We start from the raw sequence: 57,671 nt of genomic DNA, 5'->3' as shown, positions 1-57,671 counted from the left end.
GCGGTTACAGTTTGTCGAAATCTGTATCTGTGTAGCCCTCCCTTAATGACAACTGTTCCAAAGGGAGGATGTCTATCTAAAGGTTTTTTGCCATGGTAGGTACCAGGTTAGGAACACTCTGCTTGAGCAGACGTTGTGCGGTTTTATGTTTGTCGGCAACGCTGCTGAAATGAATGCTGGTTAGTGCAGCTTAGCAGCGACAGAGAAGCCTTCTCTTGTTCCTTGAAAGCCTACCATTGTTTAAGAATTTAGGTTGTCTGATGAAACTGTATTTGCCCCGCTTCAATCAACTACTTTTGCTTTCCACGCTGCTTATCGTGTTACCTTTGGGAGCTTGCAGAGTCGAGCAAGAAGAAGCCGGTAGCTTACCAGATGTTGATGTAGATGTAGAACCTGGTAACCTGCCTGAGTATGACGTGCAAGGGCCTGACGTGAACGTTGGGGTAACCGAAAGGACGGTTACTGTTCCCAAAGTTGTGGTAGTTCAGGAAGAGGAAACGGTTGATGTCCCCTACATTGACGTTAGCTTACCTAACGCCGATCAAGTTGAACGCACAATTACGCCTGAAGTCGAAGTTCCTTCAGGGGGATATGACCTGACCATACAAGGAATTTATGCGGTCAATGATGAACTTTGGGTGGTGTCGGATTTAGAAGAAGTCGATGATAACGCTCCCGAATCCACTGTGCGGGTTTCTGACCGGGTTGTGTTGAATGCTCCCGATATGTCGGTGCGCCACTTCATTATTGGCGATCGCCCGACGGGAGCTTTCAACGAGCAGTTTACGTTCATCAGCAGTCGCGAAGAAATTGCGCCGCAATTGAGTGAAGGTCGTCAACTCTACGACCAAGCAAACACTTAAAGAGATATCCGCCAAAGAAATTACTAGAGAAAGCCGATCCCTAGCCCCCTCAGGGCAGCTTGAGGAAGCGTTATAGAAATAGATTTAAGACGAGCGAACAGTTTGAACACAAAGCTCATAGCCGAGACTCGACAGGGGGATGCACCGGGCAGCCCATCGATTGAAAATTGGGATCAATCAGGGCTTGGCGGCGCTGCTTGAACTTATCAAGCACTTGTAGGGCTGTTTTGTTTTCACAGCGCAGGCTGCCAATCGTCTCACCGCCAAACTTCTGGCAGACAGCTCCATGAGAGTTTGCCAAACTGAGGTATGCCTGCACAAATTGTTCGTGCTGCGGTTTGAGGCTCACTGGTAAAGTGGCAAAAACGGGTTGCAGCCGCTTCCAGATTTGAACCAGAGCCGCATGTTCCCAAGACATCAGGCCGCTAAAGTCGCTCGATCGCACCTGGGGTGGCATCATTGAGGGACGCACCTGATGTTCGTAAGCCTGCCTGCTAAAGCTGCCAGCTAGCTCCATAGCCGCGCCTGAAGCTAGCATCAACTCTGCTGCTGTTTCGAGTTCAAGTTTGGCACTCGATAGACTACCCGCCAGCAAGCTTTCCTCAAATCGGCGTAGGCAGATAATTAAACCTTGGATGTTGATGAAGAAAGACCAATGAAAGCCTTTCCAAACCTGAGAAGAATTAAGAGTTGCCATTAGGCGTTTTCCAAATCTAGATTAAATACCCTGGCTAACAAGTGAGCCTGACTGACAAAGCCGCGCTTTTGTCGCTCTATTTGAGTGGGATCAAAGTCATAATCCTGCTGAAGCAGCAAGAAAAAGGTGCGGCATGTGAGCAAGACACTTGCTACCAGGCAGGTTGACGGCTCTTGAGCTTGAACATGGGTAACGTTGAAGTATTGATCAAAATCCGCGACCTCCCAACTCTTTAAAGGCGTTTGAGTTGTAACAATCTCAGCCGGTTTAACTGGGTAACTATTCAACGTTGCTAAGGCTTGCTCAAGCGTTGCGATCGCGTCGGCAGGAGATTCTTCTAGCGATCGCAACAAACAACAAAGCGCTTTACTCAGTCGCACCTGATGGGCTGCACTCAGCCGCATCTGACTGGGCAGATCCCACGGTACCAGTAGATAGAGCTGGGGAAGAATTGGGGTCATGTTTCGAGCCTATCTGTTGGCGTAAACTGAGTGGCCGCATATCTGTCCAAACAGTTTTGATGTAGTCTAAGCAGTCTTGTTTTAAGCCACTTTTGCCGCCATCTCGCCATCCGAGAGGGTTGTCACGATGGGCAGGCCAAATAGAGTATTGTTCTTCGTGATTGATAACGACTTTGTACAAAGTGGTGTCTTCTGCGTCGTAATTCATGGTTATTCTCCAGAGGTTGAAAGCAACTTTGACCTCAAGCTATCTGTTGGGGAAATATGGTTTTCCCCATCAGCCATTGCCAGACGAAAACGGCAAATATCGTTCGGCTTTTGGCGGATGGTACGGCATAGCGGATGGTGGAGTGGCCGCCGCCACGGGTGCTAAACGGCCAGTACCAGCCAACGTTTGCAGGTCAATATCGGCGAGGCACTGAACTGGCACGTAATTCAAGGTGAGGTCGCCGACGAGATGCACCGAACCTGACGAATGCTCAAAGTCAGCTTGGCTCCAGTCGCTGGCTTGGAGATCGAGCTGGATGCCTAATTCTGTGCCGCCTCGGGTTTGGGTAAATTTGATATGGACATAGCCGCGATCGAGACAGGCTTTAAAGGCTGAGACAGTTTTTTCAGGCCGCAGGGCGACTTCAACCGGATGGGTTCCTTGAGATAGCTGCTGGACTAATTCATTCATGAAGCATTTTCCTTTGGGAGATAGGCTGTGTGATGGAGAGGACGTTTGAAAAGATATCTGCTGCGGAGCAAAACGGTTTAGATCCCCCTAAATCCTCCTTAAAAAGGGAGACTTTCGAGCCGATCTTTCCTTTTTTCAAAAGTGGCTAAGGGAGAGCAATCAGTGGCTAAAATCACAACCCTTGGATTTGTAAACACCCTCTGAGCTAGATTTTTGAGCCGATAACTTATGCGCTTAGGGGAGTCGATGCATCAGCAGGAATTTCAAATTCTAGAACGGTGTGGCAGAATTCTTTCCAGGCTGGCGTAACCTCATCAAAGATAATATTTTCATCCTTAAAAATGCCGTCAGTCACCACATAGTTTTCCTGTAGATAGAGAAAGCTATCGGCTGTAAGCGATCGCTTTGCTGACGTATTTTCATCTTTATCGGATGGCTGCAAACGGATATTTTCTGTTTGTTCTCGCCAGTGGCTAAACTGACGGAATTTTTCGACTGGATAAGCTTTGCAATACCTGCCCATTTCGGCCATAAACCCTCCTTAAGCTATTGGCTAGACAATGATTAAGTTACGATTTTGCTGCTAAAAAACCACTATTGCGCAGCTCATCGAGACTGTCTTTAATCGCGGCTAAAATTGCGGCTAAATCGGCATCGGTATGCGCCGTTGAGAGAAAGCCGCTGTTACCCCTAAGCAAAATGCCGCGATCGCGCAGATGATACGTCAGCAAGTTCAGACCCAGTGCCGCCGGGGATGAATCGGCGCGATCGCCACCGCTACGGCCACCGGGCAAACCAAACAAAGAGCCGCCACTGACCATACGAATCGGAACCCCTGCCGCCGTCAGATCAGTGTTTAACTGCTGAACAAATTGGGTCGTACGCTGATTAAGCTGTGCCTGCAAGGCTGGCCCCTGCTGCTTCAGATAGTTCAGCATGGCCTTGGCGGCTACCATCGCTAGGGGATGCTTGCAGTAAGTGCCAGCAAAGAAAGTGGTTTCAACCTGGGGGGCAGAAGCATCCCCATACTGCCACTGACCACCGTCTAACATGTCTAGATACGCGGCTTTACCCGCAAGGATGCCGATCGGCAAGCCACCGCCTACGATTTTGCCGTAGGTTGCCAGATCGGCTTCTACGCCAAACCAGGCTTGTGCCCCTCCTAAATGCAGCCGAAAGCCCGTAACCATTTCATCAAAAATCAGGGCAATTCCAGCGGCGGCGGTGACCTGCCGCAACTGGTGCAGAAACTGCCGGGGCTGGAGTTCTAGTCGGCTGCTTTGAATCGGCTCTACTAAAACTGCCGCCAGTTCCTGCTGGTGTGCTTCGATCATCTCTAACGCCAGAGGGCTGTCATATTCCAATACCAGCACGTCGGCCACGAGGCTGGGCACAATACCCGCTGCGATCGCAGCGGCGGCTGAACCGCCCTGACGGCTGGCTTTCACCAACGCGCTATCAAAATGCCCATGATACGAGCCAGCAAAGACCGCTATTTTAGGACGCTTGGTCGCTGCCCGGGCAACTCGAACAGCCGTCATCACGGCTTCAGTTCCCGTATTGCTAAAGGCTACGCGCTCGTGACCCGTTAGCTCACTGATTAAAGCCGCAACTTCGCCAGCCAGTTCAGCTTGAGGGCCGAGCTGAATTCCTTTTTCAAGCTGGGCTTGCAGGGCGGCTGTGATAAACGGCGGATTGTGACCCAACAAATTAACACCAAAGCTCATCATCAAGTCAATGTATTCATTGCCATCGACATCCCAAAGGCGTGCCCCTGCCGATCGCTGGCCGACGATGGGATAGCACAGTTCCTTGAGCGGGGGAAAGAAGCCCAGCGAATTACGCGGATCGGCGAATACGGGACGATAGGTTTGAGCTAGCTGTTTTGACGTTTGAGTGCGGGTGGTATATCGCTGAATAAAGGCAGCTAAAGGCTGCTTTTGATTGACCGGAGCCGATTGAATCATGAGCTGTTTTATGGTTGGGATAGTCTGACAAAAAGAGCGTTTGATAATTTATTACTTGTGGGCTAAAAAATAGACCATTTGCTGATCAGCAGGCAGCATTAAATCGCCCGCTCGATCATAGATTTGCACCGATCGAAAGCCCGCTTGCGCTAAAGCGATTTGCACATCGTTACAGGCATAAGCTTTGGCCTGATAGGTTAAATCCGATCGCTGCCAAACCTGATCAGCCCGATGAAAAATTGTGATCGTAAAGAACGCCATGGCGCTGTCAGCGTCGTAGCCTTCGCCAACAGCCCAGGCATAGTCCGCCTTAACTTCACCACCTGTCAGGGGATGATTGCCGTAGTTTCCTTGCAGGCGCAAATCAAACAGAAAAACCCCATCCGTGGCTAAAGCGGCATAGACATGGTCAAAGACCTGACTAAGTTCGGCCAAACTCAAAATGTGGTTGAGGGAAGCGCTGACTGAAAAAACCGCGTCTACGGGAGCGGGCAGTTCAAAATTGCGGGCATCTGCCGTAATCAACTCGGCTTCAGGAGCATTGTGGCGGGCGTAGTGCAACATTTGCTCGGAGCCGTCTAACCCAACCATCTGATAGCCTTGAGTCGCCAGGTGCTGGGTTAAATGTCCGGTGCCACAGCAAAGATCTAAGATCCGCGCTGCTGGCTTTAGCTTAGACAGCAGCAGTTTTTCTACAAAAGGCAGCTTGTCTCGGCAGTATTGAGGGCCAAGGGATTGGTTATAGAGCCAAGCCCAGGGGTCATAGGCCGTATATCTTGCTGTCGATGAAGTTAGGGTGTGGTTAGTCATCGGTCTTCGGTTAGAGGGGCGGGCAAAAGTATGGCAAAGAAGGGTTTGCCAGAAGCGAGATCACCCGTTACCTATCCTGGGGCAGCAGATGGGTTAGATAGGTGCGCCATAGCGCTTGATCCAGGGGGGGACAGGTGATGGAGGTGCCTGAAAGACCCTTTTGGGTATTGCGACTATCAAATTTCAGTTGGGCGGGGGGGGGCAGTGATGCGGCTGGTTTGGCTGGAAACAGGGGAATCAGCGGATAGAGGGGGTGCTCTGGTGAATCTGCAACCGTATGCAGCAAGCGCGATCGCCACTGGTCATAGGGCAGCTGTTTGAGATCAAAGCCAAAAGCACGCACCTGATCGATCAGCTGTTGAGAGGAGACAGGCTGCGGATGAGACAAATGGAACGTTTTCCCCAACATCTCAGGCTGTTGAGCGAGATGAACGATCGCCTGAGCAATGTAGTCAATGGGCACAATATCTAGGCTCATGTCGCCCGCTGGGGCGCTGCCGAGCTGCAGGCAGCCTTGGATCAGCTTATAGAGAAAATCGCTGGCATTGAAAGCGCCCGTTTGGCTATGGCCTGAGATCCGTCCAGAGCGATAAACAGACACTGGCAAACCGCGATCGCGAGCGCTGGCAATCAGCTTTTCAGCGACCCACTTGCTCTGGTTGTAGCCACCGACTGGAATGCGATCGCTTAGAGCGTCCTGTTCATAGGCAATCTGAATATCTGGCGCTCCAGCGGAGGACGGCTCAGGCACTAAGATACTCAAGCTAGACACAAAGTGAACTGGCTTACGGCGAGACTGACAGGCCAGTCTCAAAATTTCCTGCGTCCCTAACACGTTGGCGGCTTTGAGAACGCTATAGGGAGCCGTATGATTGACGGCGGCTCCGTTGTGGTAGATTGCCTCAATCTGGTTGGCTAGGGCATCAAACTGGTCGGCGCTCAGTCCTAAAAGGGGCTGGGTTAAGTCTCCTAAAAGGGGCACGATTCTGCTTAAGTCGCGATCGCTGGCTAAACCATAGGCGTGTAGAGCCTCAACCAGTTTCTGCCGTCCTGATTCTGGGTTGGCGGCTCGCACCAAGCAGTAGAGAGTGGCGGCGGTCTGCTTGAGGAGTTCGTCTAGCAAAAACGCACCCACAAAGCCAGTTGCCCCCGTCAGCAAAATCTGGCTGGGTTTGGTGGGGGGGCTAGGAACAGCCTGAGTCGGGTCAATGCTGGCATCAAGCTGGGCGTCAAGCTGGAAATCTCGGTGCGCCGGGGGACTAGATAAAGGCGCTTTCCCCTGCTGCACCCGCTTAATTTGCTCAGCTAGACCCGCAATGGTGGGTTCTGCAAATAAAACCTGTAGCGGCAAGTCTACCTCAAAGGACTCTCGCAGGCGTGACAGCAACTGCACGATCAGTAAGGAGTGACCGCCCAGTTCAAAGAAGTTGTCGTCAATGCCGACCTGCTCAAGCTTGAGCAGCGATCGCCACAGGTTGGCTAGCTGCGCCTCGATCGGCGTCCGGGGCGCTGTCCAGCGCGTTTCTAGCTGAGGCCGAGCCGTCGCTAGACAGGGCAGTGCTTGGCGATCGACCTTGCCATTGGCAGATAGGGGCAGAGCCTCTATCTGAATAAAGGTAGCTGGCACCATATAGTCTGGCAGTTGCTTGCGCAGTAATCGTCGTAGCTCGCCGACGGCAAAATGTTCGTTAGCCACAGGCACGACATAGGCAACCAGACGCTTTTCGCCAGGGCTGTCTTCCCGCACCATCACCACGCTGGTCACGATCCGAGCAGATTGATTCAAAACCGCTTCAATTTCTCCCGGTTCAATCCGAAAGCCGCGAATTTTGACCTGATGATCGCAGCGACCGAGAAACTCAATACTGCCATCGGGTCGCACCCGCACTAAGTCTCCGGTTTGATACAGTCGGCTACCCGCAACCCCGCTAAACGGGTTGGGCATAAAAGTGGCGGCTGTTTTCATCGGACGGTTGAGATAGCCGCGAGCTAAACCAATGCCGCCGATAAAAAGCTGACCGGGTACCCCCACCGGAACTAACTGCAAATGTCGATCTAAAACATACAGTTGCTTGTTGGCACTAGGCCGCACAGTCGGCAAGAGAGAATGGCCGTTACCACAGGGTTCCATGCTGGCATTAACCGTCACTTCGGTGGGGCCATAGGCATTAATAAACAGGCGACCCTCGGCCCACTGGTTGATTAGCTCTGGCGGACAGGCTTCACCCCCCACCAAAATCATCTGCAGGGCGGGCAACTTCTCAAACGGCAGCGCCGCTAGCGCTGAGGGCGTCAGCGTCAGGTGGGTAATGGCTTGTTTCTGCAGCAGGTCAATTAAATCCGGGCCTGGCTGTAGCGTCTCCGCCGTGCCTAAACAGAGCGCCGCACCAGACCCCAAGGCCATGACAATTTCGGGAATCGAGGCATCAAAGCTAAAGGAAAAGAATTGCAGCACGCGGCTGTTCGGGTTCACGCCGCAGGTGCGAATTTTAGCGACCGTCAGGTTACCCAGTCCGGCGTGGGGTACCAGCACGCCTTTGGGTTTGCCCGTTGAGCCGGAGGTATAGATGAGATAGGCCAGATTTTCAGGGGTGACGCCGCTGCGCGGATTTTGATCAGATGCTTGAGCTATCACCGACCCGTCTCGATCTAAGCAGACAACTTCAGCCTGGGTTGGCGGCAGCGTCGCTAACTGCTGTTTTTGGGTGAGCAGTACCGATACTTGGGCATCGTCAACCATAAAGGCCAGTCTTTCTGGAGGGTAGGCTGGGTCAAGCGGCACATAGGCACCGCCAGCCTTTAGCACCGCCAGCAGGGCAATTATTTGAATGGGCGATCGCTCAATGCAGATACCAACGCGCACTTCGGGGCGGATGCCTTGGGCAATTAAGCAGTGGGCTAGCTGGTTGCTGCGACGATTCAGTTCTGCATAGGTTAACTGCTCATTTTGCCAGACAAGGGCAACCGCATCAGGCGATCGCGCCACCTGAGCTTCGACCCGCTCGTGCCAGCACTGACCCACCGGATAGTCGGCGGCGCTGTTGTTCCACTCGACTAAAAGCTGGTGCTGTTCTCGCTGACTGAGCAGCGGCAACTCTGAGAGAGCGCAGTCAGGTTGCTGAACAATGCCGAGCAGCAAAATTTGCCAGTGGCTGATCAGGCGGGCAATGGTGTCAGCCTCAAATAGGTCAGTACTGTATTCCACATTGCCTTTGAGTCCAGCGGTGGTTTCAGTCAGTGCCAGCGTCAGATCAAACTTGGTGGTGTGCGTCTGGTGAGGCAGAGGACTCAGGGTTAGATCGGGCAGTTGCAGCGGCGCGGGCAGTGTTTGCCACACAAACATGACCTGAAACAGAGGGTGATAGCTGAGGCTGCGTTCGACCGTTAGCTTTTCTACCAGCTGTTCAAACGGCAGGTCTTGATGGGCATAAGCCGCCAGCGTCACCTCTCGTACCCGCTGTAGCAGGCTGCGAAAGCTGGGATTATCAGCCAGATGGGTTCGCAACACCAGCGTGTTGACAAAAAAGCCAATCAAATTTTCTAATTCTGGCCGAGGCCGATTGGCAATGGGCGAACCGACTAAGACGTCATCCTGTCCGGTATAGCGCCAAAGCAGCGTCTTAAAAGCGGCCAGCAGCAGCATAAATAAGGTGACATTTTCCTGCTGACTCAACTGTTTGAGCTGCTGGGTCAACGCTAACGGCAGCAAAAAGCTTTGGGCGGCACCGCGAAAACTTTGTTTGGGCGGTCGGGGGCGATCGCTGGGTAGCTGCAAGACGGGTAGCCTGCCTTTGAGCTGTTGCTGCCAATAAGCTAACTGCTGAGCCAACCGCGCTGCCTGATGTGGCTGCCGCTGCCAAACTGCAAAGTCGGCATATTGAATCGGTAACGGCGATAGGGGCGAAGGATTGCCCGTCAAAAAAGCTGGGTAGAGAGCCGCTAACTCTCGCAGCAAGATCTCAATAGACCAGCCATCAGCAATGCTGTGATGGAGGGTTAAGGCTGCGATGTGATGGCTATGACTCAGACGGAGTAGCCCTAGACGCAGCAGCGGTCCAGTTGTGAGGTTAAAAGGCTGCCTGTGAATGGCGGCCACCAGTCGAGAAACTTCAGAATCTTGCTGTAGCGAGGAGAGGGCTTGCAGGTCTATCAGCGGAATCGTCACCGCCGCTGGCGGGGCAATTACCTGGACAGGTTCCCCCTCAACGGTGGTAAAAGTGGTGCGCAAAGTTTCATGCCGCCGCCCAATTGCCGTAAGCGCTTGGGCAAGGGCAGAAATCTGGAGCGATCCCGTCAAACGTACGGCAAAGGCAATGTTATACGCCGCGCTGTGGGGCTGAAGCTGCTCAAAAAACCAGAGCCGCTGCTGGCCAAAAGAGAGGGGCAAAGGTTGCGATCGCGCTATTGGCTGAATCGCAGCCCCTGCCGCTGACGGGTGCAGTAGGGACAAAATTTCTGCTTTGTGCTGCTTTAAGCGCGCTTGCAGCATCGGTGTCAGGGTTCCTTTGGGGGCGTTGCAGCGCAGGCGATCGCCCTCTGCCCAAAGCTGGACATTGAGCTGGGCTAAGTCAGTTAGCAATTGATCTAGAGAGGTAAGGGATGTCATAGTTCAATTTCCTCCCGTTGGCCTAGCGGCTCTGTCGGCGCATTCGCCTCGGCGCTTAGAACAGGCATTTGTAATTGTCGTAACTGCTGTAGGCGATCGATTCGAGCAGCGAGGGCAGCAAGGCAGGGATAATCAAAAATCTGACGCAGCGGCATTTCTAGCTTGAAGCTTTCTCGCAGGTGAGACACCAAGCGCAAAGCCAATAGGGAATGCCCCCCTAGCTCAAAAAAGTTGTGGTTTATGCTGACGGTTTCTAACCCCAAAAGCTGTTGCCAAATGACGGCTAACTTTTCCTCCGTCGCTGTTCGCGGCCATATGATAGGTTTCGCTGTCTCGCTAGGGGGGTGTTCTGGCGGTGGCAACGCTTTGCGATTAACCTTGCCGTTGGGGGTGAGGGGAAACGCCTGCAGCCAGCAGAAAATGGCCGGAATCATATAGTCGGGTAATCGCTGACTGAGGAATGTTCGCAGCGTTTGAGTGGACGGCTGAGGCTGGGAGTTAGCGGTTAGATAGGCCACCAGGCGATCGCCTTGAGATGTGGACTGGAGGGTAACCACCGTTTGTTCAATGTCAGGATGCTGAGCCAAAGCCGCTTCTATTTCACCTAGCTCAAGGCGGCAACCCCGCAGCTTCACCTGATGATCCAAACGCCCCAAAAACTCGATGGCACCATCCGCCCGAAAGCGGGCTAAATCTCCGCTTTTGTATAGCCTTGCTCCCCCCTCAGCAGCGCTCTGCCCAAACGGATTGGGCACAAACTTCTCTGCCGTCAGCCCTGCCTGCTGCCAGTAGCCCCGCCCTAGACCCACTCCGCCAATGTGCAGTTCTCCGGCCACCCCTATCGGCACAGGCTGACCCGCCCTATCTAGCAGATAAATCTGGGTATTGGCAATCGGTCGGCCAATCGGCACACTTGCCCGCTCACACCCTGGCTGACAAAGCCAAGCCGTCACATCAATCGCCGCTTCAGTCGGGCCGTAGAGGTTGTGCAACTTGGCGGAGAAGCGTTCAAAAAAGCGGGCTGGCACAGCCATAGGTAGCGCTTCGCCACTGCAAAAAACCTGACGCACACAGCCGCAACCCTCTAAGCGCGGTTCGGCGAGAAACGCCTGCAGCATTGAAGGGACAAAGTGCAGCGTCGTTACCTGCTGCTGCTCAATCAGATTAGCCAGATAGGCACTGTCTTTGTGGCCTTCAGGCTGAGCCAGCGTTAGCCGTGCGCCGCTCATTAGCGGCCAGAAAAACTCCCACACCGAGACGTCAAAGCTAAAGGGCGTCTTTTGCAAGACGCAGTCTGCTGCGGTCAAGCCATAGGTAGATTGCATCCACTGCAGGCGGTTGCTCAGCCCTTGGTGGCTGTTCATGGCTCCTTTGGGCTGACCGGTGGAGCCGGAGGTGTAGATGATATAGGCCAGATGGGCGGGGGTGACGGTGCTCGTGGGATTGGTGGTGGGGAATGTGGCGATCGCTGACCAGTGGTGGTCGAGGCTGATCGAGGTGGCGCAGTGGGCGGGCAAGGTGGGTAGCAGGTGGCTGTGCGTCAGCAGCAGCGACACTTGGCTATCTTGCAGCATGAAGGCGAGGCGCTCTGGGGGGTAGCTTGGGTCTAGCGGTACGTAGGCACCGCCAGCTTTGAGGACGCCTAAGAGGGCGATGACGAGGTCTATAGAGCGTTGGAAGCACAGACCGACGGGGGTATCGGGTTGCAGGTTTTGGGCTTGCAGGAAGTGGGCAAGCTGGTTGGCGCGGTGGTTGAGTTGTTGGTAAGTGAGGTGCTGCTGGCCAAAGGTTAGGGCGATCGCTTCTGGTGTTTGCTCTACCTGGGCTTCAATGTGCTGATGAATGCATTGCAGCTTATAGTCCACTGCCGTATTGTTCCAGGTGGATAGTAGCGTCTGTCGTTCCGAAGGGGGCAGCAACGGCAGAGCCGTGATCGGCTGTTGCGGCTGGGTGACAATCTCGGTGAGCAGAATTTGCAAATGCGCTGCCAGACGCCCAATACTGGCTGGATCAAATTGCTGGGTGCGGTATTCAATTCTGCCGAGCAGCCCTAGAGAAGAATCTGAGAAAGCGAGGCTTAAATCAAACTTGGCTGCAGCGCTTTCATTTTCCTGCACATCCAGCGTCAGTTCTGGCAGTTTGACAACTGAGTTTGGCGTATTTTGCAAAACAAAGAGCACCTGGAAAAGAGGATGATGGCTGAGGTGGCGCGGTAGCTTCAGCTCGTCTACCAGGCGTTCAAAAGGCATATCTTGGTGGGCATAGGCTCCTAGCGCTGTTTCTCGTATTCGGCCTAGCAGTTCGACAACAGTTGGATTGCCCGACAAATCTGTGCGCAGCACCAAAGTGTTGGCAAAGAAACCGATAATGCCCTCTAGTTCAGTCCGATTGCGATTGGCGATTGGGGTGCCAATCAAAATATCCGGCTGTCCGCTATAGCGGTACAACAAAATTTTAAAGGCGGTCAACAGCGTCATAAACAGAGTGACGTTTTGCCGCTGACTGAAGGTTTTGAGCGCCTGAGTCAGTTTTTCAGAAAGAGAGAACTGATGAATGGCACCTTGAGAGTTTGAGGCGGCTGAACGGGGCGAGGCGATTGGTAATTTCAGGACGGGGAGTGAACCCTGAAGCTGCGATCGCCAATAAGTTAGCTGCTGATCCAGCCGCTCTCCCTGAAGCTGCTGCTGCTGCCACACGGCAAAATCGGCATATTGAATCGGTAGGGGCGGCAGGGGAGACGGTTGCCCCTTAGAAAAAGCTCCATAGTGAGTGGCGAGTTCCTGAAACAAAACTTTCATCGACCAGCCATCGGCAATCATGTGGTGCATTGTCAGCAGCAGCACATGCTGCTGAGCCGCTAGCCGCACTAAGGTGACCCGCAGGAGAGGGGCGCGAGTGAGATCAAAAGGGCAGCGAGCATCTGCTGCGGCCAATCGGGTTACTTCTACCGTTTGTTGAGCAACGGGTAACCCCTGCAAATCCACTAGGGGAAGAGCTAGCTGCAGCGTCGGTAAAATGACCTGCACCGACTGACCAGCAACCGGGTGGAAGGCTGTGCGCAGCGCCTCCTGACGGTGCACAACCTGGTTGAGTGCTTGTGTGAGGGCGGCAACCTGTAAGGTTCCGGTCAGATTGATCTCAAAGGCGATGTTGTAGGCAGCACTGCCCGGTTCTAGCTGATCGAGAAACCAGAGCCGCTGCTGGGCAAAGGAGAGCGGCACCGTCAGCGGGGAGGGCACTTTGGCGTTTTTCGCTTGCTTTTGCAGCAGATCGGCTAGTAGCTGCCGCTTGGCGGCTAGCGAAGGGGAGGTAGGCTCAAGGGGGCGATCGCTCATGAGTTCACCTCCTCCGCTAGCATTTGGTTCAGCAAAGCGTCTATTTCTTGCTCAGAAAGCTGGTCGAGATTGGCGCTAGAAAGAGCCTGACTGCGATTAAGCTGTTGAATTGGCGTTCTAGCCGCTGCGCCTGAGGCCGTTGCTTGGGCTTGTAACTGCTGAATCTGATGTGACTGCTGAGCCACAGTTGGCGTTTCAAACAAGCTGTGTAGCGGCAAATCCACCGCAAAAGCCTGCCGCATCGCCGAAATTACCTGGGTTGCCAGCAGGGAGTCGCCGCCTAGCTCAAAGAAGGGATCGTGAATGCCGATATTCGTGATGCCTAAATACTGCTGCCAAATCTCTGCCGTCTTTTGCTCAATGGGTGTGCGAGGAGCGACATAGGCTGTGCCCATCTGTGGTCGGGGGTAGCTGGGCTGCTGGTTGGTGGGGGCAGGCGGAGAAGCCTGCTGCCAGAGTGCCGATTGCTTTTGAGCCATAACCGCCGCTAAATCACGGGTTGAAATCAGCAGTTGCGGCCAACGGGCTTGCAGTCCCCGCCGTAAGACCTCAATGCCTTCTTCAGGCGTCAGTCCCCGCTGGGCTATTGCCTGGGGGCTGGCGGTTGCCGCCAGCGTAGGGGCTGAGCCGCCAGCGAACGCCTGAGCGGAAATCGCCTTGGCTGAGCCTGCCTGCGCCAAGCCAGCCGCTAGCTTGACTTTGCGCATTGTGAACGCATGGACTGTGACCAGCTCTTTGCCCTGCTCGTCTAGAAGTTGCACATCAAAGGTCAATGTTTCTGTGTGGGTATCTTGCTGGGGGCAGGCTTGAACGTAGCTGTAAAGGCGGCTGGGCAGCGATCGCTTCACGATTAATTGTTTATAGGAAAAGGGTAAATACACACCGCCATAAACCCGTCGCATAAAGCCTGTCGCTAAATCGAGAAGCGCTGGGTGCAGGCTGTAAGCTGCTAGATCAGACCTAAAGCAGGCGGGCAACTCCAACGTGGCTAAGGCTTGGTGCTGCCCTACCTGAATCTGCTGCAAATTTGTCCAGCGCGGCCCAAATTCGGCGAGGCGACCTGAAGCTGGTTCGGCGGCTTCAGGGGAGATGACGATCGTTTGCTGCTGGCACTGGGCGGCGATCGCGGTTATCGATCGAGTCGCTAAATCTTGAGTCGCCGTTAAACAAAGGGCGGTGCCTTTTGCATGGACTTGCCACTGGTTTGTCTCCGTTGCTGAGAGACTTTGAATCACGAAGTCAATCGCCTCACCTTGCCGCTGGAGGTGGATCTGCACCTGCTTGCTGCCTGTGTCTTCAACTTCTAGGGGGCTGAGAAAATAGACATCCTGGAGGGCGATCGCCTCGACGGCGTCACGATAATCAGCAACGGCTGCGCGGGCCATTTCTAAGTAAGCCGTGCCGACTAACACAGCCTTTCCTTGAAGGCGATGTTCACTCAGTACCCAGTTGTCTTTAACCGTTAAGTCGGTGGCATAAACAGCCCGGTCAGCCGTTTTGAGCAGGCAGGTATCCAGCAGCGGGTGATCCACCGCTCTGGCAGGAGCGGCTGAGGGCGACAGCGCAGAGCGATCGCCCTCAGCCGCCATCCCCACCGATTGCCAAGCATCCCAATTGAGCGACCGAATTAACGGCCCGTCGGCGTCAGTCTGGGCGTGAGCAAACGCATCGAGAAACGCATTAGCGGCGCAATAATCCACCTGTCCAACACCGCCAATCACCGAATTTAAAGATGAGCAAAGCAGAAAAAAGTCCAGGGGTAAGTCTTGACAAAGCTGATGCAGAATCAGCGTCCCCTTCACTTTTGGCGCTAAAACAGATTCGACTTTATGCCGCGTTTTTTGCTGTATAACGCCACCGCCCGGTAGACCCGCCGCATGAATCACGCCATGAAGGGTGCCATAGCAGGCTAAAGACTGGGCGATCGCTGCCTGCATTTGGGCTAAATGGGTAACGTCAGCCCTAATAACTAAAATCTTTGCCCCTGTCGCTTCTAACCGTTGCAGGGACTGAATTTTTTGGCTGGTTTCGTCTTCTAGTCCTCGCTCCTCTAGCCATTGAGGCCAGTCTGCTTTATCAGGAAACGCCGACCGCCCAATCAAAATCAGGCGAGCCTGCACGCGCTTTGCCAGATAGGCAGCTAGGGTTAGCCCTATGCCGCCTAACCCCCCTGTAATCAGATAGACGCCTTGCGATCGCAATTGAGGCACGGCCTCAGTTTCAGACAGCGGTAAGGGTTCAAAAACCTGAACCCAGCGCTGCTGACCGCGATAGGCCACACAGCGATCGCTCGATTGGGTTTGTAGCTCGACCAGCAGGGCGCTGACAAGCTGCTGAAACTGGCGGCTGTCTAAGGCGGGTAGGCTGACGTCAATACTGCGGCAGTTGAGATCGGGGTACTCCTGCTCAATCACTCTGAGCGGGCCAAGCAGCGTTGCCTTGTCTGGGCAGAGGCTGTCGGTTTCCAGTACCCGCTGTAGATGGCTCGATATCACCGTTATTGGCAAGGGCTGCTTCAGGTGATATCGGCCTAGTGCCTGAGCCAGAAATAGCAGACTGTAAAAGCCACGCGTTTGGCTAGCGTCGAGGGTGTCGAGGGTGAGACGGGTTGAGGGTGTCACCGTCCAACTGTGGATAATCTGATCGGGCCAGCGATCGCTAGCTGAGAGCGCTTGTAGTAGCTGGTCATACTGTTGCGCCTGCGCCGGGTTGAGCCGATAGGTATGGCGATTGAGCCGCTCAAAACGCTCGCCTGCTTCAACCACGATGACGACCTGCCCTGCTGACTGCAGGCGATGGGCTAGCTGGTCGCTAAGCCCCAACTCGTCAGCAAAAATCAGCAAAGTTGCGGCCTCTAGAGGCGGTGGGCACGTCAATACCGACTGCTTCCAAATGGGAATGTAAAACCAGTCTGCAATATCGGCTTTTTTAGCCAGCGACGGTTGAGCGCTGCTGCTGGCGGTAGGCTGACGATCAATCCAGTAGCGTTGTCGTTCAAAGGGATAGGTGGGTAGCGGCACCCGTTGCCGCTGCTCTGGGGCGTTAAACCTTGCCCAATCAACGGTGCCGCCCGCTAGCCAAAACTGCCCCAAGGCACGCAGGAGCACAGCTCGGTCGGCTGACTCAGCTTGGGGAGGGCGCATAGTGGTTAAAACGACAGCTTCTCCTCCCGCCTGCTGCTTGGCAAAAGTGCTCAATGTCTGCCCAGGGCCAACTTCCAACAAAATACGAGCGGGTTGGCGCAGCACCTCGCTAATCCCTTGACGAAACCGCACAGACTGGCGTAAATGGCGTACCCAATAGCGTGGATCGCTGGCTTCAGTCGGATGAATCCAGGTACCGCTGACATTAGAGAGGAAGGGCAACCGGGGGGGCTTGAGGGCAATGGTTTGCAAAGTAGCGGCAAAGGTATCCAGAATAGGGTCAACATCAGCCGAGTGAAAGGCATGGCTCACCGCCAGTTGCCGACAGCGAATGCCTGCTTGCCTCAGAGCTGACTCAGCTTGAGCGATCGCTGTCACCGCTCCTGCAAGGACGCAATGGCAGGGGCTATTGTCGCTGGCGATGGTTAAACTTTCTGCTAGGAAGGGTGGCAAGTCAGCGATCGAGGCTTGCACCGACAGCATGGCACCCGCAGGCAACTGCTGCATCAGCCGACCTCTGGCGGCAATCAAGCCTAAAGCATCCTCCAGCGTGAAAACACCTGCTAGAGTGGCGGCAACATATTCCCCCAAACTGTGACCGATGCAAGCTTCTGGCTGCACTCCCCAGCTCATCCATAGCTGAGCCAGCGCATATTCGACCACAAATAGGGCAACTTGGGCGTAGCCAGTTTGGCTTAAAGCATCGGTGGCCGCCTGTGGATATTTTTCTGATGCGGGATACAAAACTTCCCGTAAATCCAGGTCTAGGTGAGGCTTGAGCAACTGACAACATTGATCAATCTGCTGCCGAAAAACAGGCTCAGTTTCGTAAAGACCTCGCCCCATGGCGGCATACTGTGCCCCCTGTCCTGGAAACATAAAGACAACGGTAGGCGACGAGCCGCTGGCATGATGATGGGTAAGAACATGCTGAGGCTCACAGGTCGCTAGTTTTTGCACCGCCTCGGTAGCCTCGTGGCAAACCACCAGGCGGCGATAATTAAAGGCTTGGCGGCCTACCTGCAACGTATAGGCGATATCCGCTAGATCGCTCTGCCTCTGCTGCAAGTGAGTGACTAAATTTTGAGTGGCGGCTTCCAGGGCTGAGGGCGTTTTGGCCGAAAGGAGCAAGAGTTGTCCAGGGCGGCAGGGCGCATCAGCAGGCCGAGGCGGGGCTTCTTGCAACACCACATGGGCGTTGGTGCCGCCCATGCCAAATGAGCTAACGCCTGCTCGGCGCGGTGTACCCGTAGACGGCCACGCCGCTAGCTGCGTGTTGACATAAAAAGGGCTGGTTGCAAAGTCAATTTGGGGATTGGGTTGGTGGAAGTGGAGGCTAGGCGGAATTTGTCGGTGTTTGAGGGCTAGAACCGTTTTAATCAATCCGGCTATGCCTGACGCCGCTACCAAATGACCCACGTTGGTTTTGACGGAACCTAGGGCGCAAAAGCCGATCCGGGTCGTTGCAGTGCGAAAAGCTTGGGTAAGCGCCTGAACTTCAATCGGGTCACCAATAGCCGTTCCTGTGCCGTGGGCTTCGATATAGCTAATGGAATCGGCGGCGACGCCTGCTGCTGAGAGCGCTTCGACAATGACTTCTGCCTGTCCGGCAACGCTGGGAGCGCTATAGCTGACTTTTAAAGCGCCATCGTTGTTAATGGCTGAACCTTTAATGATTGCTTGGATACTGTCACCAGCGGCGATCGCCTCAGCAAGGCGTTTCAGCACCACAACGCCGACACCGCTACCAAAAATTGTGCCTTGAGCTTGAGCGTCAAAGGCGCGACAGTGACCATCCGGCGAAAAAATATCGTCTTCTCGATATTGATAGCCCGCTGTCTGCGGTATCTTGACCGAAACGCCGCCCGCCAGCGCCATATCGCATTCTTGATTGAGCAAGCTCTGGCAAGCCACATGCACCGCCACTAGAGAGGTCGAGCAGGCCGTTTGAATATTGAGGCTAGGCCCATGCAGATTAAGCTTGTAAGAGAGCCGCGTCGGCATAAAGTCTTTGCTATTGCCAAAGGTGATTTGCTCCCCCAAATCGGCGACCAAATTCTGATTAGAGTACAGATTGATCAAATAGCTGTTCATGTTGGCACCGGCATAGACCCCGACCGATCCTTCAGGGACGTAGCCAGCCGTTTCCAGCGCTTCCCAGGCACACTCTAAAAACAGGCGATGCTGGGGATCCATAATTTCAGCTTCTCGGGGAGAAAGGCCAAAAAATGACGCATCAAACCATTCAATGTCGTCTAGCTGAGAGCTAGCTTTGACGTAGTGAGGATGCGTCCATTGCTCAGGCGTCACTCCCGCAGCCTGTAAGGTTTCCTCACTTAGAAAAGAAATAGACTCAACGCCATGCTGCAAGTTGTGCCAAAACTGCTCTAGCGTATTGGCTCCTGGAAAGCGTCCGGCCATGCCAATAATGGCAATGTCTAAATCGTCAATAGCGGTAGATAGCGGCTTAGCCTGGTTCATTTCTCAATCCTCAGTATCACTCTGGCCGACTCATTGACCTGTGAGCGGGCGCGACTTTGCTTAACCTGGCAAACAGCCTCTATAAGCGTTGTTTTTGTCTAGCTCGGCGCTTTTGCCCGCGTGTCAGACTGGAGGCCAGCGGCGTCTTTTCGCTGTCGTCTTGTCTCAAGAGGGCTGTCAGTTTACTCACCGTTGGGTACTCGTAGAGGCTGACAACCGAAATTTGGGCATGCAACTGCTGCTTCAGTTGCGCAACCACTTGAATACTGCTGAGGGAGTTACCGCCAAGATCAAAAAAGTTGTCGTCCACGCCAATCGACGCCACCCCCAGAACCTGCTGCCAGATATCTGCAATTGTTTGCTCGATTTGATGGCGGGACGCGCCCTCTAGCGTTTGAGCGGGTGCCGCTGGTTGCGGTGCGTCTGAGCGAACAGACGCTAGCTTTAGCCATTGTTCAATGCGGGGCTGTAAGGCTGCCGTCGAAACCACTATCTGAGCCAGCGTCTGCGGGGGCAACTGCAGCAACCGATCAAAAATCGCCATCCCCTGCGTTGGCGTAATCGCATGGACGAGGGTAGAACCTGCAATCGTCTGACGGGCTTGCTCCCCGATTTGCCAAGCATCCCAGTTGATGCTGAGTATAGGGAAGCTACCCTGACGGCGCTGCTGGTGAGCGAAAGCATCCATAAAGCTGTTGGCAGCGGCGTAGGCCGCAAATCCTAGACCGCCTAGCACTGACGCCAGCGAGGAAAAGAGCAGACAGAAATCCAAAGCCTCATCCGGCAAAACCTGGGTCAGCAGACGTGAGCCGTATACTTTTGCCTGAAACTGGCGTTGACAATCTGCTGGGGTCAAAGCTTGAATCCCATGACGTTCACTGGCGATACCAGCGGCATGGATGACGCCATGAATCTGACCAAATTGCTGCTTTGCCTGAGTAACTGCCGTTTGCATTTGCGCTATATCTGCCACATTGGCTGAAATCGTTAAAACCTCAGCGCCTAGCTGCTCTAGGTGCTGAATCTGCTGAATCCGGTGAGAGGTCAAGTCTTGTTCAGCGTGGGTTTTAAGCCACTGCTGCCAGTGCGATCGCTGGGGTAGGCTAGAGCGACTGATAAGGACTAGCTTGACAGCCGCTGTTTGGGCAATGTGCTGAGCCAAGATCAGCCCTAGCTGGCCGAGTCCACCCGTGATGATGTAAACGCCATTTTCTCTTAAAAGATATTGAGAATTATTCTCACTAATGCGAACCGCTTCAAAGGTTTGTACCCAGCGATGCTGACCGCGATAGGCCACGTTCAAATCGACGGGAGCGGTGAGTTCACGGCTGAGTTGCGCCAAGAGCGATCGCTCTGATTCTGGGTGAGATTGGCTAATATCAACGCTGTAGCAGGTGATATGGGGGTATTCCTGAGGAATGACCTTAGCCAGTCCCAAAGCAGTGCTCGACTCAGGACAAAGCAACTCGTCACCAGTGATATCGTAGGCGTTGTTAGTAATTATTGTCAATTGCAAAGGGGTAGCAATTTTTTGCCGCCCTATGGCCTGGGTGAGAAACAGCAGGCTATAAAAGCCAAGCTGCTCTGAAGCAGGCTCTGTCGTCTCACACCAGCCGTGGGCGATCGCTTCAGGCATTTGATCGGCTCTTGCTAGCGCCTGGATTAAGCAGTCATAGTCTGGCGGATGCAGCGGGTTAAGAACGTAGTTGCCATCGCTGAGGCGCTGAAACTGCTGGCCGCAGGTGACTGTAATCACCGTTTTGCCCTGCTGCCTGAGCTGATTGGCGATCGCTAAACCCCAGCCTTTAGCCTCAACGAGTAGCAGCCAGGTTTGGGGTTGGGTTGGGGGTTGAGATCTCAGCAGCGCCAGCGGCGGTGTTTGCTTCCAGGTAGGCACATAGAACCCGTCCGTCAGGCTGGCGTTTGGCGGCGGGGGCGCAGTGGGCGTAAGCCGATCTGCTGGCGCTGGCTCAATCCAGTAGCGCTGCCGCTCAAACGGATAGGTGGGTAAGGGCAGCCGCTGCCGCTGTTCGTGAGCCGAAAAGCTGCGCCAGTCTACGGTCACTCCCAGCGACCAGAGCTGAGCGAGTGTCTGGAGAATAAAGGCAACATCTGATTGCGACGCTTGAGGGTGGCGTAGAGAAGAAAGTGTCGGCAGAGAGGCGTCTGAGAGCGTCTGTTTGGCTAGGGTACTCAATACCCGACCGGGGCCAACTTCTAGAAAAATCGAGGCTGAGGCCGCCTGCAAAGTGGCAATGCCTTCGCTGAAACGTACCGATTGCCGCAAATGTCTCGCCCAATAGTGCGGGTCGGTCGCCGCTTCATCGGTAATCCAAGTGCCCGTGACGTTAGAGATGAAGGGGATTTTGGGGGGCTGCAAGACTATCTGCTGCACCTGGGTGATAAACGGCTCCAAGATGGGATCCATCAGCGCCGAGTGAAAGGCATGGGAGGTTTGTAATCGTCGGCAGTGAACGCCTTGCTGCGTTAGGCGATCGCTTAGCTTCTGGATAGCTTGATCGGTTCCAGAGAGCACACAAAGCTGCGGAGCGTTATGAACCGCAAAGCCAATCTCCTCACTTAAGAACGGCTGCAAGTCTGACTCTGACAGCGAGACGGCCAACATGCTACCCGAGGGCAACTGCTGCATGAGCTGCCCTCGGATAGCCACCAGGCGGAGCGCGGCTTCTAAACTAAAGACGCCCGCCAAACAAGCTGCCACATATTCACCCAGACTGTGACCAATCATGACTTGTGGGCAGACCCCCCAACTGATCCAGAGCTGGGCGAGCGCATACTCAATTACAAACAGGGCTGGCTGCGTATAGCGCGTTTGGGTTAAAAGTGCGTGATCGGTGAAGAGGATTTGGCGTAAATCCAAATCGAGATGCGGTTGCAGGATCTGGCAGCAGCGATCAATGTGTTCGCGAAATAACGACTCAGCGGCGTAAAGATCCCGTCCCATATCCCCATACTGAGAACCCTGGCCAGGAAACATAAACACCAACTGCGGCGCAGCGTCTGCTGGTTGCGTCCAGACGGCAGATGCATCGCAGGGCGCTAAGGCCGCGATCGCTGCATCCTTGTCTTGACAGACGACAGCCCGACGGTGTTCAAAGGCTTGCCGCCCAACCTGTAGCGTATAGGCCACATCAGCTAGCGGCATTTGGGGATGCTGCTGCAGGTGGGTCACTAAGTTGGCTGTGGCCGTCTCTAGAGCCGCTGGGGTTTTGGCAGACAAAACAAGGATCTGATGGGAACGAGATGCCCCGGAGTTTGAACGGGGAGCTTCTTCGAGCACCACATGGGCATTGGTGCCGCCCATGCCAAATGAACTGACCCCGGCGCGTCGGGGTTGAGTTGGGCTGTGCCACGGTGTCAGGGTCGTGTTGACATAAAAGGGGCTGTTAGCAAAATCAATTTTGGGGTTAGGCTGCTGAAAGTGCAGGCTGGGCGGTATCTGCTGATGCTGTAGCGATAGGACAGTTTTGATCAGACCCGTCACGCCAGCGGCGACCCCTAGATGCCCCACATTGGTTTTGACGGAACCCAGAGCACAAAAGCGGGTGCGGGCTGTTTGGCTTTGGAAAGCCTGAGTCAGCGCTGCCACTTCAATCGGGTCGCCCAACGACGTTCCTGTGCCGTGGGCTTCGATGTAGGTCACCGTGGCGGCATCGACATCGGCGATCGCCTGGGCAGCTTGAATCACCTTGGCTTGGCTGTCAATTCGGGGAGCCGTATAGCTGACCTTGGCGGCTCCATCGTTATTAATAGCAGAGCCTTTAATCACCGCTCGAATGCAGTCACCATCAGCGATCGCATCTTCTAAACGCTTGAGGACGACAAGCCCCACGCCGTTGCCGCTGACGGTTCCCTGCGCTTGGGCATCAAAGGCGCGGCAGTGACCATCGGGCGATAAGATATCGCCTTCTTGATAGAGATATCCACTCTTCTGCTGCGACGAAATGCCCACGCCACCCGCTAGCGCCATGTCACACTCGCCATTGAGCAAGCTTTGGCAGGCCAAATGGACCGCCACCAGTGAAGTTGAACAGGCAGTTTCAACCGTACAACTGGGGCCTTCTAGGTTGAGTTTGTAAGAAACGCGAGTGGTTAAATTACCCGGATCATTTCCCAGCAAAATTTGGTTGGCTGTGACCGACTGCAACAGGCGATCGCGATTGGGCAACAGATTAGTCAATAAGTAGCTGCTGAGGCGAGCGCCGCCATAGACCCCAATCAGTCCTTCATAGCGTTGCGAATCGTAGCCTGCATCCTCTAACGCTTCCCAAGCGCATTCTAGAAAAAGACGATGCTGCGGATCGAGCACTTCGGCTTCACGGGGGGAAAAGCTAAAAAATGCCGCGTCAAAGCGATCGCTGTCGGCCACCACGCCACCCGCTCTAACGTAGTTGGCCTGATCGACCTGAGCGGTACCTGTGATAGAGGCTTCTAGCTCCTCGGGGGCAAAGAAAGTAATCGACTCTTGGCCATCGCATAGATTCTGCCAAAACTGCGCCACATTTTGAGCGCCAGGAAAACGTCCAGATAGGCCAATAACAGCAATTTCTAGACCGTTGGTAGGGCTGGCTAAAGCTTGAGAGGTTGGGTCACTCATAAAACACAAATTTGCAGAAATTACTTGAGACGTTTTTGCCGTCGCTGGCTGATCCGCTGTTTGCCCTGTTGGCGCTGCGCTAGCTGGTGGTTGAGGCTAGCAGCAACGGCAGGCTGATGGCATGGCATCGTTTGGCGCTGGCTTAGATGGGTCGCGATCGCTTCAATGGTGGGATAGCGAAACAAGTCGAGAACAGAGAGATCTACCTGCAACTGTTGCCGTAGTTGGGTATTGACCTGAATCAGCAGCAAGGAATGGCCGCCCAGTTCAAAAAAATTGTCATGAATGCCGACGGTTTCTAGCTGCAAGACCGCTTGCCAAATCTTGGCGATCGCCTGCTCTAGCTCGGTTTGAGGTCTGACGTAATCGGGCTGGAGGTCAGGATGGTTTTCCGGCGGGGGCGGCAAAGCACGGCGATCGACCTTGCCATTGGGGGTGAGGGGTAAAGTGTCGAGGCGAACAAAGACAGCCGGAATCATATAGTCCGGCAAAGACCGAGCCAGGAAGTCGCGCAGCGCTGACGGGGACAAAGCCGCAGCCTCATACACGCCATAGGCCACCAGGCGATCGCCTTGAGATGTGGACTGGAGGGTAACCACCGTTTGCTCAATGTCAGGATGCTGAGCCAAAGCCGCTTCTATTTCACCTAGCTCAAGGCGGCAACCCCGCAGCTTCACCTGATGATCCAAACGCCCCAAAAACTCGATGGCACCATCCGCCCGAAAGCGGGCTAAATCTCCGCTTTTGTATAGCCTTGCTCCCCCCTCAGCAGCGCTCTGCCCAAACGGATTGGGCACAAACTTCTCTGCCGTCAGCCCTGCCTGCTGCCAGTAGCCCCGCCCTAGACCCACTCCGCCAATGTGCAGTTCTCCGGCCACCCCTATCGGCACAGGCTGACCCGCCCTATCTAGCAGATAAATCTGGGTATTGGCAATCGGTCGGCCAATCGGCACACTTGCCCGCTCACACCCTGGCTGACAAAGCCAAGCCGTCACATCAATCGCCGCTTCAGTCGGGCCGTAGAGGTTGTGCAACTTGGCGGAGAAGCGTTCAAAAAAGCGGGCTGGCACAGCCATAGGTAGCGCTTCGCCACTGCAAAAAACCTGACGCACACAGCCGCAACCCTCTAAGCGCGGTTCGGCGAGAAACGCCTGCAGCATTGAAGGGACAAAGTGCAGCGTCGTTACCTGCTGCTGCTCAATCAGATTAGCCAGATAGGCACTGTCTTTGTGGCCTTCAGGCTGAGCCAGCGTTAGCCGTGCGCCGCTCATTAGCGGCCAGAAAAACTCCCACACCGAGACGTCAAAGCTAAAGGGCGTCTTTTGCAAGACGCAGTCTGCTGCGGTCAAGCCATAGGTAGATTGCATCCACTGCAGGCGGTTGCTCAGCCCTTGGTGGCTGTTCATGGCTCCTTTGGGCTGACCGGTGGAGCCGGAGGTGTAGATGATATAGGCCAGATGGGCGGGGGTGACGGTGCTCGTGGGATTGGTGGTGGGGAATGTGGCGATCGCTGACCAGTGGTGGTCGAGGCTGATCGAGGTGGCGCAGTGGGCGGGCAAGGTGGGTAGCAGGTGGCTGTGCGTCAGCAGCAGCGACACTTGGCTATCTTGCAGCATGAAGGCGAGGCGCTCTGGGGGGTAGCTTGGGTCTAGCGGTACGTAGGCACCGCCAGCTTTGAGGACGCCTAAGAGGGCGATGACGAGGTCTATAGAGCGTTGGAAGCACAGACCGACGGGGGTATCGGGTTGCAGGTTTTGGGCTTGCAGGAAGTGGGCAAGCTGGTTGGCGCGGTGGTTGAGTTGTTGGTAAGTGAGGTGCTGCTGGCCAAAGGTTAGGGCGATCGCTTCTGGTGTTTGCTCTACCTGGGCTTCAATGTGCTGATGAATGCATTGCAGCTTATAGTCCACTGCCGTATCGTTCCAGGCTTGGTGCTGCTGCCGCTCAGCAGATGTCAGCAACGGCAGTTCAGACAGGCGTTGCTGAGGCCGCGCGACTAGATTTTCCAGTAGGGTTTGGAAGTGGCCGACTAGCCGCGCAATAGTCGGACGCTCAAACAGATCGGTGCTGTATTCAACCTGGCCTCGCAGCCCCGCCTCCGAGTCCACTAGATTGAGGCGTAGTTCAAACTTCGTGGTTTCGTTGTCAAAAACTAGGGGATGAACGGTTAAATCTCCCAACGACAGCGGTTGCAAAGGCGCTAACTGCAAATCAAATTTGACCTGAAACAGCGGCACCATTTGGCTAAGATGCCGTTCTGGATTCAGGGCAGCGACGAGACGCTCAAATGGCAAGTCTTGATGGGCATAAGCGCCCAGCAACCCGTCTCGCACCCGCTGCAGCAACTCTAAACAGGTGGGATCGCCTGCCAAATCAGTGCGCAACACTAGCGTATTTACCAACAGCCCTATCAGCCCTTCAGTTTCGACTCGATTACGGTTGGCAATGTCGGTGCCGACGACAATATCGTTTTGATGGCTGTAGCGTTGCAGCAAAATCTTAAAGGCGGCTAGCAAAACCGTAAACAGCGTGACACCAGACTGCACACTCAGATTTTTGAGGGCATCGGCTAATGGCTGGGCAAAAGTGATCGGGTACGTTGCCCCCTGAAATGTCGGCACTGTTGGCCGGGGGCGATCGCTGGGCAAGTTTAACACTGGCAGCGCCGCCAATTGCTGTCGCCAGTAGCTAAGCTGTCGTTCTAGTTCCAACCCCTGCAGCCATTGCCGCTGCCACACGGCAAAATCGGCATATTGAATCGGCAGCGGTTTGAGAGGGGCGGGCTGCTGGCAAGACAAAGCCTCGTAGAGCTGCTGCAGTTCTTGGATGAAAATACCCAGCGACCAGCGATCGGCAATGATGTGATGCAGGGTCACCAGCAGCAGATGATCCGTTGCAGCCAGTTTTAAAAGCGTTAGGCGTAGCAAAGGCTGAGTCAGGTCAAAAGACCCGTGAGCTTCCTGCTGCGCTAGCTGCTGGGCTGCCGCCGCTGGGTTGCCAGACAGGCTGAGATCTTGCTGTACCAGTGAAACTGTAGCACTTGGCTGAATGACCTGAACGGGTTGCCCCTCGGCATTGGTAGTAAACGTCGTCCGTAGCGTGTCGTGACGCTGGACAACGGCCTGCAGCGCCTTTTCTAAAACGGCAACGTCCAGCCTGCCCTGTAGCCGTAAACCGCTAAACACGTTATAAAAGCTGGAATTGAGGTCTAGCTGATGGATAAACCACAGCCGCTGTTGGGCAAACGATAACGGTTCTTCATTGTCGGGGGCAGCGGGCGATCGCTGGGGAATGGGCAACGAAGACGGCAGGCGGAGTCCCTGCTGTTGCAGCCGCTTTTCTAGCAGCGATCGCTGAGCGGGTGAGAGGTCGGCTAGCTGTTGAGAAAGATCACGCATGGAATATCTAGCTGAGGGCGGCCATTGTGAGCGGTTGACACTGAGCTTTCAAAGCGTTCAGGTGAGGGAGCGCCGCCATGACTTGCTCAAAGTTGGGATTAAAGTCAATCAGGCAAGCCACTTCGTCTACGCCAGCTTGCCGTAGGCGCTCAATCATAGGCAGGCAAGTTGCTGGGGAACCAATCAGCGTTCTGCCTTTGAGCCAGCCTTCGTAGGCAAATATCAGCAAGCTATCAATGTCGGCTGGCGAAAGCGACTTCAGATCAATCTTTAAATTGAGACCCCTGGCTAAATGCTCTAGCAGATTGAGGTGAGTCTTGAGATAGTTGCAAAAAGGCTCTCTCACCTGCGCTTTCACTGTGTCGAAGTCTTCACCGACAAAGGTGTGCAGCATCATTGCCACCTTGCCCTGCTGCGGGTCGTGTCCGTGTTCTTGGCGGGCTTGGCGATACAGCGCAATCTGCTGGGCTACTTCGTCTAGGGTGCCAGAGAGCAGAGAGGTTAACACGTTGCCCCCCCGCTTGCCCGCTTCGATATAGGTACTGGGAGATTGACAGACAATCCAGGGCGTTAGCTGCGGTTGCAAGGGACGGGGAAAGGTGGCGATCTGAACGTCCTTACCCGATGCCGCTTTCATCTCGACCGAGTCACCCCGCCACAGCTTTTGCACCATCTCAATGCCGCGCCACATACCGACTTTGCGATCGCTGTAAGATTCGGTTGACAACACAAAATCGTCTATGGTCCAGCCGGAGGCAAAGGCGATCGCCACGCGACCCTGGGAAAGATTATCGACCACTGCCCATTCTTCAGCCACTCGCGCCGGGTGGTGCAGCGGCATGACGACGCTGCCAGCCCGTAGCTGCAGATGTTTTGTAATCATTGCCATTGCCGCTCCTGTCACGGACGGATTCGGATACAGGCCACCAAAGGGATGAAAGTGACGCTCCGGCATCCACAGGGCTGAAAACCCGTGCTGATCGGCAAACTTAGCGCTTTCAATCATGAGCTGATAGCTGTCGGTCTGTACTTTCGAGCCGTCTCCGGAAAAGTAAAATAAGCTAAATTCCATTAATTCAAGTCCTCAAGAAATTTAGGGTTTAAGCGCCAGAAGGAGATTCTTCTAGGTACTGTTGCACCTGGTCGGGCGATAGGGTTTTGACCTCTTCTAACAGCGCTGCGATCGCTTGTTCATCAGACTGAGACTGCTGTTGATGAATCACCTGAGCCAGTCCGGCGACCGTTGGCGCATCGAACAAAATGCTCTTTAAGGGCAGCTCTACGGCAAACTGCTGCCGCAGGCGCGAAACCACCTGAATCGCCAACAGGGAATGGCCGCCCAGTTCAAAAAAATTGTCGTGCAGGCTAACGGCTTCGATGCCCAGCAAATCTTGCCAGATGGCCGCGATCGCTTGCTGAATTTCGGTTTCAGGGGCAACGTAGTCTTTAGCCAGCGACGACGGCTGTACGGGCGACGGTGACGAAGACGGCTGTACGGTCTGAGGCTGAGCAGCCTGCGCCAGACGTGACGACAGGGTTCCGGTTGAAACCACCACTTGGCCTGCCGACGGCAGGGTTAAGACTCGCTCAATTGCTGCCCAGACTTCTGCAGGTGTCATCGAAAGCGCCAGCGCGGCTTCAATAGGCTGGGCTGATGTCGGCCAAGTCTGCGTTTGGCGAGCCTGCCGATTCAGGCTAAACCAGGGCGTTTGGCCGCGACGATTGCGATCGCTAACCACGGCATCTAGATAGGCATAGCTAGCCGCATAGGCCGACAAACCGACGCCGCCCAAAACGCAAGCTAGAGAAGACTGCACCAGGCAAAAATCCAGCGGGCGATCGCCGAGGGCAGCTTCTAAAACTTGTAGCCCCTGTTGTCTCGCCTGAAAGATGGCCGCGCAGCGGGTTGGATCTAGCTCAGCGATTGCTTGGGTCGCCTGGGTGGCATCGATCGCAGGGTTATAGAACACGCCCTGCAAAGCCCCAAACTGCTGTTCAGCTTGAGCGATCGCCTGTTGCAGTTGGCTGCCATCGCTCAGGTCGGTTTCAAGCAGGCAAACCTGCGCCTCGGCGTTTTCTAAGGCTTGCCACTGCCCCCTGGGCTGAGTGATCACATCCTCATCGCCCTGCTGATCTAGCCACGACTGCCACTGCTCACGAGCAGGTAGACCGCTGGTGCCGACTAGCAACACCTTGGCCTGCCAAGTCTCAACCAGCGCCTGAGCCAGAAAGAAGCCCAAGCCAGCCGCCAGATCCCCCGCGATCAAGTAAACACCGCCTCGCCGCAGCCGCGAGACCTCAGGCGTAGACTGTAGCGGTCGCGGCTCAAAGGTCTGCAACCAGCGACGACCGTTGCGATAGGCGATAACAGCGGCAGAAGTTGCCTGCGTTAAGTCTGCCTGCAGGGCGGTTGAAAGCCATTGCCGCTGACTTGGCGGCGGCAGTTTTTCGATATCGATGAGCCGACAGGTTAGCTGCGGATACTCTTGCGGAATTACCTGACACGCGCCCAGCAGCGTCGCCTGAGCAGCCCTGAGCGGCTCTGCGCCAGTTATGTCGTAGATCTGCTGGGCAATCACACTCAAATGCCGGGGTTCTGCATCCAACTGCGCCAGCGCCTGAACCAGGTGAATTAAGCTGTAAAATCCGTGAGCTTGAACCGTTTCGAAGGCGGTATCTGCCTCTAAACTCCAACAGTGGACAATCCGCTGCGGCAATAGCCTCTGAGCTTGCAAGGTTTGTAATAGCGCTTGGTAGTCCGCTAGCTGGTGTGGATTGAGGCAGTAGTGGCGATCGCCGCGTTGTTCAAACTGCTGGCCTAAAGCAACGGTCATCACGCGCTGTCCGCTTTGCTCAAGCTGACGGGCAAGCTGAACCCCGACGCCGCCAGAATCAACAAACAACAGCCAGCGGGTAGATTCAGGCGCGATCGCCCCTGCATGAGCGGTGAGCGGCCACTGCTTCCAGGTCGGCAGGTAAAACCAGTCGGCCATATCGGGCTGACGGGCAAGGGCAGCCGTCGTTGGCGGCAACGGCGACGCTAGCTGCGGTTCAATCCAGTAGCGCTGGCGCTCAAATGGATAGGTGGGTAAGGGCAGCCGCTGCCGCCGCTCGTGCGCGTAGACCCCCGACCAGTCAATGGCCACTCCCGCCAGCCACAACCGTCCTAGCGTCTGCAACAAATACTCCGAGTCAGACACCCCTTCCTGCGGATGGCGTACCGTTCGCAAACAAAGCTGCGTTCTAACCTGCTGCTTCGCCAGCGTCGTCAGCGTCCGCCCCGGCCCGACTTCCAGCAGAATCTGACTCGGCTCCTGCAAGAGTTGCGCGATCGCTGGGCCAAACTGCACGGGCTGACGCAGTTGCTGCCCCCAATAGGCTGGGTCGGTCGCTTCCGCTGCGGTCAACCAGGTACCTGTCACATTTGAAAGCAGCGGTATCTGGGGTGGCTGCAACGCTACCTGCGCTACTGCAGCGGTAAACGGGGCTACCGCCTCAGCCATCAAGGGGGAATGGAAGCCGTGAGAGGTGTGAAGCTGTCGGGACTCGATACCCGCTGCCGTTAGCTGAGCTTGTACTTGGGCGATCGCGGCTGTTGACCCCGACAGTACCGTCAGCGCTGGAGCATTGAGCGCTGCTAGCGTCACCTCAGCACTGAGCCACGGCTGCATGTCTGCTGCTGGCAGGGGCACCGAAAGCATCGCTCCGGGGGGGCACTGCTGCATTAGCTGGCCTCGCTGGCAGACCAGTTTGAGGGCGTCTTCAAGGCAAAACACCCCGGCCAGACAAGCGGCGACCAGTTCTCCCAGACTGTGACCGATCAGGGCTGTCGGCTGGATGCCCCAGCTTTGCCAAAGCTTCGCTAGGGCGTAGTTCACGACGAAAATGGCAGGCTGGGCATAGCCCGTTTGGCTGAGCAGATCTGCCTGAGCGGCGGCGGGATGAGGATAGAGGAGGGTGCGTAGATCCCGGTCGAGGTGAGGCTGGAGAAGCTGGCAGCAATGGTCTATCTGTTGCCGAAAGGCGGCTTCGCTGCGGTACAAGTCTTGGGTCATGCCGGGATACTGTGCCCCCTGACCGGGTAGCAAAAAGACGACTTCCCGGTGGCCGCTGGCTAAAGTTGCTTTTTGCGGCGAGTCTGTCGCTGTCAGCGCTGCGATCGCTTCATCGACTGTGCGGCAAACCACCAGGCGACGATGGCTAAACGCTTTGCGCCCCACCTGTAGGGTATAGGCCACATCAGCTAAATTGGCCTGAGGGTGCTGCCTGAGATGGGTCGCCAGATTGGCGGCGGCTTGGTCTAGCGCCGCTGCCGTTTTTGCCGACAGCAGCACTAACTGCCAGGGACGCGCAGGCATTGAGGGGGCTGGGGCAGGCGCTTCCTCTAGCACTACGTGGGCGTTGGTACCGCCAATGCCGAAGGAGCTGACCCCGGCGCGGCGCGGCTGCTTCTGGGTGAGCCAGTCTTTTAGGGTGGCATTGACATAAAACGGACTTTGGGCGAAATCGATATGGGGATTGGGCTGCTGAAAGTGCAGGCTGGGCGGTATCTGCCGATGCTGTAGCGCCAGTACCGTTTTAATCAGTCCGGCGATGCCCGCCGCCGTATCTAGGTGCCCTACATTGGTTTTGACCGATCCTATGGCGCAAAAGCCGTTACCGGGCCTACCCCCGGCGCTAAAGGCTTGGGTTAGAGCCGCTATCTCAATGGGGTCGCCAAGGGCAGTGCCCGTTCCATGGGCTTCGATGTAGCTGATGCTGTCGGGTTCTACTTCGGCGATCGCTTGAGCTGCGCGAATCACAGCAGCCTGACTATCAATTCGCGGTGCGGTATAGCTCACTTTGAGTCCACCGTCGTTGTTGATGGCCGATCCTTTAATGACGGCGTGGATACAGTCGCCATCGGCGATCGCCTCTTCTAGGCGCTTGAGCGCTACCAGCCCAACCCCATTGCCTGACACCGTTCCAGCAGCAGCGGCATCAAAGGCACGACAGTGACCATCGGGGGAGGCAATACCCCCTTCATGATGCAGATAGCCAATGGTTTGCTGAGCGCTGACGGTGATGCCCCCGGCTAGAGCCAAATCGCATTCACCACTGAGCAGGCTGCGGCAGGCCAAATGCACCGCCACCAATGAGGTTGAGCAAGCGGTTTGGACGGTATAGCTTGGCCCCTGTAGATTCAGCTTGTAGGAAACCCGAGTGCTGACAAAATCCTTGTCATTGCCCAGCATCAGTTGAAAGCGATCCACTGACTGAAGCGCTGCTGCATTGGCCACTAGATTGAGCAAATAGCTGTTGAACCCAGCGCCAGCGTAAAATCCAATTAAACCGCCGTACTGCTCGGGGTCATAACCCGCTTGTTCGAGAACTTCCCAGGCGGCTTCTAGCAAAATCCGATGCTGAGGATCGGTAATGGCGGCTTCTTTAGGGCTGAAGTCGAAAAAAGCGGCATCAAATAAATCGGGGTCGGCCAGGATGGCTCTGGCTTTGACATAGTTGGGCTGGTTTAGCAGCGTGGGGTCGATGCCTGCCGCCGCCAGTTCCGCAGTCGTGAACTCAGTAATGGATTCTTTTCCCTGCTGCAAGTTATGCCAAAAGTCTGTCAGGTTGCGGGCACCGGGAAATCGCCCGGTCATGCCAATGATGGCGACTTCTAATCCATTGAGCTGATTCACGGCTGTGGAGTCCTTCATCTAATCTTAAAAACGAATGGTTTACGTCGGCAAAGGGGGATGGGGTGCTATAGCCCAATCGCCCTAAGTCTTGAATGGGCTAAGCTGGCGAAACTGCCGCAGGCGATCTTTGCCTTGCTGGATTTGCTGTGTGCGATCGCGCTTGGTCTGAGGGTTAGTTGGCTGGTCAGCGCCAGTACCCTGTCGGCTCAAAAAGGCCGCCAGCGAAGCCACCGTGGGATAGCGAAACAGGTCGAGGAGAGGTAACTCAACCGCTAGGTGGTGCTGTAGCTGACTCTGCACCTGCACCAGTCGTAGCGAGTGCCCGCCCAAATCGAAAAAGTTATCGTTAACGCCGACGGTTTCAAGCGCTAAGACTTGCTGCCAGACCTGAGCAATGGTCTGCTCTAGCTGGTTGCGCGGTGCAAGATAGGTTTGGCAGGGGCTAAGCCGCGTTTGCTGCTGCGGTGCTGGTAGTGCCCGCCGATCGACTTTGCCGTTGGGCGTTAGCGGCAGCGCTTCTAGCTGGACATAGGTAGATGGCACCATATAGTCCGGTAAGGTCTGACGCAGAAACTCACGCACTTCCTCTCGCTCTAGCTTGGCTTGGGGATGCCGTACCAGGTAGGCCACAAGCGTCTGATGATCCGTCGTTGCATCCGTCACCACCACAGCGTTGCCAATGGCAGGCTGTTGCAGCAATTGAGCCTCAATTTCGCCTAACTCGATCCGAAAACCGCGAATCTTCACTTGATGATCCAAACGGCCTAGAAATTCCAGCGTGCCGTCAGATCGATAGCGGACGCGATCGCCAGTTTTGTAAAGCCGCGAAAACTGTGGTGGAGAATCTGCCGTCTGAAACGGATTGGGAATAAACTTCTCAGCCGTCAGATCAGGGCGATACAAATAGCCCCACGCCAGCCCTGTGCCACCAATATGCAGTTCTCCCGGTACCCCCACCGGAACTGGGTTTTGCTGCTGATCGAGCACATAAAACTGCGTGTTGGCGATGGGTCGCCCCACCGAAACCGTCGTCTGTGCCGAAGGTGTCTCTGCCGTCAGAAGCGGGCTGACGCGATGAACCGCTGACCAAATGGTGGCTTCTGTAGGGCCATACAGATTCCATAGCGTCTCGCCCCGTTGGTGCAAAGCCTCTGCCAGGGGATAAGACAGCGCTTCGCCGCCACACAGCAGTTTCAAAGGGCGATCGCTCGACCAGCCACTCGCCAGCAGCAGTTGCCAGGTGGCTGGCGTGGCTTGCATCACAGTGGCCTGAGCCGTCTCAATTTGAGTAGCCATCTGCCGACCATCGGCGGTGGCTGCCGGATCGATGAGCACGACTTTAGCGCCGCTGATCAAGGGCAAGAAGATCTCTAGAGCGGCAATGTCAAAAGCAATCGTCGTCACGGATAGCAGCACATCTACCGCAGACAGTCCTGGTGTGCGCTGCATAGACTGGAGAAAGTTGACCACAGCTCGATGGGGCACTTGCACTCCTTTCGGTTTGCCAGTTGAGCCAGAGGTATACAGCACATAGGCTAAAGTCTCCGGTGTGGCTAGAGCGGGCAGCGGTTCAGAGCTTGCTTGCTCAATCACGAAGCGATCGCGCTCTAGGCACACAATTTGAATGTTGGGTGGCAGCGCCGTGGCAGTTTCGGGCTGTTGCGTCACCAGCACCGCAATACCTGCATTCTCTAGAATGAAGCGACGGCGAGCCAGGGGATAGGCCGGATCTAACGGCACATAAGCTGCCCCCGTCTGGAGAACGGCCAGCAGGGCAATCACCAGATCTGGCGATCGCGCTAAAGAAATGCCCACCCGCTGGCCTGCCTGCACCCCTAAACTGCGGAGATGGTGGGCAAGTCGATGAGCGCGACGACTGAGTTCGCCGTAGGTGAGTTGCTGCTGCTGATAGCAAAGCGCCACTGCATCTGGCGTCTGCACAACCTGAGCCGCCACCAGATCAGGCAGGCACACTGGCGGATAGACCGCCTCAGTCTGGTTCCATGCCTGGATCTGCCGATGCTCCTGCGGCGTCAGCAGGTCAATGGCGCTGATGGGCTGGCTAGGCGCTGCCACCATTACCGCTAAAATTTGCTGCCAGTGCGCTACTAAGCGGGTAATGGTTGCCGCCGTAAACAGGTCGCAGTTGTAGTCTAAGGCACCGCTGATGCCAGCGTCGGTTTCTCGTAGAGACAGCGTCAGATCAAATTTAGCCGCTTGAGTTTGCGACTCTATCAGACTCAGGCTCAGACCGGGTAGCGCCAGCGCTGCGGTGGGCGCATTTTGCCAAATGAACATGACCTGAAATAAAGGCGCATGGCTGAGGCTGCGTTCTGGCTGTAGGGCTTCGACCAGACGCTCAAACGGTAAATCTTGATGCGCGTAAGCGGCCAGCGCCACCTCACGCACGCGATGCAGCGCTTGTTGCACAGTCGGCTGGCCCGAAAGGTCAGTGCGCAAGACTAAGGTATTGACAAAAAAGCCAATTAGCCCCTCAATTTCGGCGCGGTTGCGATTGGCAATAGGAGACCCCACCACAATGTCGTCATGGCCGCTGTAGCGAGCTAGAAGGATTTGGAACGCCGTCAGCAGCGTCATGAATAGGGTGCAGTTTTGCTGCTGACTGAACTGTTTTAACCCCTGGGTTTGAGCCGCAGAAAGGCTAAAGGTATACCGCTCGCCCCGAAACGTCTGTACCGCTGGCCGGGGATAATCATAGGGCAACTCTAAGACGGGCGGGGCACCCGCTAGCTGCTGTTGCCAGTAGGCTAGCTGTGACGCTAGGCGATCGCCCTGGAGATACTGCCGCTGCCAGGTTGCAAAATCTCCATACTGAAGGGGCAACTCAGCTAAAGGCGACGGCTGCTCCTGGCAAAAGGCTTGGTAGAGATCGGCCATCTCCTGGATGAACACACCCATTGACCAGCCATCAGAAACGAGATGATGCAGCGTGAGCAGTAGCACCTGCACTTGGGGCTGCATTTGCACCAGCCTGACTCGCAAGAGGGGACTACAGTTGAGGGCAAAGGGCTGTTGGGCTTCTGCCTGAGCTAAGTCGCTGACGACTTTATCTTGCTGCGAAATCGGTAGGGCACTGAGATCAATCAGCGGTAGTGGCAGCGCCACCGTCTCCGATACCACGGGGACGGGTTGACCCGCCTGAGCTGCAAACGCCGTCCGCAGCACCTCGTGCCGATTGACCAGGGTTGCTAAACTGCGCTGGAGGGCTGAAATATTGAGATCGCCTTGAAGCCGTACGGCGGCTGGGACGTTGTAAAACGGGCTAGCGGGTTCGAGCTGGGCTAGAAACCAAAGACGCTGTTGGGCAAAGGACAGGGGCAGCGGCTCAGCTTTATCCCGTGGCTTTAGCGGCGGCAGGCTGGTTGCGGTTGCCGTTAATTGCAGTCTCTCTACGCTGGCTGCTAGCTCCGCTACTGTCGGAAATTCAAATAGATGACGCAGCGGGATTTCCATTTGAAAGGCTTGCCGCATTTGGGAAATGACCTGGGTGGCCAGCAGCGAGTGTCCCCCCAATTCGAAGAAGTTGTTTTGCAACCCTACGGCTTTTTGCTGTAGCACCGCCTGCCAGATCCCTACCAGGATTTCTTCTACAGGTGTACGAAAGGCGATCGCCGTGGTCGCTGCGGCGATCGCTTGCGCCTCGGTGAGTTGCGGTAGCTGGCGGCGATCAACTTTACCGTTAGCCGTCAACGGTAACCGCTCTAAAGCCACAAAGACCGCAGGTACCATGTAATCTGGCAGCTTGGTTTTGAGCCAGCGCCGCAAATCGGCGGGTGTCCCCGTCTCGCTTGCCCAAACGACATAGGCAACCAGTTGCTGGCTATTGCCTAAAGCGGCCTCAGCTAGCACCACGGCTTGCTGCACCTGAGGATGCTGGTTCAGAGCCGTTTCAACTTCGCCCAGCTCAATCCGGAAGCCGCGAATTTTGACCTGATGATCTAGACGCGCCAAACATTCCAGCGTCCCGTCTGGGCGATAGCGAGCCAAATCGCCCGTTTTATACAGTCTGGCTCCGGGTGTTGCACTAAAGGGATGAGGGATGAAAACCGCCGCCGTTAAATCAGGGCGATGCAAATAGCCACGGGCTAGCCCCGCCCCGCCAATGTAGAGTTCTCCCACCACGCCGCTGGGAACAAGCTGATAGTGCTGATCAAGGACGTAAAGTTCGGTATTGGCGATCGCTCTACCAATGGGAATTGGCCCCGAATAGGAGCTATCTGGCGGTACGGTATAGACGCAGCAACCAACCACCGTCTCTGTCGGCCCATACTCATTGATCAGCCGCGTTGTCGGCGCATAGCGCTGCCAAAAGGCAATGTGCTCTGGCCGCAAATTTTCACCCCCAATTACGAAGGCGTTGGTGCAGTTAGCGGCTTCGGCGGGGTCGAGCTGTTCGGCGAGAAGCTGAAGCTGAGCGGGCGTAATTTTGACTAAGCTGAGCTGCGATCGCTGCCGTAGCGCCATTGCTAGCGCCTCAATACCCCAGGCTGGCGTCACCAGTTCTACCGACTGTCCCACCAGTAGGGGTGAGAACAATCCGGTAATGGTTAAATCAAAGGCCAAAGAGGAATGTACAAGCGTGCCTTGGCCTTGCTTAACCGCATAGGCTTGAGTGCACCAATGGAGATAGTTGGCTAAGCCCCGTTGGGTGATCAGGGTGCCCTTGGGGTTGCCCGTGGAGCCTGAGGTATAGATGACATAGGCTAGCTGGTCGGGGTGGCGGGAGACGCCAGAGAAGGTGGCAGGATGCTGCGCGATCGCCTCGCGGTCAGTATCCAGACAGAGGCAAGGAATGGGTAAAGTCGGCAGCTTGGCTAAGCAAGATTGCTGCGTCAGCAGTACCGCCACTTGCGCATCTTTAAGCATGTATGCCAACCGCGCCTCTGGATAGGTTGGATCAAGCGGAACGTAAGCCCCGCCCGCTTTGAGAACAGCCAGCACCCCCACCACCATCGCCAGCGATCGCTCGACACAAAGGCCGACTAAACGCTCCGGGCCAATTCCTTGCTGCTGCAAATAATGGGCGAGTTGATTGGCCTGCTGATCTAGCTGGCGGTAGGTGAGCTGCTGGTCGCCATCAATTACCGCAATGGCATTGGGCGTGCGGTTGACCTGGCGTTCGATCCAGTCAATCACAGTACCGTCTGGAACCGAGGTAGGGGCGGTATGCCCCTGGAGCCACTGCTGCCGCTCAGAGGGGGTCAGCAACGGCAGTTCCCCAATAGGCCAGTCAGGATGAGCCGTCATTGCCGTCCAGAGGGTTTGCAAATGCCCCGCTAGCCGCTCAATCGTGGCGGCGGCAAATAGATCGGTGCTGTATTCTAAGTGCGCCGTCAATCCTGTCGGCGTTGCTGTCATTGACAGGGTGAGGTCAAATTTGGCCACGGGGCGATCGCTGGCGGCTAGATCCACCGCGAGTTCTGGCAGTTGCAAAGGCTGAGGCGGTGTTTGTAGCACAAACATGACCTGAAACAGCGGTGTATGGCTGAGATCGCGCTCCGGCTGTATCGCTTCCACCAGTTGTTCAAAGGGCAGATCTTGATGGGCATAGGCGGCTAAAGCCATCGCTCGCACCCGCCCTAACAGGTCTTTAACCGTAGGGTTTTGGGAGAGATCGCTGCGCAGCACCAGCGTATTAACAAAGCAACCTATCAGCGGTTCCAACTCTGGCCGGGTGCGATTGGCAATGGGTGAACCCACCACGATATCGTCGCTGTGGCTATAACGGCTCAGCAGCAGGGCAAAACCAGCTAGCAGCGTCATAAATAGCGTGCAGCCCTGCTGTTGGCTGAGCGCTTGCAGGCGGTCGGTGAGGTCGCGGCTGAGGGTGAACTCATAGCTGCTACCGCAGAAAGTCTGGATGGGCGGACGCGGGTAGTCCGTCGGTAGAGACAGCGCCCCAGGGAGATCGGCAAGCTGCTGCTGCCAGTAATCTAGCTGAGCGCTCAGACGCTCTCCCTGGAGCCATTGCCGCTGCCAAGCTGCAAAATCAACATATTGAATCGGCAGAGGGGGGAGGGGAGCGGGCTGCTGCTGGCAATAGGCTGCATACAGTATCGTCAACTCTTGCCGCAGTACCCCAATCGACCAGCCATCGGTGACGATGTGATGCATGGCAATGAGCAGCCGATGTTCGCGATCGCTCAGTTTGAGTAATCGCACCCGCAGTAGCCAGTCAGTAGCCAAATCAAACGGCTGCCGCGCATTGACCTCAACCTGCTGTTGCAGCGCTGCCGATTGAGCCGTTGCCGCCAAAGCGCTCAGGTCGATAACAGGCAGAGGCAGCGCCATATCGGGGCGAATCTCAACAACGGGTTGAGTCTGATGGATGGGAAAACGCATGCGGAGGCTTTCATGCCGCCGGACAATTTCCTGCAGGCTGTGGTAAAGCGCTGGAATGTTCAAAGACCCCGCCAGCCGAATTGTCGCTGGCAGGGCATAAAACGGACTGTCGGGTTCCAACTGAGCCAAAAACCAGAGACGCTGCTGGGCAAAGGACAGCGGCAGCGGCTGCGTCCGTTCAACGGGCGCAATGGCGGCAACGACCTGGGGTGCCCTCTCTTGTCGGGTAGTTTCAAGCGCGATCGCAAAAGCGGCAATGGTAGGCGTTTCAAAGAGTTGGCGCAGCGGTAAGGCTATTTGAAAATGACGCTCTACCTGAGCCATGATCTGGGTTGCCAGCAGCGAATGACCCCCTAGCTCAAAGAAATTATCGTCAATGCCGACCGTTTTCAGGTGCAGCACCTGGCTCCAAATCTCTACCAGGCAGGCTTCAACGGGCGTTTGAGGACGGGTTGACAGCGGTGTTGGGGGTTGCCACTGGGGTTCTGGCAGCGATCGCCGATTGATCTTGCCATTGGGCGTCAAAGGCAGCGCCGCTAGCAAGACAAAAGCCGCTGGCACCATGTAGTCTGGCAAGATTTGCCGCAGATACGACCGCATCTCGGTCGCGTCCATTGCCTGCTCAGACTGGATATAGGCAACCAAGCGGCGATCGCCCTGGACGTCGCGATCGACCACTACGCTTTTCTGGACGCTGGGGTGCTGATCCAAAGCCGCCTCGATTTCGCCCAGCTCAATCCGGAAGCCGCGCAGCTTCACCTGGTAGTCGATGCGCCCCAAAAAGTCTAAGGTGCCATCAGCCCGATAGCGAACGCGATCGCCAGTTTTATAGAGGGTAGATGAGTCAATAGCAAGATGAGGGGATGAGGCAGTAAATTTTGAATTTTGAATTTTGAATTCTGCCAAAAACGGATTGGGCACAAACTTCTCCGCCGTCAGTCCAGGCTGATTCAGATAGCCTTGGGCTAGCCCCGCCCCGCCGATATACAGCTCACCCGGCACGCCAATCGGTACTGGCTGGAGATGGCGATCGAGTACATAAAGCTGCGTGTTGGCGATCGCGCGGCCTAAAGGAATTGCCGTGGACGCGGCGGCGGCTGGCGGCTCTGGAGCAACCCGGTGTAGCGCCGACCAAATAGTTGTCTCTGTCGGCCCATAGAGGTTCCACAATGACCCACACCGCTGCCGCAGCGCCGCCGCTAAAGCATGAGACAGCGCTTCGCCGCCACACAGCAGCTTTAAGTCCGGCTTACCCGACCAGCCTGCCGCAATCAATAGCTGCCAGGTGGCGGGTGTCGCCTGCATCACAGTCGCCTGTGTCCGGTCAATTAGCGCCGCTAGCAGTGAGCCATCGGCTGCCGTCAAGCGATCTGTCAGCACCACGCGAGCGCCCGTCACTAGCGGCAGAAACAGCTCTAGACCCGCAATGTCAAAGGCAATGGTCGTCACAGCTAGCATGACATCCTGCGGCACCAGTCCCGGCTGGCGCTGCATCGACTGCAAGAAGTTAACCACCGCCCGATGCGGAATTTGAACGCCTTTGGGTTTGCCCGTCGAGCCGGAGGTGTAGATAACGTAGGCCAGCTGCTCAGGCGTCATTAGCAGCGGGAGATTGTCTGTAGGGTAGGTGGCCAGGGTGGGCCAGTTTCGATCGAGACAGAACGTGGGGGGTGTCTGGGCAGGTAGCTTAGCCAGCAGCGAAGTTTGCGTCAGCAGCAGCAACACTGGGGCGTCGTTGAGCACCAGCGCCAAGCGCTCAGTGGGGTAAGCGGGGTCGAGGGGAAGGTAAGCTCCTCCCGCTTTGAGAATAGCCAGCATGCCAATCACCATCTCTAGAGAGCGCTCTAGACAGAGGCCAACTAGGGTGCCGGGGGCGACGCCAAGCTGCTGCAAGTGGTGAGCGAGCTGATTGGCGCGGGCGTTGAGTTCTCGATAGCTGAGATGCTGATCGGCCCAACTAAGGGCGATCGCCGCTGGCGTTTTCTCCGCCTGTAGCGCAATCTGATGATGCAGACAGCCTTGGGCGGGGGATGGGGCGTCCTCCGTCTGAGTTGCGTTCCACTCTGCCAATAGCTGATGTCTGGCCGCTTCAGATAGCAACGGTAGCTGGGAGAGACGCTGCTGCGGATGGGTGACAACGCCGTTCAACAAGACCTGAAAATGATCTAGAAGCCGCTCAATGGTAGTGGCATCAAACAAATCAGTGTTGTATTCACAAATTCCCTCAAGGCTACCGCTAGAGGTTTGCGATAGGTTCAGCATCAGGTCGAAGCGAGCGGTACCGCTATCCACCCTGATGGGTTCTAGCGTCAGATTGGGCAGGGTTGTTGAGGCTAGCGGCACGCCCTGCAGCACAAACATCACCTGAAACAGGGGGCTATAGCTGAGATTACGGGCTACGGGTAGGGCTTCAATCAGCTTTTCAAACGGAACGTCCTGATGCGTATAAGCGTCTAGGGCAGTCGTCTGAACCCGCTGTAGCAGCGTTAGAAAGCTCGGATCGCCAGAGAGGTCTGTTCGCAGCACCAGCGTATTGGCGAAAAAGCCAATGAGCGACTCTAACGCCGGGTGGGTACGGTTGGCAATCGGTGAGCCTACGAGAATGTCGGTTTGTCCCGTGTAGCGATACAGTAGGGTCTGAAAAGCTGCCAGCAGCGTCATAAACAGCGTGACGCCCTGCTGCTGAGCCAACGTTTTGAGCGCCTGGACTAAATCGGGTGAGAGGGCAAAAAAACAGCGAGTGCCTCTAAAGGTCTGCACCGCTGGCCGGGGACGGTCGGTGGGCAGATCTAGCAGAGCCGGACTGTCTTGCAACTGCCGTCGCCAGTAAGCAAGCTGCCGTTCTAACGCTTCTCCCTGAAGCTGCTGCCGCTGCCAGTGAGCAAAGTCAGCATATTGAAGCGGCAACGCGGCGAGCGGTGACGGCTGTCCTTGGATAAACGCCTGATACAAGATCGTTAGCTCTTGCAAAAAGATGCCGCGACACCAGCCATCGGCGATGATATGGTGCAGCGTGACGAGCAGCCAAGCGTCAGCATCGCCCCAAGTCAACAGAGTGGTGCGCATCAGCGGCCCTTGGGTGAGATCAAACGGCCAGCGCAGTTCTAGTTGGGCGAGCTGTTGCAGTTCGCGTTCTCGCTGCTGAACTGATAGGTTTTGCAGATCTACAATCCGTAAAGGCAGGCTCAACGTCGGCGCGATCGCCTGAATCGGCTGTCCCTCAACCGCAGGAAAGGTGGTGCGCAAAACCTCATGCCGCCTGACCATTTCATTAAAGACCCGCTCCAAAACGGCTAGGTTGATCGGCCCCTGCCAGCGCAGCGCTGCCGAAATGTTGTATTCCGGGCTTTGACCCTGAAACTGGTCTAAAAACCACAGCCGCTGTTGGGAAAAGGACAGGGGCAGGCCATCTTCTGCCTGACGGCGCGGCAGAGGAGGGGGAGTGACTGGCTGCGAGTGCCGTCGCTGTAGCTGCTGTGCTAATAAGGTTCGCTGTTCGGGGGAAAGGGCGGCAATCCGCTTGGCAAACTCATTCATGATCGGTCATCCTGATTGACTGACTCAGCGAAGACGGCGGCGTCAGCCTTGCCTGCACTTCTTCGGGAGAAAGCTTTTCAATTTCGCTCAAGAGCTGTTGCATTTGCTCGGCAGCGACGGTTTCTGTTTGAGCCGCAATCACCTTGGCTAATCCGGCTACGGTGGGGGCTTCAAACAAAATGCTTTTGAGCGGCAGTTCCACCTGAAACTGTTCTCGTAGACGGGAGATCACCTGAATTGCCAACAGGGAATGCCCACCTAGCTCAAAGAAATTGTCGTACAGACCAATTGGCTCAAGTCCTAGTAGCGCTTGCCAAACCGCCGCGATCGCCTGTTCGAGTTCTGTTTGAGGTGGTTCGTAGCGATTGCTGAGGGTGGGCCGGGTGTGCGTTCGCGATCGCAACTGCTGCCACCCATCTGGATTTTCGCTGGGCTGAGTCGCCTGCGCTAATCGAGCCTCTAGCGCTGCCGTAGACGCCACAACCTGTCCTGGCCCTGGCATTGCCAGCACCCGCTGCATAGCTGCCCAAACTTCAGCAGGCGTCATTGCCAGCTTACGGCTCGTTAGGTGAGAAGGCGTTGACAAGTCAGCATCCCATTCTGCATACCAGGCTTGACGGTTGAGACAAAACCAGGGAGTTGGCCGGGTGTGACAGCGCTGAGTGACCGCCGCGTCAAGACAGCTATAGCTGGCGGTGTAGGCAGCTAGTCCTGGCCCACCCAGCACACAGGCTAAGGAAGACTGCACCAGATAAAAATCTAGTGACTGGTGCTGCAAAGACTGCTCTAGCACCTGTAATCCCTGCAAGCGGGACTCTATTTCTGCGGCGCTATTGGCGCGCGTGAGTTCGGCGATAGACCGGGTCGCTTGGGCGGCATTGATTGCAGGGGTATAGATGACCCCGTGCAGGGTGCCAAACTGCTGGTCAATTTGAGCGATCGCCCGCTGCATCTGGTCGGCATTGGTCAGATCGGCTGCCAACAGCAAAATTTGCCCTCCCCCTTGCTCCAAAGCTTGAATCTGGGCAATCCGACGGCTGACCGCATCCGTCTCTGCGTGGGTGGTCAGCCATTGCTGCCACAGGTGACGCTCCGGCAGGTCGCTTTGGCCGACTAAGGCAACCTGAGCCTGCCAGGTTTCAATTAAAGCCTGCGCGATCGCAAACCCCAGTCCGTTGACCAAGTCGCCAGCAATCAGATAAACCCCGCCTCGCCGCAAACGCGACGCCTCAGGCGTTGACGGTAATGACAGCGGCTCAAAGGTTTGTACCCAGCGGTGCGCCCCGCGATAGGCCACCGTCAGGGCGGTGGGTGGCGTCAGCAACTCTGCCAGCAGCGACGGTAGCAGCGACGAGAGCGTAGCTGCCGATGGCTCGCCGTCCCCATCGAGATGGCGACAGGTGAGGTGGGGATATTCTTGAGGAATCACCTTACAAGCGCCTAAAATCGCCGCCTGCTCTGGTGATACCGATTCGGTACCCACCACGTCATGCAGTCCAGACGTCAGCACATTGATTTGTAGCGACGAAACATGGGCTAAGTGTTTGGCGATCGCCTGGGTCAGCGAGATGAGGCCATAAAAAGCCGTATAAGCATCGGCAAGAACGGTATCTTCAGCCCCCTGAGAACTCAAACTCCAGCCATACAAAACCCGCTGCGGCGTGGCGTGACGAATCATCACCGTTTGCAACAGCGTTTCATAGTCTTCGGGCTGATGAGGATTGAGACTATACTGGCGATCGCCCAGTTGGGTAAATTCGGCAGCGGGTGTGACCTGAATCACCGTTTGTCCGGCCTGCTCTAATAACCGCAGTAGCGGCTGGACAAATGACGAAGCTGAGGTCAAAAACACCAGCCAACAGCCAGCCTCTACCGCCTCAGACTGCTGCGTCAGCCGGGGGGCGCGTCGCCACGACGGTAGATAAAACCAGTCTGCTTCAGACCTGCGATCGAGTGAATGGACAGTCGGCGGCGACGATGCCCCCGCCTCAATCCAGTAGCGCTGCCGTTCAAACGGATAGGTGGGTAAAGACAGACGCTGTCGCTGCTCGTGTTCATAGAAGTTCGACCAGTTAATAGCCACACCCGCCAACCAAAGCTGCCCTAACGTCTGCAACAAATACTCGCCGTCAGATACCGCTTGCTGCGGATGGCGTAGCGAGGTGAACAGAAGTTGCGCTGCGGCTGCCTGCTGCTTGGCTAAAGTTGTCAACGTCCGACCGGGGCCGACTTCTAGCAGAATTTGGCTAGTGTCTTGCACCAGGTTGTGGATGCCTGCGGCAAACTGCACCGACTGTCGTAACTGTTGCCCCCAGTAGTGCGGATCGGTAGCTTCTTTATCGGTTAACCAAGTGCCTGTCACATTCGAGAGCAGGGGAATTTGGGGCGGATGCAGCGCTACCTGCTGGACGGCTGCCACAAACGGTCGAACGGCAGGTGCCATCAAAGGAGAATGGAACCCGTGAGACGTTTGCAACCGATGCGTTTCAGTCCCCTGGGTTGCCAGTTCAGCGGCGAGAGCTGCGATCGCGGCTTCTGTTCCGGCGACAACGGACAAGGACGGGGCATTGCTCACCGCCAGGGTAATTTCTGAACTCAGCCAGGGCTGTAGCGCTGCGGCTGACAGGGGTACCGACAGCATGGCTCCCGGAGGACACTGCTGCATCAGGTCTGCCCGTAGCACCACCAGTTGCAAAGCAGCTTCGAGCGTAAAAATGCCTGCTAAACACGCCGCCACCAGTTCACCCAGGCTGTGCCCCAGCAAGGCACTGGGCTGCACCCCCCAATGCATCCATAGCTGCGCCAAGGCATACTCAATTACAAAGAGAGCGGGTTGAGTCCAGCGAGTTTGATGGAGTTGTTGAGCGTGATGGGCTGAATGGTCGGCAAACAGAAGCGATCGCAAGTCTATGTCTAACTGAGGTGTCAGAAGCTGGCAGCACTGATCGACGACTGCTCGGAACGTGGGTTCGCTGGTGTACAGTTCTTTGGCCATGCCGGGATACTGCGCCCCCTGTCCCGGCAAGAGAAAAGCGATCGCCCGCTGCTCTCCCGTGGTTTTTCCCGTCAAGACTCGGTGCGGATCCCCAGATTTTAGGACGGACGCCACCTCAGCAGAGCGATCGCTAGACTGACAGACGACCAGCCGCCGATAGGCCAAGGCGGCACGACCCACCTGTAGGGTGTAGGCCGTATCTGCCAGGTTGAGGGACGATGCCTGCTGCAAATGCGTGGCTAAATTAGCCGTGGCTGTCTCTAAAGCTGTCTCGGTCTTGGCAGACAGCAGCAGCAGTTGCCAGCGGCGAGACGGCTGGGCTGATTTGCTAGGGGGGGCTTCTTCTAAAACGACGTGGGCGTTGGTTCCGCCAATCCCAAAAGAACTGACGCCAGCTCGACGAGGCGTGCCATTGGCTTGCCAGTCTGTCAGTTGGGTATTGACATAAAAGGGACTATTGGCAAAGTCAATATGGGGATTGGGCTGCTGAAAGTGCAGGCTGGGCGGAAGTTGCTGGTGTTTTAGCGCCAGCAGCGTTTTGATCAATCCGGTGACGCCAGCCGCCGCGTTCAGATGACCAACATTGGTTTTAACTGAGCCAATGGCGCAGCGCTGAGTCTGGGCAGTGCGGGGCTGAAAGACGCGGTTTAAAGCCTTAATTTCAATCGGATCGCCCAGCGCTGTCCCCGTACCGTGCGCCTCAATATAGCTAATACTGCTGGAGTCAACCTCGGCGATCGCCAGGGCTTCAGCAACCACATCTGCCTGACCTTCTACGCTGGGCGCGGTGTAGGCTACTTTTTCAGCGCCGTCGTTATTAATGGCAGACCCTCGGATGACGCCATAAATATGATCACCATCGCTCACGGCTGCCGCCAGCCGCTTCAATACCACCAGTCCCAGACCGCTGCCAAACACCGTGCCTTCAGCCTGAGCATCAAAGGCGCGGCAATGTCCGTCCGGTGAGGCAATACTACCGGGCTGATGCAGATAACCCTCAGGTTGCAGACTCTGCAACGAAATACCGCCAGCGATCGCCATATCGCACTGATAGCCGAGCAGACTGCGGCAGGCCAGATGCACCGCCACCAGAGAGGTTGAGCAAGCGGTACCTACGCTGAGGCTGGGGCCTTTAAGATTTAGCAGATAAGAGATTCGAGTAGCGAGATAATCTTTATCGTTACCAATTAGGGTTTCTAAGGTCTGAGACTGCAACAGCTCTCGATCAGAGGCCAAATGCTTTAGCAAATAGTGGCTCAGGTTAGAGCCAACGAAGACGCCTGTGAGCGCTGTCAGCGCCGGGGGCGGATAGCCAGCATCTTCTAAGGCCGTCCAAGCACATTCCAATAGCAGACGATGCTGCGGATCCATGAGTTCTGCTTCTCTGGGGCTAAAGCCAAAGAAGGCCGCGTCAAAGGTTTCAACGTCTGAGAGGACAGCGCCCGCTTTGACGTAGTTGGGGCGGGCTAGCAGAGTGGCGTCAATGCCAGCCGCCCGTAGCTCTGCCTCAGAAAAGCGGGTAATGGTCTCTTTTCCCTGACAGAGATGCTGCCAAAACTGGGTAACGGTATCTGCGCCAGGAAATCGACCTGCTAGGCCAATGACCGCGATCGCTGTCGCAGCCTGATTCATATTTGACATTTCTAAATTAACCATGACGGTTTTGCCTTCTCTGGAGGGCGGCGCGTTTTTCAGCCGCGATCGCGCCTTGTTGCTGCCGCGCTCGGTTGCGAATTTGCGCCAGCTTTACAGATGGGTTGGGGGCGGCGTCTAGGTATCGGGCTAGGGCTTCAATCGTGGGATATTCAAACGGATCGATCGCCGAAAAATCTCGCTGAAAGTGAGTGCTGAGAACCTGACTGAGCTGAGCCGCCAGCAGAGAGTCTCCCCCTAGCTCAAAAAAGCTGTCCTGCACGCCAACGCGCTCCAGCTTGAGTAAGTCTTGCCAAAGTGCGGCCAGGGTTTGCTCAGTTTGATTTCTAGGCGCTACAAAGGCAGTTGCCAGCGGCGGGCGGGCTTGCCAGTCAGTAGCGGCTAGCGTCTGACTAGCGACGATGGCTAACGCTCCGGCAAGATAGCGGCTACGACAGGCGCGGCGCTGAATTTTGCCGCTTGAGGTTTTAAGAATGCTGGCAGGCTTGAGCAGGGCAATGGCATAAACTTCTAGATCATGCTCACGCGCGATCGCTTGACGCATCTGGCTGATAACGGCATCAGCATCGAGGTGGCGCAGATGAGTGCGCTCGACCTCCTGCAAAATGACGACCCGTTCTTCTCCGGCCACCTCAACTGTAAACGCCGCGTTGCAGCCCGGTCGCAGCACCGGATGGCTCTGTTCGGCGGTGAGTTCTAAATCTTGGGGATAGTGGTTGCGTCCGCGGACAATGATCAGGTCTTTGATCCGGCCAGTGATAAACAGCTCTCCTGCCCGGATGAAGCCTAAATCGCCTGTGCGTAAGAAAGGCCCTTCGCGATCGGGTGCAATGTAAGCCCCAAACGTGGCGGCGGTTTCAGTAGGGCGATTCCAATAGCCCTGGGCAATACTGGGGCTAGCCACCCACACCTCGCCCACCTGATGCGGCTGGCACCGTGTTTGGGTATCGGCATGGACGATCGCAATTTGTGTTTCTAGCTGCGCCTGACCGCATCCCACCAGATCTCGACTTGAGCGATCTAAGGCCGCAACTTCAACCACTTGATGTTGCTCTAAAGCCTCGGCCTCAACGGCGCAGTAGGTAGGCTCCTGGCTCACCGCCCCCCCCGCAATCATCAAGGTCGATTCCGCCATGCCGTAACAGGGATAGAAAAATCGGGATTGAAAACCGTAAGGGTGGAACGTTTGCACAAAGGCGGTGAGCGTCTGTTGACGAATCGGCTCCGCCCCGACATAAGCCTGTGACCAGCAGCTTAAGTCCAACGCAACCCGCTGTTCCGGCGTCGTTTTGTGGACGCAGAGGTCATAGCCAAAGTTAGGGCCACCAGCGTGGGTGGCGCGATAGTTAGAAATCGCCTGTAGCCAGCGAATGGGCTGCTGAATGAAAGCCACTGAAGGCATTAAAACCCCCCGATAGCCGCTGTAGAGGGGCTGAAGAATGCCGTCAATCAGACCCATATCGTGAAAGCTGGGCAGCCAGGAGACAGAGACGCTATCGGCAGTTAGTTCAGAAACCTGGTGGATATATTGCAGGTTGTGCATGATGTTGCCGTGGCTAATCATCACGCCCTTGGGCTGACCAGTTGAGCCAGAGGTGTATTGCAAAAAGGCGAGTGTATCGGCAGTTAAGTCGGGAGCCCGCCAGTCAGCAGCTACCTGAGCCGCGATCGCCGGGGTATCAATATAGGTCAGCTCCGTTAAACCAGCCGCTGGCAAACCAGCCTGAATATCGCTCAACTCGGCTGTCGTTGTCAGGGCGATCGCCGCTTGCGAATCCACCGCAATCGACCGCAAACGCGCCATCTTCTGCTGACGCTTAGATTTGGGTGGATAAGCGGGGACAGCGACCATCCCGGCATAGAGACAACCCAGAAAAGCGGTAATAAAGTCTAGTCCTGGCGGATAGAGCAATAAGGCTCTCGTTCCCAGCGGGAACTGACTTTGCAACTGCGCCGCGATCGCTCGACTGCGCTGATCGAGGACGCTGTAAGTCAGCTGATCAGTTTCCTGTTCGCCATCGGCCAAAAAGGTAAACGCAATGCTTTCGGGTGATTGCGCTGAGCGCGATCGCACCCAGCCGCCTATCGTACTGTCTGACAGAGTCTCTGGCAGATGCGGGAGACTTGAATTTTGCAAGTACACACTCAATCCTCAAACCTAAAACGTCTGTCCCTGAGATGACTTAGCCCAGCAACTCAAAACCCTCGCCGGGACAGGGTTGAACTTGCTAGTTGCGAATAAAGTTCATCAAAGTTAGTTCAAGGGTTAGGCTATCAGTAATAAGAATAGATTGCAATAGAGATCAAAATTTTTCTAGATTTGCACTCAGGCTCAGACCGTCTAACGGCGTTGATCAGAGCTTTTGAGTAGCTACAGAGCCTTTTAAGCCGAGTTTTTCAACAAAATTTCGCCCTAAAATTGTTAAAAAATATTGTTATTAGCTGCCTGCTTATTGGCATATTTCTCGTTTTTAATGAGAAATTTTAGCAACTGTAGTAACCTGAGTTTTAGCTCACTCGCCCCCGGCGTTAGTGAGACAGGTCTATCCCGGTGTGTTCTAGTGTTTTGTGAGGAGAAGTTTTGAAGCGTTCTTTGATGTTCTGGTCAGTTTGGCTGACAGCCGCCGCCGCTAGCGTTGCTGTCCCCCCTGCTTTAGCCCAAGAGACTCCCCAGTCTGACTCCGTTGAGGCAAATACTCGTCCTCAGGTCGCTTCGCACCCCAATCTCGCTCAGATCAATGATTTAGGTGAAGTCCAGGTAGCCCAGAGCGATCAATCTGCGGTGCTGGTGACGGCTGTGCGGCTAAACCAGAGCGAAACGGGCATTGAACTAATTTTAGAAACGGCGACAGCCTCGCTCTTGGCCCCAAATTTGACGACGATTGCAAATGCCTTAATTGCTGATATTCCCAATGCGGTTTTGGCTTTGCCAGATCAAGATCAGTTTCAGGCAGCCGCGCCAGCCCCAGGGATTGCTTTTATCGCTGTAACCTCAACCCCAACCGGGATCCGAGTTGCCGTTACAGGCACAGAAGCCCCGCCAGCAGCCAATGTAACTGTAGGTGCTCAAAGACTGGCGATCGCCCTCACCCCTGGCGTACCCAGTGCCGATGCACCTGAAGCGGCGATTCAAATCACCGTTACAGGCGAACGGGAAGACTACAGCGTCACCGATGCCGCAGTGGGTACTCGAACCGATACCCCCCTTCTAGAAGTTCCCCAATCTATCCAGGTTGTGCCAGAGGCCGTCATCGACGACCAGGCAGCAATCACACTCAATGATGCGCTACGTAACGTTAGCGGTGTGCAGCCCTCTTTTGCATCGGCGCGATCGCCTGTTACCGCCGTCATTATTCGCGGCTTCAACAGCGACAACTTTTTGATCAATGGCCTCAGCGATACCACGTTTGGAGATTTAGGCGTAGATCTGAGCAATGTGGATCGAGTAGAAGTCCTCAAAGGCCCTGCCTCTGTTCTATACGGCCTCGGCGATCTCGGCGGTACGATTAACGTCGTCACAGAGCAGCCCCTACGCGAACCGTTCTACGAACAGGAATATCAGTTAAATAGCTTTGGCCTACATCGTTCGGCCATTGATTTATCCGGGCCTCTCAACGCCAGCCAAACCCTCCTCTATCGGCTAAATGCGGCCATTGAGTTTGGGGGTAGCTTCGTTGATTTTGAAGAGGTAGACTCGCGACCTTTCATTGCCCCGGTGCTGTCCTGGCAAATTGACGACGACACAACCTTTACCCTCGAAGCCAGCTATTTAAGAAACAATACATCAGCAGATGCCCCGGCCTTGCCCGCCGTCGGCACCGTTATTGACAATCCCAACGGCGAAATTGATTTAGATGTCAACCTCGGTGAACCGGATTTAGTCGAAGTGGAAGAGCAAGTCAGCCGTATTGGCTATCGGTTGGAGCACGACCTGAGCGACAATTGGTCAATTCGCAACGAGTTTAATGGCAGCTTCTTTCGAGAATTAACCAACACAGTTGTTTTCCCGCTAGGTCTGTGTCCCGATGTCGGTTCTCTCGTCTTTTTGTGTCCCAGCTTAGATCAGCGAACCTTGCTACGGGCTTTGGTTGATGTCGATACCGATCGAGATAGCTATACGCTCAATAACAGCGTCACTGGCCAATTCAGCACCGGATCTATCGATCATACGCTGTTGCTAGGGGCTGAACTGTCTAGAGAGACGGTGACCGATCGCTTTGTTGCTAACCTCATTGCCCCAATTGACATTTTTGATCCCGTCTATGTGCCCAGTTTTATTGGCCCTGAGGTGCTGAGACAAGATCTCTTTACCCGCACTGATGCCTTAGGGCTATACGTGCAAGATCAAATTGCCTTCAACGACAACCTAATTTTGGTTTTGGGCGGACGCTTTGATATTGCGGGTAGTGAGGTCAGCGACAGGCTGGCGGGTACAGACGAATTTCAGCAAGACGAAGCCTTTAGCCCTCGCTTGGGCTTGGTGTATCAGCCCAGCGAAGATGTTTCGCTTTATGCTAGCTATGCCCGCTCATTCACACCCCAAGCAGGACAAACCGCAACCGGAGAAACCTTTGAGCCAGAGCGAGGGACTCAATACGAGGTGGGGGTGAAGGCGAATCTTTTAAATGACCAGGTATTCGCCACTTTAGCCTTCTTCGACTTAACCCGGAATAACGTGCTGACCGCAGATCCCAGCAATTCCTTATTTCAAATTCAAACGGGAGAACAGCGCAGTCGCGGCATTGAGCTAGATCTACAGGGCGAAGTTTTGCCTGGATGGAGCCTTATTGCCAGCTATACGTTCACTGACGCAGAAATTACTGAAGATGAGGTATTTGACGAGGGTAGCCAGTTGTTCAATGTGCCCCGACATTCAGCTAGCTTGTGGAGCGTATACGAGCTTCAGCAGGGAGATCTGCAAGGGTTAGGATTTGGCCTAGGGCTGTTTTTTGTCGGCGATCGCGAAGGCAATCTCAATAACACCTTTGAACTGCCTGCTTATGTTCGCAGTGACGCGATGGTTTACTACCAGCGCGATCAGGTGCGATTTCAGCTCAACTTTCAAAACCTGTTCGATATTGACTACTTTGAAGCCTCCCGCAGCGGCAACGACCTAGAAATCGTCGCTGGCGAACCTTTGACCGTATTGGGCACTGTATCATGGCAATTCTAAGACGCAGCCTTGTGACGTTAGGGCGTCGGGTCAGCCAGCGGCTTTTAGGTTGGCAACCACCGGGGCTGAGGCATCTCCCTTATGTCCTCTTCTCTATCCTGGCAGTTTTTGTGATTGCAGCTTGCAATCCCGACGCCGCTTCTGAGGTTGAGGTTGCTTCGACAGCCGTAAACTGCCGTCCGGTGCAACATGCTATGGGAGAAAGCTGTGTGCCCCTATCTCCTAAGCGTGTGGTCACTCTGACGCTACCCGCTTTGGCTAATCTAGTGGCATTAGGCATCAAGCCTGTGGGCACGGCAACCTACGAGGCGTTTGCTGGCATTAATGTGCAACCCTATCTCCAGAATGAAGTAGACGGAATTGAATGGGTGGGGAGTGACGATCAGCCCAGCTTAGAAAAGATAGCCCAGATTCATCCCGATTTGATTTTGGGCTTAGAAAAGCAGCATCAGTCAATTTATCCCCAACTGTCAGCAATTGCGCCGACGGTGTTGTTTGAGCTAAGCGATCGCAGTGACTGGCAGCAACTTGTCCTAGAGGTCGCTGCGGTCTTTGATCAAACACCAGCAGCGGAACAATTACTACAGGACTATTCTCGCCGCGTCGATCAGCTGCGGCAACGGCTGGGCGAACAGGGACTGCAACAGGAAGTTTCCATTGCCTATGCGTTGGGCGGTAGCCTTTACTCAGAAGCCAAAAATTCATTTCCAGGCAGCATTTTAGAAGATGTTGGCCTGCATCGTCCCCCGGCTCAAGATGTGATTGCACCCGCCAATGGCAGACTGGTCTTTTCGCCAGAGCGAATTGACAGCATTGATGGCGACGTTCTTTTTATTCCTAAAAGTGGTAACGATCTAGATCTCGATCAGGAAGCGCTGATGCAAAAGCCCCTTTGGCAGACGCTCCAGGTGGTGCAGCAAGATCAAATTTATCGCGTCAATCTTTGGGAGTGGAGCGGACTAGACATTTTAGCCGCTCACGCAGTGCTGAATGATTTATTTCAGTATCTGCTCAACGAGCCACCGTCCTAGCCTTCTGCTGGCAATCGGTTGAAATGATTTGGCAACTTCTATGAAAACGTTTACGTTCATCTGGTTCGGCCAGATGATTTCGACGATTGGCAGCGCCATGACGGTTTTTGCCTTCATCTTGTGGATTTGGGAGCGCACCGAATCGGCCACCACTTTGACCCTATTCGGCTTTTTCTCAGAACTAGCGCTGATGTTTGTCATTTTGGCAACGGGCATCCTCGTCGATCGGTTTAATCGCCAGCGGCTGATGATTTTCGGCGATATCGGTGCCCTACTCAGCACTATTTTTGTAGCGGGTTTGTATGTGACTCATTGGCTAGAAATCTGGCATTTGTACATTATTGTGGCCGTACAAACTTGCTTTTCTCAAATCCAAAATTTGGCCTATTCTGCTTCAATTGCGCTGCTGTTGCCCAAGCAGCACCTTGCCAGAGCCGGAGCTATGCGAACGATTGTGAATTACAGTGCCACCATTCTTGCACCAGGATTGGCGGGTATTTTATACCCGCTGATAGGGCTGAGCGGTATTATTGGTATCGACGTTCTGACCGCCCTAGTGGCGATCGCTACCCTAGGCGTTGTTCAGATTCCTCAGCCCGTTCAGCCCGATTCTGACACAGCAGATGCAGCAAACGCCGCGTCGCTTTGGCATAAGCTGACGTTTGGACTACGGTATATCTGGCAAAATTCCAACCTGCGACTCCTGACGCTAACCTTTTCCTGCTTTTGGTTCTTTCATCAGCTTGGCGAATATGTGTTTAAACCCATGATTTTGGCTCGCACCGATGGCAGTGCGTTGATCTTGGGGGGCGTTTCCATGGCGGCAGGGGCGGGCGGACTAATGGGCGGAGGGCTGATGAGCCTTTGGAACGGCTTTCAGCCGCGAATTCGCGGTATGCTGCTTGGCTTTACGGGGGTCGGCATTGGCAAGATAGCGGTCGGCCTGGGTTCAATACCCCTGGTTTGGATTCCTGCTCGCGTTTATACATTCATCAATGTGCCGATTCTGCTTAGCTCTAGCAACGCCATCTGGTATGCCAAAATACCGCCCAGCTTGCAGGGGAGGGTTTTTGCTGCCGATCATTTAATCGGCATCACAATTAGTGCTTTTACGGCGCTGATTGCTGGGCCGTTAGCGGATACGGTTTTTGAGCCTGCCATGCAGCCCAACGGAGCGCTGTCTCCTATTTTTGGTTCTCTCTTGGGCACCGATGCTGGCGCGGGTATGTCTTTGCTCCATGGGATGGCAGGTTTAGCCACGCTGCTGGTTGCAATAGTAGGATTTAGAACGCAACCCCTACGCCAGGTTGAGGCCAATCTACCCGATCAAGGGGCTGGGTAGATTGGCAACACTGCTCAACGGCTCATACCAATTCTGCAAAAGAAAGGTGCAGATGAGACTGACGAAACGGATGCAGAGCCAAGACTGTTCAATTCAAAATCGAAAATCCAAAATCGAGAATTGATATCAACTATCGGCTTTTAGTGGCAATAGGCCGAGCCAGCCCAACTCATTCAGCAGTTGCCTCACCTGCTGCTGGTGGTGGGGACGGGGGTGCTGCCGGAGGGGGCGCGGGTTCAGAGATCGGCGGGGGCGCTGCCGGGGGCGGCGGCTCAGGAGCCGAATTGGCCGGGGGCGGCGAGGCGGGTTCATTAGCAGGCGGTGCCGGCGGGGGCGACGATTCAGCCGTCGTCGGCTCAGCTGCATCGGCTGCCGAACTGCCTGATGTTGGCGCGATCGCATCTTCTGCCGTATTAGTAACCGCCGAGGACTCTGTTTCTGAGGCTGAAGCAGGTTGAGTCCCTGCTTGGCTCTCAATATCGGGTTCTGCGGGTGTAGATGGCTGAGATTCAGACGCATCTGTCTCAGCTTCTTCAGCCGGACGGTTACGGGCTGTCGGTGCGGGGGACGAACTGGCGGCGGGTGGTTCGGGGGAAGCAACCTCTACTGAACGACGCTCACCGCGACGCTGCGTTTCTCGGTAACGGCGAGAGCCTTCAACCGCAAAATCGATTTCAATCGGGATGCTACCTTGCTGCCCTCCGGTGTCAAACTCATAGCCTTGAGCGGCTTCTAGGGCAGCCCGGTCAAGCTCGGCATTGCCGCTGGAGCGAACTAGCGTTACGCTCACAACGTTGCCGTTAGCGTCGTAGCGGGCTTCTATTTGAGGATTGCCTTCTACACCGTCGTTTAGGGCTGATTCAGGATAATCTGGGCGATCGCAGCGACGACAACTAACCGTACGAGCCGCGCCTCTACGCCCCCTGCCATCGGAGCCGGAAGCCTCGGCATCATTGCTGCCTGAACGAGAGCCAGTCGCCCGCGCTGTTTCCCTGCCGTCAGAATCAGTTTCAGCGGTGCCCGCTGTCTCACCGCCTGATGCAGCCGTATCGGCAGCGATTGCGGCATCGGTACCACTGTCCGCCGAGTCACGGGTGATTTCATCTTGGGAAAAAAGCCGACTGAGTGAGCTGCGAATGTCATCAATATTGGTTTCTGGTTCAGCTTCACTTTCAGATATCTCAGTCTTTGCTAAGCGCCCATCTGGCTCAGTTTCTACAGCATCTTCAGTTTCCTCAGACGTTTCCGGTAGAACCGCCTCATCTTCAAGGTCTGGCTGATCTTCGTCGGCCTCGACAATTTCAGGGGCGGATTCCGGCTGGGCTGGCAAAGGGGCTGCTGGGGGGGGGAGGGCTGCAACCGGTTGAAGGGCAGGTGCAGCCGCTGGCTGGCTAGCAGCGGGTTGACTAGGCGCGGCTGCACTCACTTCCTCGGCTAGCTCAGTTTCTGGTTCTACAACGGCTGGGTCTGGTTCCGGCGGTGTCACGACCAGCTCAATGCGGTTGGGAGTCTTCGTTGCAGCTAGGGGCGTTGGCATCAAGAGCAACATCGGCACGAAGCCTGCATGCACACCCACAGCACTCAGCAGTCCCCACGAGAGGCACCGCCGCGTCAGGGCATTTTCCTTGTCGTGTTGTTCAAGACAGGCTTGTGAAAGACCCATAGTTCCAACTTACTCAGTTCAAAAACAAAATTATGACTGATGCGAACAAATACTATTTTTAATGAGTTGATTTCGCATTAAATAATCCTTGCCTAAACTATAAAGCAGCTCGTCAATCAAAACAATCTTCCTCAGCAGCCTATTTCGGTTAAATCAATCCATTATAGAGACTGAAACGCTTAGAACACCTGCGATCGCCGCCTCGTTAGTCTTAAGAACCGTAAATTCGTCGTTGCAAATACTTGACATTAATTCTCATTTAGATTTACGCTGCCATTCATCAATTATTGAGAGCCACAGTCTAGTAAATCTGGCTTCTCTGTACGTACAAGTCGCTAAACATGTCTCTAAGTGAACTCTTCGTCGCTGGCGGTATTGTCATGGTGCCGCTGCTGCTGTTTTCTATCGCCGCGATCGCCCTCATCGTTGAGCGTTCTATCTTCTGGTTGCGGGTCAACCGACGACAGCGCCGGGTTGTCAAAGACATTCTGCAAACCTATCGCCATGCACCTATCGATGTCTTCGCCAAGCTAAAGCAAAATCTCGACTTACCCCTCGCCCGCATCTTTCTAGAAGCTCTAGAGCTTGAAGGAGCCTCCCCTAACCAGTTTCGCCTCGCCCTAGAGAGCGCAACCCAGGCAGAACTGCCGCTGCTGAAGCGCTTCAACACGGTGTTTCAAAGCATTATCGCCGTGTCGCCGCTGCTGGGGCTGCTGGGGACAATTTTGGGTTTAATTCGCTCGTTTGCGGCGATTCAGATTGGGGAGATTGGGGAAAATGCCGCGCTAGTGACTGGCGGTATCAGCGAGGCGCTGGTATCGACGGCAGCAGGCTTGGGGGTGGCGATTCTGACGCTGTTGTTTGCTAACCTGTTTCGCGGTCTGTATCGGCGTCAGGTGGCGCTGCTACAGGAGTACGGCAGTCAGCTAGAGATTCTTTACGAATGGCATTATGAAGCGCTGAAGCAGGGAAATGCAGCCTATGCGCGGCATTAATTGAGAGGATATTTGAAAAGATATCGGCGGCGTAGCAAAACGGTTGAGATCCCCCTAAATCCCCTTTTTAAGGGGGACTTCCGAGCCGATTTTCTTTTCAAAGATAGTAGGGGGGATCGATCTCAATCCGCTTGAAAAAGGGGGACTTCCGAGTCGATTTCCTTTTTAAGGGGGGCTAGGGGGGAT

Annotated in this window: 22 protein-coding genes and 1 pseudogene; 5 read left to right on the top strand and 18 right to left on the bottom strand. The window is 55.3% G+C overall.

Annotated features, from left to right (window positions below; translation table 11 throughout):
- Positions 1-326: 326 nt before the first annotated feature.
- Positions 327-863: a hypothetical protein gene (locus ACTS3T_RS24085; RefSeq protein WP_462935877.1), complete on the top strand. Its 537-nt coding sequence runs from the start codon at positions 327-329 to the stop codon at positions 861-863.
- Between the two features lie 115 nt (positions 864-978).
- Here the strand turns inward: ACTS3T_RS24085 and ACTS3T_RS24080 are convergent, their stop codons facing one another.
- From ACTS3T_RS24080 to ACTS3T_RS24000, 17 genes and pseudogenes are all read right to left on the bottom strand, one after another.
- A complete protein-coding gene (locus ACTS3T_RS24080) occupies positions 979-1,560 on the bottom strand; it encodes a siderophore biosynthesis protein (RefSeq protein ID WP_377967310.1) in 582 nt (193 codons plus the stop codon).
- On the bottom strand, positions 1,560-2,021 hold the full coding sequence (locus ACTS3T_RS24075) for a hypothetical protein (protein ID WP_377967312.1): 462 nt from the start codon (positions 2,019-2,021) through the stop codon (positions 1,560-1,562). Before ACTS3T_RS24075 ends, ACTS3T_RS24080 begins: the two co-directional genes overlap by 1 nt.
- 10 nt (positions 2,022-2,031) lie before the next feature.
- Positions 2,032-2,229, bottom strand: a pseudogene (locus ACTS3T_RS24070) (MbtH family protein); the annotation flags it as partial.
- A gap of 69 nt (positions 2,230-2,298) precedes the next feature.
- Complete coding sequence (locus ACTS3T_RS24065) at positions 2,299-2,700, bottom strand: MbtH domain protein (protein ID WP_377967314.1); 402 nt, start codon at positions 2,698-2,700, stop codon at positions 2,299-2,301.
- Between the two features lie 226 nt (positions 2,701-2,926).
- A complete protein-coding gene (locus ACTS3T_RS24060; protein WP_462935876.1) occupies positions 2,927-3,232 on the bottom strand; it encodes a hypothetical protein in 306 nt (101 codons plus the stop codon).
- A gap of 37 nt (positions 3,233-3,269) precedes the next feature.
- Positions 3,270-4,667 carry an aspartate aminotransferase family protein gene (locus tag ACTS3T_RS24055; protein ID WP_377967318.1) on the bottom strand — a complete coding sequence of 466 codons (1,398 nt, stop codon included), beginning with the start codon at positions 4,665-4,667 and terminating at the stop codon, positions 3,270-3,272.
- Positions 4,668-4,718: 51 nt separating this feature from the next.
- The gene (locus tag ACTS3T_RS24050) at positions 4,719-5,477 is read right to left on the bottom strand and encodes a class I SAM-dependent methyltransferase (protein ID WP_377967320.1); all 759 of its coding nucleotides are present in this window, start codon (positions 5,475-5,477) and stop codon (positions 4,719-4,721) included.
- A 67-nt stretch (positions 5,478-5,544) separates the two neighbouring features.
- The gene (locus ACTS3T_RS24045) at positions 5,545-10,083 is read right to left on the bottom strand and encodes a non-ribosomal peptide synthetase (RefSeq protein ID WP_462935875.1); all 4,539 of its coding nucleotides are present in this window, start codon (positions 10,081-10,083) and stop codon (positions 5,545-5,547) included.
- On the bottom strand, positions 10,080-13,418 hold the full coding sequence (locus tag ACTS3T_RS24040; protein WP_462935874.1) for a non-ribosomal peptide synthetase: 3,339 nt from the start codon (positions 13,416-13,418) through the stop codon (positions 10,080-10,082). The genes ACTS3T_RS24045 and ACTS3T_RS24040 overlap by 4 nt, the downstream gene beginning before the upstream one ends.
- The gene (locus tag ACTS3T_RS24035; protein WP_377968251.1) at positions 13,415-19,042 is read right to left on the bottom strand and encodes a type I polyketide synthase; all 5,628 of its coding nucleotides are present in this window, start codon (positions 19,040-19,042) and stop codon (positions 13,415-13,417) included. The genes ACTS3T_RS24040 and ACTS3T_RS24035 overlap by 4 nt, the downstream gene beginning before the upstream one ends.
- Positions 19,043-19,121: 79 nt before the next feature.
- Positions 19,122-23,660 (bottom strand): type I polyketide synthase, encoded by a 4,539-nt coding sequence (locus ACTS3T_RS24030; RefSeq protein WP_377968252.1) that lies wholly within the window; start codon positions 23,658-23,660, stop codon positions 19,122-19,124.
- A gap of 20 nt (positions 23,661-23,680) precedes the next feature.
- Positions 23,681-27,055, bottom strand: a complete 3,375-nt coding sequence (locus ACTS3T_RS24025) for an amino acid adenylation domain-containing protein (RefSeq protein ID WP_462935873.1) — start codon at positions 27,053-27,055, stop codon at positions 23,681-23,683.
- A gap of 7 nt (positions 27,056-27,062) precedes the next feature.
- Positions 27,063-28,127 carry an LLM class flavin-dependent oxidoreductase gene (locus tag ACTS3T_RS24020; protein WP_377968217.1) on the bottom strand — a complete coding sequence of 355 codons (1,065 nt, stop codon included), beginning with the start codon at positions 28,125-28,127 and terminating at the stop codon, positions 27,063-27,065.
- 28 nt (positions 28,128-28,155) lie between these two features.
- The gene (locus ACTS3T_RS24015; RefSeq protein ID WP_377968218.1) at positions 28,156-32,751 is read right to left on the bottom strand and encodes a type I polyketide synthase; all 4,596 of its coding nucleotides are present in this window, start codon (positions 32,749-32,751) and stop codon (positions 28,156-28,158) included.
- Positions 32,752-32,814: 63 nt separating this feature from the next.
- Positions 32,815-42,633 carry a non-ribosomal peptide synthetase gene (locus tag ACTS3T_RS24010; protein WP_462935872.1) on the bottom strand — a complete coding sequence of 3,273 codons (9,819 nt, stop codon included), beginning with the start codon at positions 42,631-42,633 and terminating at the stop codon, positions 32,815-32,817.
- Positions 42,626-47,284, bottom strand: coding sequence for a type I polyketide synthase (locus ACTS3T_RS24005; protein WP_462935871.1), 4,659 nt, complete (start codon positions 47,282-47,284; stop codon positions 42,626-42,628). The genes ACTS3T_RS24010 and ACTS3T_RS24005 overlap by 8 nt, the downstream gene beginning before the upstream one ends.
- Positions 47,277-49,424 (bottom strand): AMP-binding protein, encoded by a 2,148-nt coding sequence (locus tag ACTS3T_RS24000; protein ID WP_377965037.1) that lies wholly within the window; start codon positions 49,422-49,424, stop codon positions 47,277-47,279. The genes ACTS3T_RS24005 and ACTS3T_RS24000 overlap by 8 nt, the downstream gene beginning before the upstream one ends.
- 438 nt (positions 49,425-49,862) lie before the next feature.
- Here ACTS3T_RS24000 and ACTS3T_RS23995 point away from each other — a divergent pair, with 438 nt between their 5' ends.
- Genes ACTS3T_RS23995 through ACTS3T_RS23985 form a run of 3 tightly spaced genes read left to right on the top strand, consistent with a single transcriptional unit; the run spans position 49,863 to position 54,827 of the window.
- Complete coding sequence (locus tag ACTS3T_RS23995) at positions 49,863-52,454, top strand: TonB-dependent siderophore receptor (RefSeq protein ID WP_377965039.1); 2,592 nt, start codon at positions 49,863-49,865, stop codon at positions 52,452-52,454.
- The gene (locus tag ACTS3T_RS23990) at positions 52,442-53,485 is read left to right on the top strand and encodes an ABC transporter substrate-binding protein (RefSeq protein WP_377965041.1); all 1,044 of its coding nucleotides are present in this window, start codon (positions 52,442-52,444) and stop codon (positions 53,483-53,485) included. The genes ACTS3T_RS23995 and ACTS3T_RS23990 overlap by 13 nt, the downstream gene beginning before the upstream one ends.
- Before the next feature lie 40 nt (positions 53,486-53,525).
- A complete protein-coding gene (locus tag ACTS3T_RS23985) occupies positions 53,526-54,827 on the top strand; it encodes an MFS transporter (protein WP_377965043.1) in 1,302 nt (433 codons plus the stop codon).
- Positions 54,828-54,996: 169 nt separating this feature from the next.
- On the opposite strand, the gene ACTS3T_RS23980 is transcribed toward ACTS3T_RS23985, so the two are convergent.
- Positions 54,997-56,490 (bottom strand): energy transducer TonB, encoded by a 1,494-nt coding sequence (locus ACTS3T_RS23980; RefSeq protein ID WP_377965045.1) that lies wholly within the window; start codon positions 56,488-56,490, stop codon positions 54,997-54,999.
- Positions 56,491-56,831: 341 nt separating this feature from the next.
- Here ACTS3T_RS23980 and ACTS3T_RS23975 point away from each other — a divergent pair, with 341 nt between their 5' ends.
- Positions 56,832-57,485, top strand: a complete 654-nt coding sequence (locus ACTS3T_RS23975; RefSeq protein WP_377965047.1) for a MotA/TolQ/ExbB proton channel family protein — start codon at positions 56,832-56,834, stop codon at positions 57,483-57,485.
- Positions 57,486-57,671: the final 186 nt, after the last annotated feature.

Origin of the sequence: Almyronema sp., from assembly GCF_052168255.1 — a bacterium.
GTDB lineage: Bacteria > Cyanobacteriota > Cyanobacteriia > Phormidesmidales > Phormidesmidaceae > Sphaerothrix > Sphaerothrix epifaneia.
This window is presented reverse-complemented; position numbering and strand designations above follow the sequence as displayed.

Coding starts and splice junctions, on each gene's coding strand:
- ACTS3T_RS24080 (WP_377967310.1), bottom strand. CDS start 1,560: ATGGCAACTCTTAATTCTTCTCAGGTTTGGAAAGGCTTTCATTGGTCT.
- ACTS3T_RS24075 (WP_377967312.1), bottom strand. CDS start 2,021: ATGACCCCAATTCTTCCCCAGCTCTATCTACTGGTACCGTGGGATCTG.
- ACTS3T_RS24065 (WP_377967314.1), bottom strand. CDS start 2,700: ATGAATGAATTAGTCCAGCAGCTATCTCAAGGAACCCATCCGGTTGAA.
- ACTS3T_RS24060 (WP_462935876.1), bottom strand. CDS start 3,232: ATGGCCGAAATGGGCAGGTATTGCAAAGCTTATCCAGTCGAAAAATTC.
- ACTS3T_RS24055 (WP_377967318.1), bottom strand. CDS start 4,667: ATGATTCAATCGGCTCCGGTCAATCAAAAGCAGCCTTTAGCTGCCTTT.
- ACTS3T_RS24050 (WP_377967320.1), bottom strand. CDS start 5,477: ATGACTAACCACACCCTAACTTCATCGACAGCAAGATATACGGCCTAT.
- ACTS3T_RS24045 (WP_462935875.1), bottom strand. CDS start 10,083: ATGACATCCCTTACCTCTCTAGATCAATTGCTAACTGACTTAGCCCAG.
- ACTS3T_RS24040 (WP_462935874.1), bottom strand. CDS start 13,418: ATGAGCGATCGCCCCCTTGAGCCTACCTCCCCTTCGCTAGCCGCCAAG.
- ACTS3T_RS24035 (WP_377968251.1), bottom strand. CDS start 19,042: ATGAACCAGGCTAAGCCGCTATCTACCGCTATTGACGATTTAGACATT.
- ACTS3T_RS24030 (WP_377968252.1), bottom strand. CDS start 23,660: ATGAGTGACCCAACCTCTCAAGCTTTAGCCAGCCCTACCAACGGTCTA.
- ACTS3T_RS24025 (WP_462935873.1), bottom strand. CDS start 27,055: ATGCGTGATCTTTCTCAACAGCTAGCCGACCTCTCACCCGCTCAGCGA.
- ACTS3T_RS24020 (WP_377968217.1), bottom strand. CDS start 28,127: ATGGAATTTAGCTTATTTTACTTTTCCGGAGACGGCTCGAAAGTACAG.
- ACTS3T_RS24015 (WP_377968218.1), bottom strand. CDS start 32,751: ATGAAGGACTCCACAGCCGTGAATCAGCTCAATGGATTAGAAGTCGCC.
- ACTS3T_RS24010 (WP_462935872.1), bottom strand. CDS start 42,633: ATGAATGAGTTTGCCAAGCGGATTGCCGCCCTTTCCCCCGAACAGCGA.
- ACTS3T_RS24005 (WP_462935871.1), bottom strand. CDS start 47,284: ATGGTTAATTTAGAAATGTCAAATATGAATCAGGCTGCGACAGCGATC.
- ACTS3T_RS23990 (WP_377965041.1), top strand. CDS start 52,442: ATGGCAATTCTAAGACGCAGCCTTGTGACGTTAGGGCGTCGGGTCAGC.
- ACTS3T_RS23985 (WP_377965043.1), top strand. CDS start 53,526: ATGAAAACGTTTACGTTCATCTGGTTCGGCCAGATGATTTCGACGATT.
- ACTS3T_RS23980 (WP_377965045.1), bottom strand. CDS start 56,490: ATGGGTCTTTCACAAGCCTGTCTTGAACAACACGACAAGGAAAATGCC.
- ACTS3T_RS23975 (WP_377965047.1), top strand. CDS start 56,832: ATGTCTCTAAGTGAACTCTTCGTCGCTGGCGGTATTGTCATGGTGCCG.